Source organism: Streptomyces sp. NPDC107559, assembly GCF_055657365.1.
In genome coordinates this window covers 325,842-380,990 of sequence record NZ_JBVKBD010000004.1, presented here as the reverse complement: position 1 = coordinate 380,990, position 55,149 = coordinate 325,842, and the positions used below count along the sequence as shown (strand labels likewise).

General features: G+C 70.1%; 54 protein-coding genes, 2 tRNA genes and 2 pseudogenes (2 of these 58 running past the window's edge). 21 read left to right on the top strand and 37 right to left on the bottom strand.

Features of this window, described 5'->3' with window-relative positions:
• Positions 1–2,347, bottom strand: the 5' portion of a protein-coding gene (locus ACZ7OY_RS16305) for a penicillin acylase family protein (protein WP_471911981.1). Its footprint begins 422 nt before the window's first position; the window shows 2,347 of its 2,769 coding nt (coding positions 1–2,347); it begins with the start codon at positions 2,345–2,347; the stop codon falls past the left edge of the window.
• Positions 2,348–2,575: 228 nt separating this feature from the next.
• Here ACZ7OY_RS16305 and ACZ7OY_RS16300 point away from each other — a divergent pair, with 228 nt between their 5' ends.
• From ACZ7OY_RS16300 to mscL, 6 genes are all read left to right on the top strand, one after another.
• Entirely contained in the window at positions 2,576–4,132 is a 1,557-nt protein-coding gene (locus ACZ7OY_RS16300; protein WP_471912101.1) for a potassium/proton antiporter, read from the top strand.
• Positions 4,133–4,448: 316 nt separating this feature from the next.
• Positions 4,449–5,744 (top strand): MFS transporter, encoded by a 1,296-nt coding sequence (locus ACZ7OY_RS16295; protein WP_471911980.1) that lies wholly within the window; start codon positions 4,449–4,451, stop codon positions 5,742–5,744.
• 67 nt (positions 5,745–5,811) lie between these two features.
• Positions 5,812–6,132 carry an FmdB family zinc ribbon protein gene (locus ACZ7OY_RS16290; protein ID WP_351612032.1) on the top strand — a complete coding sequence of 107 codons (321 nt, stop codon included), beginning with the start codon at positions 5,812–5,814 and terminating at the stop codon, positions 6,130–6,132.
• A gap of 203 nt (positions 6,133–6,335) precedes the next feature.
• Positions 6,336–7,187 (top strand): S-methyl-5'-thioadenosine phosphorylase, encoded by an 852-nt coding sequence (locus ACZ7OY_RS16285; protein ID WP_471911979.1) that lies wholly within the window; start codon positions 6,336–6,338, stop codon positions 7,185–7,187.
• A 385-nt stretch (positions 7,188–7,572) separates the two neighbouring features.
• The gene (locus ACZ7OY_RS16280) at positions 7,573–8,109 is read left to right on the top strand and encodes a hypothetical protein (RefSeq protein WP_471911978.1); all 537 of its coding nucleotides are present in this window, start codon (positions 7,573–7,575) and stop codon (positions 8,107–8,109) included.
• A 132-nt stretch (positions 8,110–8,241) separates the two neighbouring features.
• On the top strand, positions 8,242–8,727 hold the full coding sequence (gene mscL, locus ACZ7OY_RS16275) for a large conductance mechanosensitive channel protein MscL (RefSeq protein WP_471911977.1): 486 nt from the start codon (positions 8,242–8,244) through the stop codon (positions 8,725–8,727).
• Between the two features lie 43 nt (positions 8,728–8,770).
• On the opposite strand, the gene ACZ7OY_RS16270 is transcribed toward mscL, so the two are convergent.
• Positions 8,771–8,953, bottom strand: a complete 183-nt coding sequence (locus ACZ7OY_RS16270; RefSeq protein ID WP_152895089.1) for a hypothetical protein — start codon at positions 8,951–8,953, stop codon at positions 8,771–8,773.
• 105 nt (positions 8,954–9,058) lie between these two features.
• On the opposite strand from ACZ7OY_RS16270, the gene ACZ7OY_RS16265 reads away from it, so the two are divergent.
• From ACZ7OY_RS16265 to ACZ7OY_RS16250, 4 genes are all read left to right on the top strand, one after another.
• Positions 9,059–10,279, top strand: a complete 1,221-nt coding sequence (locus ACZ7OY_RS16265; RefSeq protein ID WP_471911976.1) for a low temperature requirement protein A — start codon at positions 9,059–9,061, stop codon at positions 10,277–10,279.
• Between the two features lie 43 nt (positions 10,280–10,322).
• Positions 10,323–11,378, top strand: coding sequence for a P1 family peptidase (locus ACZ7OY_RS16260; protein WP_471911975.1), 1,056 nt, complete (start codon positions 10,323–10,325; stop codon positions 11,376–11,378).
• Positions 11,379–11,593: 215 nt separating this feature from the next.
• Complete coding sequence (locus tag ACZ7OY_RS16255; RefSeq protein ID WP_471911974.1) at positions 11,594–12,814, top strand: L,D-transpeptidase; 1,221 nt, start codon at positions 11,594–11,596, stop codon at positions 12,812–12,814.
• A 201-nt stretch (positions 12,815–13,015) separates the two neighbouring features.
• Entirely contained in the window at positions 13,016–13,762 is a 747-nt protein-coding gene (locus ACZ7OY_RS16250) for a DUF6227 family protein (RefSeq protein ID WP_471911973.1), read from the top strand.
• Between the two features lie 81 nt (positions 13,763–13,843).
• Here the strand turns inward: ACZ7OY_RS16250 and ACZ7OY_RS16245 are convergent, their stop codons facing one another.
• The 5 genes from ACZ7OY_RS16245 to ACZ7OY_RS16225 all read right to left on the bottom strand — a co-directional run bounded on the left by ACZ7OY_RS16245 (position 13,844) and on the right by ACZ7OY_RS16225 (position 20,218).
• The gene (locus ACZ7OY_RS16245; RefSeq protein ID WP_471911972.1) at positions 13,844–14,155 is read right to left on the bottom strand and encodes a hypothetical protein; all 312 of its coding nucleotides are present in this window, start codon (positions 14,153–14,155) and stop codon (positions 13,844–13,846) included.
• A gap of 242 nt (positions 14,156–14,397) precedes the next feature.
• Positions 14,398–16,590, bottom strand: coding sequence for a PTS fructose transporter subunit IIABC (locus ACZ7OY_RS16240; protein WP_471911971.1), 2,193 nt, complete (start codon positions 16,588–16,590; stop codon positions 14,398–14,400).
• Positions 16,591–16,687: 97 nt separating this feature from the next.
• Positions 16,688–17,635, bottom strand: a complete 948-nt coding sequence (gene pfkB, locus ACZ7OY_RS16235) for a 1-phosphofructokinase (RefSeq protein WP_471911970.1) — start codon at positions 17,633–17,635, stop codon at positions 16,688–16,690.
• On the bottom strand, positions 17,632–18,393 hold the full coding sequence (locus tag ACZ7OY_RS16230; RefSeq protein WP_471911969.1) for a DeoR/GlpR family DNA-binding transcription regulator: 762 nt from the start codon (positions 18,391–18,393) through the stop codon (positions 17,632–17,634). The genes pfkB and ACZ7OY_RS16230 overlap by 4 nt, the downstream gene beginning before the upstream one ends.
• Before the next feature lie 274 nt (positions 18,394–18,667).
• Positions 18,668–20,218 carry an MFS transporter gene (locus tag ACZ7OY_RS16225; RefSeq protein ID WP_471911968.1) on the bottom strand — a complete coding sequence of 517 codons (1,551 nt, stop codon included), beginning with the start codon at positions 20,216–20,218 and terminating at the stop codon, positions 18,668–18,670.
• A 62-nt stretch (positions 20,219–20,280) separates the two neighbouring features.
• Here ACZ7OY_RS16225 and ACZ7OY_RS16220 point away from each other — a divergent pair, with 62 nt between their 5' ends.
• Entirely contained in the window at positions 20,281–21,246 is a 966-nt protein-coding gene (locus ACZ7OY_RS16220; protein WP_471911967.1) for a helix-turn-helix transcriptional regulator, read from the top strand.
• A gap of 14 nt (positions 21,247–21,260) precedes the next feature.
• Here the strand turns inward: ACZ7OY_RS16220 and ACZ7OY_RS16215 are convergent, their stop codons facing one another.
• Together ACZ7OY_RS16215 and ACZ7OY_RS16210 are read right to left on the bottom strand one after the other, a co-directional pair.
• On the bottom strand, positions 21,261–21,863 hold the full coding sequence (locus ACZ7OY_RS16215; RefSeq protein WP_471912100.1) for a TetR/AcrR family transcriptional regulator: 603 nt from the start codon (positions 21,861–21,863) through the stop codon (positions 21,261–21,263).
• A 624-nt stretch (positions 21,864–22,487) separates the two neighbouring features.
• A complete protein-coding gene (locus ACZ7OY_RS16210) occupies positions 22,488–23,486 on the bottom strand; it encodes a sigma-70 family RNA polymerase sigma factor (protein ID WP_351614790.1) in 999 nt (332 codons plus the stop codon).
• Positions 23,487–23,685: 199 nt separating this feature from the next.
• Between ACZ7OY_RS16210 and ACZ7OY_RS16205 the strand changes: the two are divergent.
• Positions 23,686–23,946 (top strand): annotated as a pseudogene (locus tag ACZ7OY_RS16205) (GNAT family N-acetyltransferase); the annotation flags it as partial.
• Between the two features lie 52 nt (positions 23,947–23,998).
• Here the strand turns inward: ACZ7OY_RS16205 and ACZ7OY_RS16200 are convergent.
• Positions 23,999–24,790, bottom strand: a complete 792-nt coding sequence (locus tag ACZ7OY_RS16200) for a dioxygenase family protein (protein WP_471911966.1) — start codon at positions 24,788–24,790, stop codon at positions 23,999–24,001.
• Positions 24,791–24,890: 100 nt separating this feature from the next.
• Here ACZ7OY_RS16200 and ACZ7OY_RS16195 point away from each other — a divergent pair, with 100 nt between their 5' ends.
• Positions 24,891–25,421 (top strand): MarR family winged helix-turn-helix transcriptional regulator, encoded by a 531-nt coding sequence (locus ACZ7OY_RS16195; protein WP_471911965.1) that lies wholly within the window; start codon positions 24,891–24,893, stop codon positions 25,419–25,421.
• A gap of 129 nt (positions 25,422–25,550) precedes the next feature.
• On the opposite strand, the gene ACZ7OY_RS16190 is transcribed toward ACZ7OY_RS16195, so the two are convergent.
• Both ACZ7OY_RS16190 and ACZ7OY_RS16185 read right to left on the bottom strand, forming a co-directional pair.
• Positions 25,551–27,086: an MFS transporter gene (locus ACZ7OY_RS16190; protein WP_471911964.1), complete on the bottom strand. Its 1,536-nt coding sequence runs from the start codon at positions 27,084–27,086 to the stop codon at positions 25,551–25,553.
• Positions 27,087–27,377: 291 nt separating this feature from the next.
• A complete protein-coding gene (locus ACZ7OY_RS16185) occupies positions 27,378–28,022 on the bottom strand; it encodes a TetR/AcrR family transcriptional regulator (RefSeq protein ID WP_471912099.1) in 645 nt (214 codons plus the stop codon).
• Between the two features lie 326 nt (positions 28,023–28,348).
• Between ACZ7OY_RS16185 and ACZ7OY_RS16180 the strand changes: the two genes are divergently transcribed.
• The 3 genes from ACZ7OY_RS16180 to ACZ7OY_RS16170 all read left to right on the top strand — a co-directional run bounded on the left by ACZ7OY_RS16180 (position 28,349) and on the right by ACZ7OY_RS16170 (position 31,664).
• Positions 28,349–29,632: a M6 family metalloprotease domain-containing protein gene (locus ACZ7OY_RS16180; RefSeq protein WP_471911963.1), complete on the top strand. Its 1,284-nt coding sequence runs from the start codon at positions 28,349–28,351 to the stop codon at positions 29,630–29,632.
• Between the two features lie 173 nt (positions 29,633–29,805).
• A complete protein-coding gene (locus ACZ7OY_RS16175) occupies positions 29,806–31,524 on the top strand; it encodes an IclR family transcriptional regulator domain-containing protein (protein ID WP_471911962.1) in 1,719 nt (572 codons plus the stop codon).
• A 64-nt stretch (positions 31,525–31,588) separates the two neighbouring features.
• Positions 31,589–31,664 (top strand) — tRNA-Arg (locus tag ACZ7OY_RS16170).
• A gap of 73 nt (positions 31,665–31,737) precedes the next feature.
• On the opposite strand, the gene ACZ7OY_RS16165 is transcribed toward ACZ7OY_RS16170, so the two are convergent.
• The 18 genes from ACZ7OY_RS16165 to ACZ7OY_RS16080 form a co-directional block, all read right to left on the bottom strand.
• Entirely contained in the window at positions 31,738–32,382 is a 645-nt protein-coding gene (locus tag ACZ7OY_RS16165; RefSeq protein WP_471911961.1) for a hypothetical protein, read from the bottom strand.
• Between the two features lie 155 nt (positions 32,383–32,537).
• Positions 32,538–32,852 carry a PadR family transcriptional regulator gene (locus ACZ7OY_RS16160; protein ID WP_471911960.1) on the bottom strand — a complete coding sequence of 105 codons (315 nt, stop codon included), beginning with the start codon at positions 32,850–32,852 and terminating at the stop codon, positions 32,538–32,540.
• Between the two features lie 117 nt (positions 32,853–32,969).
• The gene (locus ACZ7OY_RS16155; protein ID WP_471911959.1) at positions 32,970–34,115 is read right to left on the bottom strand and encodes a tyrosine-type recombinase/integrase; all 1,146 of its coding nucleotides are present in this window, start codon (positions 34,113–34,115) and stop codon (positions 32,970–32,972) included.
• A complete protein-coding gene (locus ACZ7OY_RS16150; protein WP_453817157.1) occupies positions 34,115–34,312 on the bottom strand; it encodes a helix-turn-helix domain-containing protein in 198 nt (65 codons plus the stop codon). The genes ACZ7OY_RS16155 and ACZ7OY_RS16150 overlap by 1 nt, the downstream gene beginning before the upstream one ends.
• A 166-nt stretch (positions 34,313–34,478) precedes the next feature.
• Complete coding sequence (locus ACZ7OY_RS16145; RefSeq protein ID WP_471911958.1) at positions 34,479–35,708, bottom strand: DUF3631 domain-containing protein; 1,230 nt, start codon at positions 35,706–35,708, stop codon at positions 34,479–34,481.
• Positions 35,705–36,133: a hypothetical protein gene (locus tag ACZ7OY_RS16140; RefSeq protein WP_471911957.1), complete on the bottom strand. Its 429-nt coding sequence runs from the start codon at positions 36,131–36,133 to the stop codon at positions 35,705–35,707. The genes ACZ7OY_RS16145 and ACZ7OY_RS16140 overlap by 4 nt, the downstream gene beginning before the upstream one ends.
• Positions 36,130–37,020, bottom strand: a complete 891-nt coding sequence (locus tag ACZ7OY_RS16135; RefSeq protein WP_471911956.1) for a bifunctional DNA primase/polymerase — start codon at positions 37,018–37,020, stop codon at positions 36,130–36,132. The genes ACZ7OY_RS16140 and ACZ7OY_RS16135 overlap by 4 nt, the downstream gene beginning before the upstream one ends.
• On the bottom strand, positions 37,017–37,745 hold the full coding sequence (locus ACZ7OY_RS16130) for a DNA methylase (RefSeq protein ID WP_471911955.1): 729 nt from the start codon (positions 37,743–37,745) through the stop codon (positions 37,017–37,019). Before ACZ7OY_RS16130 ends, ACZ7OY_RS16135 begins: the two co-directional genes overlap by 4 nt.
• Positions 37,742–38,089, bottom strand: coding sequence for a hypothetical protein (locus ACZ7OY_RS16125; protein ID WP_471911954.1), 348 nt, complete (start codon positions 38,087–38,089; stop codon positions 37,742–37,744). Before ACZ7OY_RS16125 ends, ACZ7OY_RS16130 begins: the two co-directional genes overlap by 4 nt.
• An 89-nt stretch (positions 38,090–38,178) precedes the next feature.
• Complete coding sequence (locus ACZ7OY_RS16120) at positions 38,179–38,493, bottom strand: hypothetical protein (protein WP_471911953.1); 315 nt, start codon at positions 38,491–38,493, stop codon at positions 38,179–38,181.
• Positions 38,494–38,712: 219 nt separating this feature from the next.
• Complete coding sequence (locus tag ACZ7OY_RS16115) at positions 38,713–40,833, bottom strand: FtsK/SpoIIIE domain-containing protein (RefSeq protein WP_471911952.1); 2,121 nt, start codon at positions 40,831–40,833, stop codon at positions 38,713–38,715.
• A gap of 1 nt (position 40,834) precedes the next feature.
• Complete coding sequence (locus tag ACZ7OY_RS16110; protein ID WP_471911951.1) at positions 40,835–42,190, bottom strand: hypothetical protein; 1,356 nt, start codon at positions 42,188–42,190, stop codon at positions 40,835–40,837.
• A 292-nt stretch (positions 42,191–42,482) separates the two neighbouring features.
• A complete protein-coding gene (locus ACZ7OY_RS16105; RefSeq protein WP_471911950.1) occupies positions 42,483–42,869 on the bottom strand; it encodes an RRQRL motif-containing zinc-binding protein in 387 nt (128 codons plus the stop codon).
• Positions 42,869–43,771, bottom strand: a complete 903-nt coding sequence (locus tag ACZ7OY_RS16100) for a DUF2637 domain-containing protein (protein WP_471911949.1) — start codon at positions 43,769–43,771, stop codon at positions 42,869–42,871. Before ACZ7OY_RS16100 ends, ACZ7OY_RS16105 begins: the two co-directional genes overlap by 1 nt.
• Positions 43,768–44,079: a hypothetical protein gene (locus ACZ7OY_RS16095; RefSeq protein WP_471911948.1), complete on the bottom strand. Its 312-nt coding sequence runs from the start codon at positions 44,077–44,079 to the stop codon at positions 43,768–43,770. Before ACZ7OY_RS16095 ends, ACZ7OY_RS16100 begins: the two co-directional genes overlap by 4 nt.
• Positions 44,076–44,387 (bottom strand): hypothetical protein, encoded by a 312-nt coding sequence (locus ACZ7OY_RS16090; protein WP_471911947.1) that lies wholly within the window; start codon positions 44,385–44,387, stop codon positions 44,076–44,078. Before ACZ7OY_RS16090 ends, ACZ7OY_RS16095 begins: the two co-directional genes overlap by 4 nt.
• An 87-nt stretch (positions 44,388–44,474) precedes the next feature.
• Positions 44,475–44,624, bottom strand: a complete 150-nt coding sequence (locus ACZ7OY_RS16085) for a hypothetical protein (protein WP_471911946.1) — start codon at positions 44,622–44,624, stop codon at positions 44,475–44,477.
• Between the two features lie 632 nt (positions 44,625–45,256).
• The gene (locus ACZ7OY_RS16080; protein ID WP_471911945.1) at positions 45,257–45,973 is read right to left on the bottom strand and encodes a GntR family transcriptional regulator; all 717 of its coding nucleotides are present in this window, start codon (positions 45,971–45,973) and stop codon (positions 45,257–45,259) included.
• Positions 45,974–46,029: 56 nt separating this feature from the next.
• Here ACZ7OY_RS16080 and ACZ7OY_RS16075 point away from each other — a divergent pair, with 56 nt between their 5' ends.
• Positions 46,030–46,878 (top strand): class I SAM-dependent methyltransferase, encoded by an 849-nt coding sequence (locus ACZ7OY_RS16075; RefSeq protein ID WP_471911944.1) that lies wholly within the window; start codon positions 46,030–46,032, stop codon positions 46,876–46,878.
• 110 nt (positions 46,879–46,988) lie between these two features.
• Here the strand turns inward: ACZ7OY_RS16075 and ACZ7OY_RS16070 are convergent, their stop codons facing one another.
• Entirely contained in the window at positions 46,989–47,555 is a 567-nt protein-coding gene (locus ACZ7OY_RS16070; protein WP_471911943.1) for a hypothetical protein, read from the bottom strand.
• Positions 47,556–48,135: 580 nt separating this feature from the next.
• The gene (locus ACZ7OY_RS16065) at positions 48,136–48,570 is read right to left on the bottom strand and encodes a hypothetical protein (protein ID WP_471911942.1); all 435 of its coding nucleotides are present in this window, start codon (positions 48,568–48,570) and stop codon (positions 48,136–48,138) included.
• Between the two features lie 605 nt (positions 48,571–49,175).
• On the opposite strand from ACZ7OY_RS16065, the gene ACZ7OY_RS16060 reads away from it, so the two are divergent.
• A tRNA-OTHER gene (locus ACZ7OY_RS16060) sits at positions 49,176–49,236 on the top strand.
• 395 nt (positions 49,237–49,631) lie between these two features.
• Here ACZ7OY_RS16060 and ACZ7OY_RS16055 read toward each other — a convergent pair.
• Positions 49,632–49,970: an XRE family transcriptional regulator gene (locus tag ACZ7OY_RS16055; protein WP_450666982.1), complete on the bottom strand. Its 339-nt coding sequence runs from the start codon at positions 49,968–49,970 to the stop codon at positions 49,632–49,634.
• Positions 49,967–50,353 (bottom strand): type II toxin-antitoxin system RelE/ParE family toxin, encoded by a 387-nt coding sequence (locus ACZ7OY_RS16050; protein ID WP_471911941.1) that lies wholly within the window; start codon positions 50,351–50,353, stop codon positions 49,967–49,969. The genes ACZ7OY_RS16055 and ACZ7OY_RS16050 overlap by 4 nt, the downstream gene beginning before the upstream one ends.
• A gap of 247 nt (positions 50,354–50,600) precedes the next feature.
• Here ACZ7OY_RS16050 and ACZ7OY_RS16045 point away from each other — a divergent pair, with 247 nt between their 5' ends.
• Complete coding sequence (locus ACZ7OY_RS16045; RefSeq protein ID WP_471911940.1) at positions 50,601–51,059, top strand: hypothetical protein; 459 nt, start codon at positions 50,601–50,603, stop codon at positions 51,057–51,059.
• Between the two features lie 92 nt (positions 51,060–51,151).
• Here ACZ7OY_RS16045 and ACZ7OY_RS16040 read toward each other — a convergent pair whose 3' ends face one another.
• Positions 51,152–51,619, bottom strand: coding sequence for a DUF4240 domain-containing protein (locus ACZ7OY_RS16040; protein WP_471912098.1), 468 nt, complete (start codon positions 51,617–51,619; stop codon positions 51,152–51,154).
• Between the two features lie 401 nt (positions 51,620–52,020).
• Between ACZ7OY_RS16040 and ACZ7OY_RS16035 the strand changes: the two genes are divergently transcribed.
• Positions 52,021–52,554, top strand: coding sequence for a SigE family RNA polymerase sigma factor (locus ACZ7OY_RS16035; protein WP_471911939.1), 534 nt, complete (start codon positions 52,021–52,023; stop codon positions 52,552–52,554).
• A 9-nt stretch (positions 52,555–52,563) separates the two neighbouring features.
• The gene (locus tag ACZ7OY_RS16030) at positions 52,564–53,433 is read left to right on the top strand and encodes a hypothetical protein (protein WP_471911938.1); all 870 of its coding nucleotides are present in this window, start codon (positions 52,564–52,566) and stop codon (positions 53,431–53,433) included.
• Positions 53,434–53,813: 380 nt separating this feature from the next.
• On the opposite strand, the pseudogene ACZ7OY_RS16025 reads toward ACZ7OY_RS16030, so the two are convergent.
• Positions 53,814–54,035, bottom strand: a pseudogene (locus ACZ7OY_RS16025) (site-specific integrase); the annotation flags it as partial.
• Between the two features lie 215 nt (positions 54,036–54,250).
• Positions 54,251–55,149: the final stretch of a SpoIIE family protein phosphatase gene (locus ACZ7OY_RS16020; protein ID WP_471911937.1), read on the bottom strand. It continues 1,057 nt past the right edge of the window; the window shows 899 of its 1,956 coding nt (coding positions 1,058–1,956); its start codon lies off the right edge, out of view; its stop codon occupies positions 54,251–54,253.

Here is a 55,149-nt window from a genome sequence, read left to right as displayed (position 1 = left end):
CGATCATGGCCCGCTCGAACAGCTTGTCCCGGTCGTTGTGCGCCCCGGGGCGGGTGCCCGACGCGGGCGTCGTCCACCAGTCGCTGTTCTTGTCGTCCATCAGCTTGCGCACCACCTCGAACCAGCGGTCGCCGCCGTCCGGCTGCGCCTGGTCGGCCTCGCGCCGGCCGCACTCGCGCACCTTCTCGGTGTCGTCCACCGCGCTGGTGCTCTTCGCCGGGGTCACGTACAGGCACTGGCCCTCGACCCGCAACTCCTTGGGCAGCTTGTTGCCGAAGGCGAGCTTGAGGATGTTGCGCCAGACCGCGTTGAAGTACGCGGCGGCCGCCGAGTCCGGGTCCTGGGTGTAGTCCCAGCCCTCCAGGAGCTTCTGCGCCTGACGGACGTCCGGGTCGTCGATGTCGATCTTGAGCAGCGTCGGCTTGAGCAGCCTGGCGATCTCGCTGGAGTTGTCCAGCTGCATCTGGCGCATGTCGTCGGTGGAGACCTTGCCGCCGCCGTCGATCTTGCCCTTGATCAGGCTGTTGATCCGCTGGCTGCGGGTGCCGTAGCCCCAGTCCGTGGTGAGCGTGTAGGGGTAGCTGTCCTTGTCGATCACGGCCTGGTTGGCGGTGACGATGTAGCCGCGCTTCGGGTTGTACTCGTAGGGCAGCTCGGCGGGCTTGATGTAGCCGGTCCACTCGTACTTGGAGTCCCAGCCCGGCGCCGGGACCGAGCCGTCCTGGCCCTTCGCGCGGGTGGGGATCTTGCCCGGCAGGGTGTAGCCGATGTTGCCGGAGCTGCCGGCGCCGTCGGCGTAGATGAGGTTCTGCGAGGGCACGTCGAACTTCTTCGCCGCGGCCCGGAAGTCGCCCCAGTCGGCCGCCCTGTCCATCGCGAAGACGGCGTCCATGGAGGTGCCCGGGTCGAGGGCGGTCCACCGGAGCGCGATGCCGTAGCCGTCGCCCCGGTCGGGTGCCTCGGTGCCGACGCCGGCCTTCTTGCCGACCTCGACGAGCTCGTCGTCACGGTCGGACAGCAGCGGCATGCCGTCGGCGGTCTGGCGTACGACGATCTTCTTGGACGCGCCGCCGGCGACCTTGATGGTCTCCGTACGGGTCGTGAAGGGCTTGGTCTTGCCGTCGTACAGGTAGCCGTCGCCGCTGAGCTTCTCCAGGTAGAGGTCGGTGACGTCGACGCCGGAGTTGGTCATGCCCCAGGCGATGTCCGCGTTGTGGCCGATTATCACGCCGGGCATGCCCGCGAAGGTGTAGCCGGCGACGTCGTACTGGCACTTGGCGGAGACCGTGCGGCAGTGCAGGCCCATCTGGTACCAGACCGAGGGCAGCGCGGGCGACAGGTGCGGGTCGTTGGCCAGCAGCGGCTTGCCGGTGATGGTGTGCTCGCCGGAGACGACCCAGGAGTTGGAGCCGATCCCGTTGCCGTTCACGCCGACCGCCGTGGGGAGGTCGTCCAGGAGCTCGTACAGGCCCGAGAGCTGGCTCTGGAGAGCGGTCCCGTCGGCGCCGGAACCGGAGGTGCCGCTCGTGGAGGTGCCGCCCGAGCCGCTCGTGGAACCGCCCTGCTCGTACGTCCCGGACTGCTCGTCGTACTTACCTTCCTGGACGATCGTCCGGTTCCGGTCGTACGGGTACTCCGGGTACAGGTCGGCGATCTGCTTCGGGCCGAGGCGGCTGGTCATCAGGGACCGGTCGATCTCGTCCTGCATGTTGCCGCGCAGGTCCCAGGCCATCGCCTTGAGCCAGGCGACCGAGTCGACGGGGGTCCACTCGGTGGGCTTGTAGTCGTTGGTGAACCCCAGAGCGGCGTACTCCAGGGAGATGTCCTTGCCGTCCTTGCCCTTGAGGTAGGCGTTGACCCCCTTGGCGTAGGCCTGGAGGTACTTCTTCGTGTCGACCGACAGGGTCTTGTCGTACTCCTGCTTCGCGACCCGGTCCCAGCCCAGGGTGCGCAGGAACTCGTCGTTCTTGACCTGGCTCTGGCCGAACATCTCCGACAGACGGCCGGAGGTCAGGTGCCGGCGCACGTCCATCTCGTAGAACCGGTCCTGCGCCTGGACGTAGCCCTGCGCCATGAACAGGTCCTCGTCGGAGGAGGCGTACACCTGCGGGATCCCGTTGCCGTCGCGTTTGACGTCGACCGGTCCCGAGAGGCCGTCGAGGGTTATCGAACCCGTGGTCTGCGGGAAGGAGGCCCGGACCGTGCTGATGGACCAGTACGCCCCGTAGGCCACGCCACCAATGATGGCCAGCACCAGGACGAGCGCGAAGAGGCGCAGTTTGCGCCCCTTCTTCCTGCCGGACTTGCCGGGCTTGTCACCCGATGTGGCGGTGGTGTTGGGGGGCATCGCTGTCCTTGCTGTCCTAACGCGAGCGGCAGGCGGTCCTGGAGTGCTGGAGCAACCATAGGCGCAGGGCCCCGGGCCGCTTGACGCGGAGTCGGGAACTGACGCGGACGGACGTTCGATCCCGGGTCGGCGAGTGTCAAGAAATCGTCAAGAGTTAGGTAAGGTAACGAAGTACTTGGGGATGCGGCGCGCGAACGCCGTGTCCGATGTACGTGTGCGCCCCTCGCGCTGCCGCGCGTGAGCCAGGGAAGGGAACGGCCACTGACTGTCCACCACCTCAACCAGCTCCTGCTCGCCTGCTCGCTCGTCCTGCTCGTCGCCGTCGCGGCAGTCCGGATCTCCTCGCGCAGCGGGCTTCCCAGCCTGCTCGTCTACCTGGGGATAGGCGTCCTCATGGGCCAGGACGGCATCGGCCACATCAACTTCGCCAGCGCCGAGATGACCCAGGTCATCGGCTATGCGGCACTCGTCGTGATCCTGGCCGAGGGCGGCCTGGGCACGAAGTGGAAGGAGATCGAACCGGTCCTTCCGGCCGCCGCCGCGCTGGCGCTGGGCGGGGTGGCGGTGAGCGTCGGAGTGACGGCGGCCGGGGCGCACTACCTGGTCGGGCTCGAATGGCGGCAGGCGCTGATCATCGGGGCGGTGGTGTCCTCCACGGACGCGGCGGCGGTCTTCTCCGTGCTGCGCAGGATCCCGCTGCCCGCGCGCGTGACGGGCATGCTGGAGGCGGAGTCCGGCTTCAACGACGCCCCGGTGGTCATCCTGGTCGTCGCCTTCTCCACCGCGGGCCCCTTCGAGCACTGGTACGTCCTGATCGGCGAGATCGTGCTGGAACTGGCCATCGGCGCCGCCATCGGCCTCGCGGTGGGCCTGCTGGGCTCCTGGGGCCTCAGGCACGTAGCCCTGCCCGCCTCCGGTCTCTACCCGATCGCGGTCATGGCCATCGCGGTGATGGCCTACGCGGCCGGTTCCCTGGCGCATGGCAGCGGCTTCCTGGCCGTCTACCTCGCCTCGATGATCATGGGCAACGCCAAGCTGCCGCACTGGCCCGCCACCCGCGGCTTCGCCGACGGACTCGGCTGGATCGCCCAGATCGGCATGTTCGTCCTGCTCGGCCTGCTGGTCACCCCGCACGAACTGGGCGACGACGTGTGGCCCGCCCTGGTCATCGGCCTGGTACTGACGATGATCGCGCGCCCGCTGGGCGTCGTGCTCTGTCTGACCCCGTTCCGGGTGCCCTGGCAGGAGCAGACCCTGATGTCCTGGGCCGGACTGCGCGGCGCCGTGCCCATCATCCTGGCCACGATCCCCATGGTGAACGGCGTCGACGGCAGCCACCGCATCTTCAACATCGTCTTCGTGCTGGTCGTCGTCTACACCCTGCTCCAGGGGCCGACGCTGCCCTGGCTGGCCCGCAAGCTGGAACTGGGCAAGGGCGCCGAGGCCGCCGACCTCGGCATCGAGTCCGCGCCCCTGGAGCGGCTGCGCGGACATCTGCTGTCCGTCGAGATCCCGGCCGAGTCGAAGATGCACGGCGTCGAGGTCAACGAACTGAGGCTGCCGGCCGGGGCGGCGGTCACCCTCGTCGTACGCGACGGGACCTCGTTCGTGCCGTCGCCGACGACGGTGCTGCGGCGCGGCGACGAACTCCTCGTGGTCGCCACGGACCCGGTCCGCGACGCGGCCGAACAGCGGCTGCGCGCGGTGGGCCACGGCGGCAAGCTGGCCGGCTGGCTGGGCACGGACGGACCCGCCCGGCCGGGCGGAACACGCGGAGTGCGGTAGCGGGGCGGTCCCGTTGTGGCCGTGCGTGGCCGGCGGGTGCGTTAAGGGCATGTTTCGTACGGTTCACACCCCAGCCGTTCACAGGCGGACGCCTCGACAGTGCTCGCTTTCACAGGTGCACCGGGCACTGATCCCTGTAGCATGAAGGCCTACCTTGATCGAACCAACTCTGCCTGACGCAGTGCTGGCGCGACCGTATGGCGGCCGGGAAGCCCCTCTCAGAACAGGCCCCGGCATCTACCGCAGTTCCGCGCGAGAGGACAGCGCTCGGCGCCCCCGCACGGGCGCGCTACCAGGCGGCAGAAAGGCACGGGCCGTGGCATCCACGGTCACCGACGAGCCGTCGACGTACTCGCCGGACTCTCCGTCCCGTCCCGGATACGGGTCGCTGCTGCGCACCCGCGGTGCCTGGACGTTCCTGCTCCCGGGCTTCGCCGCGCGCCAGCCGTTCGCGATGCTCACGATCTCCATCGTGCTGCTCGTGCAGCACACCACCGGCTCGTACGGCGCCGCGGGCGCCGCGGCCGCCGCCACCGGCGTCTCCATGGCCCTGTTCGCGCCCTACAGCGGCCGTCTCGCCGACCGCTACGGACAGCGCGCGGTCCTGCTCCCCGGTGTCCTGGTCCACACGTTCTCCGGACTGACCCTCACGGCGCTCGCGCTGGCCCACGCGCCCCTGTGGGCGCTGTTCGCGGCGGCCGTCCCCACCGGTGCCTCGGTGCCGCAGATCGGGCCCATGGTCCGGGCCCGCTGGGGCGTGAAGCTCAAGGACTCCCCGCTGATGACGACCGCGGCGGCCTTCGAGTCCGTCACGGACGAGCTGACCTTCGTCCTCGGCCCGCTGCTGGCCACCGCGCTGTGCACCGCCGTGACCCCCTCGGCGGGCCTGGTCGCGGAGGCCTCGCTGACCCTGGTCGGCGGTCTGCTGTTCGCCGCACGCAAGAGCACCCAGCCCCCCGTGACCGCCCACGGGCACGCACGCGTGGCGCACGAGTCCGCCCTGCGCGTGCCCGGCGTGCGCGTGCTGGCCGTCACCTTCCTGGGCATCGGTTCCGTCTTCGGCGGCATGCAGGTCTCGCTGGCCGCGTTCACCGAGTCGATCGGCGAGCCCGGCCTGAACGGCGTCCTGTACGGGGTGTTCGCCGCGGGCAACATGCTCTCCGGCCTGGTCTGCGGCGCGATCGCCTGGCGGGCCGCCCCGCAGCGGCGCCTGGTCGTCGGCTACGCGGCCCTCGCGCTGACCGCCTCCGGCCTCTGGGCCGCGCACTCGACCCTGGTCCTGGCCGGGCTCGGCCTGCTGGTCGGCATGTGCATCGCGCCCTCCCTGATCACCGGCTACACCCTGGTCGAGAAGCTGGTTCCGGCGGGCGCGCGCACCGAGGCCTTCACCTGGCTGACCGGCGCGGTGGCGCTCGGCCAGGCGGCCGCCGTCACGGTCGCCGGACAGCTGGAGGACCGCCTCGGCGACGGGACCGGATTCCTGGTGCCGATGGGCGGCACGGTGCTGGCGCTGGCGACCCTGATCGCCCTGCGCTCACGGCTCGCGGTACGCCCGAGCGGCCGCACCGTCGCACGTGGCGTCGGTCACCGAGTGCCGATGACGGTGGACTGAGCCCCGGGAATACGTCAGTATGGACCGTCGTTAGCACTCATCGAGTCAGAGTGCCAGGAGGAAGACAGTGCCGACCTATCAGTACCAGTGCACCGAGTGCGGCGAGGGCCTCGAGGCGGTGCAGAAGTTCACCGACGACGCCCTGACCGTCTGCCCCAACTGCGATGGCCGCCTGAAGAAGGTGTTCTCCGCGGTCGGCATTGTCTTCAAGGGCTCCGGTTTCTACCGGAACGACAGCCGCGGCTCCTCGTCGAGCAGCTCGCCGGCCGCGTCGAAGTCGTCGACGTCCTCGGACTCGAAGTCGTCGTCCACCACGTCCTCGGCCTCGTCGTCGTCGGACTCGAAGGCGTCGAGCTCCAGCTCCTCGGCCGGCAGCTCCGCCGCCTAGGCCAGGCCTTCGCACACTGCACCGGGACCCCGCCGTCACACGACGGCGGGGTCCCGTGCATTCCGCCGGCGGGGTCCGGCGCGCTCCTACGGCGGGGTTCTGTGCGCTCCTACGGCGAGGTCCGGCGCGCTCCTGCGACGGGGTCCGATGGGTTCGCGGTACCGACCGGCGTTCCCCCGCGGGCGCCCGCTAGTGTGCTGACCATGGCGAACGCAGAGCTCGACGTCAGCGCGGAGATCGGTGTCATCGGCGGCTCCGGTTTCTACTCGTTCCTCGACGACGTGAGAGAGATCCAGGTCGACACGCCCTACGGGCCGCCCAGCGACTCCCTCTTCCTCGGCGAGATCGCGGGCCGTCGAGTGGTCTTCCTGCCCCGGCACGGACGCGGCCACCACCTGCCGCCGCACCGCATCAACTACCGGGCCAACCTGTGGGCCCTGCGCTCGGTCGGCGTGCGGCAGGTCCTCGGCCCGTGCGCCGTGGGCGGACTGCGCCCCGAATACGGGCCGGGCACCCTGGTCGTGCCCGACCAACTGGTCGACCGTACGAAGTCCCGGGTCGGGACGTACTTCGACGGGCTGCCGCTGCCGGACGGCACGGTGCCGAACGTCGTGCACGTGTCCCTGGCCGACCCCTACTGCCCCGCGGGGCGCGCTGCCGCGCTGAAGGCGGCGCGCGGACGGGACTGGGAGCCGGTGGACGGCGGCACGCTCGTCGTGGTCGAGGGGCCGCGCTTCTCCACCCGCGCCGAATCGCTGTGGCACCAGGCCCAGGGCTGGTCCGTGGTGGGCATGACCGGCCACCCCGAGGCGGCGCTCGCCCGTGAACTGGAGCTCTGCTACACGTCCCTGACCCTGGTCACGGATCTGGACGCGGGCGCCGAGTCCGGGGAGGGCGTCTCGCACGACGAGGTGCTGCGGGTGTTCGCCGCGAACGTGGACCGGCTGCGCGGTGTGCTGTTCGACGCGGTGGCCGCACTGCCCCCGGCCGGGAAGCGCGACTGCCTGTGCCCGACGGCGCTCGGCGGGATGGATCCGGGGTTCGAACTGCCGTAACCGGCGGCGGGTTCGCACTGCCGGGGGCGGGTTCGCACTGCCGAGGGCGAGTTCGCACTGCCGAGGGCGAGTTCGCACTGCCGGGGCGGGTTCGCACTGCCGGGGCGGAGGCGCGGGCGCGGGCGGAACGGCTCGTTCGGGTGGGGGAGTTGTCCACAGTCCGCCGGTGGTCCACGGGCGTCGGCGGGCCGTGACGCGAGGCCTCATCGTGGGGGCACAGGCCGATCCCACGTCGCAGGCGGTGATCCCGATGCCCTTCCCTCCCCCCGACCCTCCCTTCCCCACGCGTCTCTCTCCCCCCGACCCTCCCTTCCCCACGCGTCTCCCTCCCACCGGCTCTCCCCTCCCCTCGCCTCCTTCTCCCTTCCCGGCGCCTTCCGCGGGCGTGCTCTCGCCCCGCCCGCCCGGCACCGACGCCCCCGCCACCTGCGAGGTGCCGCACTTCGGTCCGGTGCGCATCCGGGGCGCACGGCACCGGCTGCACCAGCTCGTACGGCACCGGGAGCGAGCCGTCGCGCTCGGCATCGCCGTCACCGCGGCCGCACTCGTGGCGGCCGGCCCCCAGGACACCGAGCGGGCCCGCGGCCGTCCGGACCGGGCCGCCCCCGGGGAGCAGGCCGACGGTGCTCCCGCCGAGCGGCACCGCGCCGTCGAGACGGTGACGGCACCGGTGCGGATCGCCGACGCGGCCACGGTCCGGCTGCTGCGTCCCGGCGACCGCGTCGACGTCATCGCCGCCGGCCCTGCGGCCACGGGCGGGGACGCCCGGGTGGTCGCCCGCGGCGCGCTGGTGACCCGGGTGCCCACACCGGTGGACCCGGCCGAGGGCGGCGCCCTGGTGGTGCTCGCCGTGGAGCGCGCCACCGCGGCCCGTCTGGTGGGAGCCGCCGCGGCCGAGCGGCTGGCGGTGACGCTGTGCTGAGGCACGCCTCCCATGGCCAAACCCCGCCAAGTCCCCCTTCCGAGGCACCCGATGAGGCAGGGCCGACCCGCTCTGCCGTAGGTTGCGGAGCGCTTTGTTCCACAGCCTGTGCACGCGAGAAGAGGGCCTTAGGTGAGCGTAAAGAAGGAACCGGGCGTCTGGCAGGGCTTCAAGGCCTTCCTGATGCGCGGAAACGTCGTCGACCTGGCAGTCGCGGTGGTGATCGGCGCCGCCTTCACCAACATCGTCAACTCGCTGGTGAAGGGCATCATCAACCCGCTGGTCGGCGCGATCGGCACGCAGAACCTCGATGCCTACAGTTCGTGCCTGAGTTCGAAGTGCGAGGGCAACCAGGGCATCCGGCTGCTGTGGGGGTCGGTCCTCGGCGCCACCCTGACCTTCCTGATCACGGGCGCGGTCGTGTACTTCCTCATGGTCCTGCCGATGTCGAAGTACCTGGCCCGGCAGGAGGCCCGCAAGAAGGCGAAGGAGGGCACGCACGAGGTCATCGAGGTGACCGAGCTGGAGGTGCTCAAGGAGATCCGCGACACCCTGGTCGCGCAGCGCAACTCCGGCTACAACGGTCCCTCGCACCGCGGTTACGACGGACGCCAGTAGGACCGTCCCTCACGCGGACGGCGAACGGCGGCCCGCACCGGGATCAGATGTGGTGGGGCGGCTTCTCGTCGAGGAAGCGCTTCAGGTCGGCCGCGCTGTCGCCGTCCGTGCGCGGCCGTTCGCCCCAGCCGCGGTCCGTGTCGTCGGCGGACGGCCGGTCCAGCGGGTCGTCGAAGATCAGCGCGGCCTTCGGGTCGCGCGGCTCGGGGGCGGATTCGGTCGTCATGCCTCCAGGGTACGGCCCTGGAGGCACCCGCCCGCCGTGCCCACGACGCCTGCCGGCGCGAGGCCGTACAGCAACTTTCCGGACGCATCTGCTGTGCTTGGGCGCATGACCTCCAGCCCGGCCCCGCGGCCCACGCCCCCAAGACCGCCGAGCGGCCTCGTCGCACGCAGGCGCGACGAGACCCACCGGGTCGCTTCCCCGCTCGAACTCTTCTTCGACCTGTGCTTTGTCGTGGCCATCGCACAGGCGGGCGCCGAGCTGGTGCACGCCCTGGCGGAGGGGCACGTCGGACAGGGCGTACTGAACTACGCGATGGTCTTCTTCGCCATCTGGTGGGCCTGGATGAACTTCACCTGGTTCGCCTCGGCCTACGACAACGACGACGCCCTCTACCGGATCGTCACCCTCGTCCAGATCTCCGGTGTCCTGGTGCTGGCCGCCGGGGTGCCACAAGCCTTCGAGCACCATGATTTCACCTTCGTCTTCATCGGCTACGTGATCATGCGGCTGGCGATGGCCGCGCAGTGGCTGCGGGCGGCGCGGACCGCCGAGGGCGTCGAGCGGCGCACCGCGCTGCGGTACGCGGGGGGCGTGCTGGTCTGCCAGGTCGGCTGGACCGGCCTGGTGCTCCTGCCGGAACACGCCCGTCCGTGGCTGTTCCTGGTGATGGTGATCGCGGAACTGTGCGTACCGGTCTACGCGGAGCGGTCCTTCACCACGAGCTGGCACCCGCACCACATCGCCGAGCGGTACGGCCTGTTCACGATCATCGTGCTCGGCGAGACGGTCGCCGCGGCCACGGTCGCGGTGAAGACGGCCGTGAACGAGTACGACGCGCTGGGCGAGTTGCTGCCGATCGCGGCCGGCGGTCTGCTGATCGTGTTCTGCGCGTGGTGGATCTACTTCGTGGTGCCGATCCACGGACATCTGCGCACCAGCAGAGAGGCGTTCCTGTGGGGCTACGGCCACTACCTGATCTTCGCCTCGGCGGCCGCGATCGGCGCCGGCCTCGAACTGGCCGTGGAGCAGACGGTGGGCCAGGCGCACATCTCCGCCCTGGCCGCCTCGGCCGCCGTGACGCTGCCCACGGCCCTCTACCTGGTCACCCTCTGGGCGCTGCACGCACGGCACTTCAAGGTGGGCATCGCCCAGCAGTCGGTCCTGCCCGCCACGGCGCTGCTGGTGATCTGCTGCACCTTCCTCGGCACGTGGGCGGTGCTCGCGACGGGCCTGGCGTCGGCGCTGGGGGTCGCGGCCGGCTCGACACTGGCGGCCCGTAGGCACACCGGACTGGACCGGAGAACCGGAACCACCCCGACCGCATGACGCAGCGGCCCGCGGGGCGTCGGGCGGAGCGACACTGATCCTCATGACAGTCGACGCTTTGACCGATGTGACCGGTGTCCGGGTGGGGCACGCGACACGCACCGGCGACGGATGGCTCACCGGCACCACGGTCGTGCTCGCCCCGGAGGGCGGGGCCGTCGCCGCCGTGGACGTGCGCGGCGGCGGCCCCGGCACCAAGGAGACCGACGCCCTCGACCCGCGCAACCTGGTGCAGCGGGTCGACGCGATCGTCCTGACCGGCGGCAGCGCGTACGGGCTGGACGCGGCGTCGGGGGTGATGGCCTGGCTGGAGGAGCAGGGGCGCGGAGTGTCCGTGGGGACGGATCCCGCGCACGTCGTGCCGGTGGTGCCCGCCGCCTGTGTCTTCGACCTGGGGCGGGGCGGCTCCTTCCGGGCCAGGCCGGACGCGGCGACCGGGCGGGCCGCGGTCGAGGCGGCCGCGGCGGCCGCGCCCGGCGCCCCCGTGCCCGAAGGATGCGTGGGCGCAGGCACCGGAGCGGTGGCCGGGGCGCTCAAGGGCGGGGTCGGCACCGCGAGCGCCGTCCTGGAGTCGGGGATCACGGTGGCCGCGCTGGTGGTGGCCAACGCGGCGGGCTCGGTGCTGGATCCGGAGACCGGCGTGCTCTACGGGGAGTTCTTCCAGGGGCGCGTGGACTATCCGTCGGCGCCGGTGCACCGGGCCGCGCGCCTGCGTCTCGCCGAGGCAGCGCACGGGAACACGCCTCCTCCGCTGAACACGACGCTCGCGGTGGTCGCCACCGACGCCCACCTGTCGAAGGCCCAGGCACAGAAGTTGGCGGGCACGGCCCACGACGGGATCGCGCGCGCCGTACGGCCCGTGCATCTGCTCCACGACGGGGACACCGTGTTCACCCTGGCGACGGGGGTGCGCCCGCTCGACAGCGAGCGCCCGCGCGCCCTGAACGAGCTCCTCGAAGCGGGCGCGGACCTCGTGACACGGGCGATCGTGCGCGCCGTGCGGGCAGCGGAGTCGGTGGACGGACCGGGAGGCGCGTGGCCGTCGTACGAGACGCTCTACGGGACGGAGGCCGGCCGGGGCGGCGGCCGGAAGCGCTGACAGGCCCGGCCCGGCGGCCAGGCGGTGCCGGCACCGGCACCGGCACCAAAATTGCCTGCTGGCCAGGGAGTTGATGACGGATTCCACATGGGACTGTCCTGGTTCTGTCACGTGACGCCGTTCCGGGCGACGGCCGGGAACCCCCCTCGTGCCGGGTCACTCCTTCTCCACGTATGTGAGCGGAACCCGTACACCACACAGACCTGGAGCAGATCGTGACAACGCCGAAGAAGTCAGCGCGGCGCGTACTGGGGGCCTGTGCCGCCCTGATCGTCGGCACCCTCACCCTCACCGCCTGCGGCGGCGACGCCAACGCCGGGACCGCGGACGACAAGGGCGGCACGAGCGCCGCCAGGACGTCCACGGCGAAGATCGCCATCTCGGCCGCGGACGGCTCGACCGGCGCGTCGATCAACTCGACCGGCGTGCGGGTCAGCGGCGGCACCCTGACCGACGTGAAGATGACGGTCGCGGGCACCGGGCAGGCCGTGGACGGCTCCCTGTCCGCCGACGGCAGCAGCTGGAAGCCGAAGAACCGGCTGGAGCGCGGGACCAAGTACCGGATATCGGCGACCGCGAAGGACTCGGGCGGCCGTACCTCCGCCGCGAACTCCATCTTCACCACCGTCTCGTCGGCGAACAGCTTCATCGGCACGTACACGCCCGACGACGGCACGACGGTCGGCGTCGGCATGCCCGTGTCGTTCACCTTCGACAAGGCCATCACCGACACGAAGGCCGTCCAGTCGCACATCAAGGTCACCTCCAGCAGCGGGCAGCAGGTGGTCGGGCACTGGTTCGGCGCGCAGCGGCTGGACTTCCGCCCCGACCACTACTGGAAGGCCGGCTCCAAGGTCACGATGAACATCGACCTGGACGGCGTGCAGGGCGCGAACGGCGTCTTCGGGGTGCAGAAGAAGACCGTCACCTTCACCATCGGCCGCTCGCAGGTCTCCACGGTCGACGTCGACACGGAGACCATGACGGTGGTGCGCGACGGCCAGACCATCAAGGCGGTCCCGATCTCCTCGGGCAGCCCGGAGCACACCACGTACAACGGCCAGATGGTGATCTCCGAGAAGTTCACGGAGACCCGGATGGACGGATCGACGGTCGGCTACGGCGGCGAGTACGACATCTCGGACGTGCCGCACGCGATGCGCCTGACCAACTCCGGCACCTTCGTCCACGGCAACTACTGGTACAACAAGTCCGCCCCGCCCTTCGGGCAGACCGGCACCAGCCACGGCTGCGTGGGACTCCAGGACGTGCAGGGCGCCCAGGGGGACACGCCCGCCAAGTGGTTCTACGACAACTCGCTCATCGGGGACGTCGTGGTCGTCCGGAACTCCCCCGACAAGACCGTGGCGCCGGACAACGGACTCAACGGCTGGAACATGCCGTGGGACGAGTGGACCGCGGGCAGCGCCGTCTGACGGCAGGCCCCCGCCGGGGCCGTTCGCCCGGAACTCCCTTTTGACCAGCGGATTTTGACGATCCGGTGGGCCGTGCGGGAACTTTCCGCACGGCCCGCGCGTTTTCCTGGCGTACGTTTTCCCGGTTCCCGGACATGATGTCCGACCGAGGGGCTACGGTATGCACCCACAAGGTGACATGCAGCAACGCCAGGAGAAACCTTGAGCGTTCCGTACGAGACCGCAGCGTACGAACCACCCGAGTCGCCCGAGTCTCCGGAAGAGCACCTCGCGCGACTTCTCGGTCGTGCCCTGAACTCCTTCGAGCTGCCCGACGAGGTGATCCGGCGCCTCGACTGCGCGCTGGCGCACGACAGTTCGCTGCACTCCGCGCACCACAGCGCGGGACTGCACCGCGAGACCTATCGGCACACCTGGCTGCTCGCCGACGGCTCGGCACTGACGCTGTGGGAGCTCGTCCACAACACCACGGCGGGCAGCGACCCGCACCATGAGGTGTACGTCGACGAGGAGGAGCTGCGCACCGCCACCTCCCGGCTTCCCTTACCGCCGGACGCCCCCGACTTCGAACTGCCGGTGCTGGTGCAGCTCTCGCCACTCCCCCAGCCGCGGCACGCGTACACGCCGGACGACTCGGCGGACCACGCGCGTCGGCTGCTGCGCCGGGCGGAGAACCCGGACCGTCCGGGCCCGGACACGGCCGAACTGCTGGCGTCGGCGTTCGCCCACCAGATCACCCAGGCCTTCGGCCGCCCCTGCCGCGCGGGCCGGATCGGCCTGTGCTTCGCGCTCTACGAGCACGCGTTCCTGCTGCGGGACGGCCGGGAGATCGCGCTGTGGGAGGTCGAGCACACGGAGACGCCCGACGGCCGGCACATGTGCGAGGTCTACCCGAGCGAGGACGCGGCCCGCGAGGCGATGGAACGGCGCGCGGCACGCCACTCCTGACGGACACGGCACGTCCCGACGGACACAGCACGCCGCCCCTGACGGACACCACGAAGCCCGCCCAGGATTCGGCCCGCCCGGTCAGCCGCCCGCGCCGAACCGCCTGACCAGGCCCGCGAAGGCGTCCTCCTCCGCCGGAGTCAGCTCCACGGACTCCAGCTGCGGGCCCGCCTGCCGCTGGGCCGGAAGCGCGGACAGCACCGAGGGTGCGGGCAGCACGGGGAGGGCGGCCAGGTCGGCCCGGCGGCCGGAACGCCACCCGGAGGCCCCGTCGCGGCCGCCGCCGGGACTGCGGCGCAGGACGCGGGTCAGGCACATCACCCAGACGACCGCCGCCGCCAGGGCGAGTACCGCCACACCGGCCAGCTGAGGGATCGAGAGATGCTCTGGCATGCGGTCCAGTAGACACCAGCGGTCGCGCATCAGGCCCGTACCGTGACGCATCTCGCAGATACGGCAGTTGTCGCAGTTGCGGCAGACGCAGCGATTACGACAGTCGGTATGTTCGCGGACAGCTGCGGAGGATCGGCGCAGACAGGTGCCGGGCAACTCGCATCACCCCGAAGGGACATGCGGACGGCCGCGGTTCCCGGTCTCCCGGGAACCGCGGCCGTCCGGTCCGCCCGTACGGGCGCCTACGCCGCCACCGGCTGCTTGCGCTGCGCCTCCGCCGTGGCCGCGCCCGGTATCTGCGCGGCCGGGTCCTCGGCGACCGGTGCGCGCAGGCCCTTGAGGAGGACGACCAGAGCCGTCGTGACGCAGACACCCGCGGCGAGGGCGACCAGGTACAGGAGCGGGTTGCCGATCAGGGGCACCACGAAGATGCCGCCGTGCGGGGCGCGCAGGGTGGCGCCGAAGGCCATCGACAGCGCCCCGGTGACCGCGCCGCCCGCCATCGCGGACGGGATGACCCGCAGCGGGTCGGCCGCCGCGAACGGGATCGCGCCCTCGGTGATGAAGGAGGCGCCCAGGACCCAGGCGGCCTTGCCGTTCTCCCGCTCGGTCTGGGTGAAGAGCCGGCCGCGCACGGTCGTGGCCAGCGCCATCGCCAGCGGCGGCACCATGCCGGCCGCCATCACGGCCGCCATGATCTTCATGGCCGAGTCGCTCGGGGCGGCGACCGCGATACCGGCGGTGGCGAAGGTGTACGCGACCTTGTTGACCGGGCCGCCGAGGTCGAAGCACATCATCAGGCCGAGCAGGCCGCCGAGCAGGATGGCGTTGGAGCCGGTGAGGTGGTTCAGCCAGTCGGTCATGCCCTTCTGCGCGGCGGCGATGGGCTTGCCGATGACCACGAACATCAGGAATCCGACGATCGCCGCGGAGATCAGCGGGATCACGACCACCGGCATGATGCCGCGCATCGCGGCCGGGACCCTCACCCGCTGGATCGACAGCACCACACCGCCGGCGATCAGACCGGCCGCGAGACCGCCGAGGAAGCCCGCGTTGATGGTCAGCGAGATCGCACCGCCGACGAATCCGGGGACCAGGCCGGGGCGGTCCGCCATGCCGTAGGCGATGTAGCCGGCCAGGACCGGGACGAGGAAGCCGAAGGACACGACGCCGATCTGGAAGAGCAGCGCGGCCCAGCTGTCCGTCTGGGTCCAGACGAAGTGGTCCATGACCGACGGCGCCTTGTTGATCTTGTAGCCGCCGATCGCGAAGCCGAGGGCGATCAGCAGACCGCCCGCGGCGACGAACGGGACCATGTAGCTGACGCCGCTCATCAGCCAGGTGCGCAGCTTGGTGCCGTAGCCCTCGGTGGCGCCACCGGCCCGCTCGACCGGCGTGCCGGCACCGGTACCGGTGCCGGCAGTGGCGGCCGTCGCGGTGGCCTCGCCGCGTTCCGCCTTGCCGCGGACCTCGGCGATGAGTTCGGTGGGGCGGTTGATGCCCGCCTTCACCCCGACGTCGACGGTCGGCTTGCCGGCGAAGCGGTCCTTGTCGCGTACGGGGACGTCGTGCGCGAAGATCACACCGTCCGCCGCGGCGACGACCGCCGGGTCGAGCCGGGTGAAGCCGGCCGAACCCTGGGTCTCGACGGCGACCTCGACGCCCGCCTCGCGGCCCGCGCTCTCCAGCGACTCGGCCGCCATGTAGGTGTGCGCGATCCCGGTGGGGCAGGAGGTGACGGCGACGATACGGAAGGGGCGCCCGCCCTCGTCGGCGGGGCCGGCCGTGGCGGCCGGCGCCGAGACCGTCGTACCGCTGCCCGCCGTGGCGTCGGCGGAGGCCGCCCCCGGCGCCACGGCGGTGTCCTGGGCGGCGGGCTCGTCGGCCCCGGCTCCCACGGAGGCCCCGGCGTCGACGGAGGCCCCGGCGTCGACGGAGGCCCCGGCGTCCGCGGGCGCGCCGTCGGACGGCTTCCCGATGTCGGCCGGAGCCTTCTCGCCGCGGATGAGCGCGGCGGCGTCGGCCGCGTCCCCGGCCGACCGCAGCGCGGAGGTGAACTCCTCGTTCATCAGCTGCCTGGCCAGCGAGGACAGGATCGTCAGATGAGCGTCGTCGGCGCCGGCCGGCGCCGCGATCAGGAAGATCAGGTCGGCCGGGCCGTCCGCCGCGCCGAAGTCGATCCCGGCCGGGCTGCGTCCGAAGGCGAGCGTCGGCTCGGTGACGTGCGCGCTGCGGCAGTGCGGGATGCCGATGCCGCCGTCGAGCCCGGTGGGCATCTGGGCCTCGCGGGCGGCGACGTCGGCGAGGAAGCCCTCCAGGTCGGTCACCCGGCCCCGGGCGGCCATGCGCTCGGCGAGGGCGCGTGCCGCCGCTTCCTTGGTGTCGGCGGACAGGTCGAGGTCGACCAGGTCCGCGGTGATCAGGTCGCTCATCGCGGGCTCCTTCGCACGCGTATCGCCCGGGAGGTGAACCGGACGCGCAGGGGGACGGGGGTGGTGTGAGGGAAGGCGGGGGCGGCGGGGCGGGGGTTCACGACACCGGCTCCGTCAGCTCGCGGTCCGTGGGGATCTCGGTCGCGACCGTCACCGCCGCCGGGGCCAGGTCGGCCGGGGTGGGCATGACGCTGCCGGGCAGCCGGACGGCGGCCGCGCCGTGCGCGACGGCCGAGGCGAGCGCCTGCGGGCCGCTGCCGCCGGCGATCAGGAAGCCGGCCAGCGAGGCGTCACCGGCGCCCACGTTGCTGCGTACGACGTCGACCCGCGCGTCGGCGAACCAGGCGCCCTCGGCGTCCACGAGCAGCTGCCCGTCGGCGCCGAGGCTCGCGAGCACGGCGCCGGCGCCCCTCGCGCGCAGTTCCTCGGCGGCCTTCAGCGCGTCGCCCACGGTCGACAGGGGGCGCCCGACGGCCTCGGCGAGTTCCTCGGCGTTCGGCTTCACCACGTCGGGCCGCTCGCGCAGCGCCTCCAGCAGCGCGGGGCCCGAGGTGTCCAGGGCGATCCGCGCCCCCGCGGCGTGGGCGCGCGCGACCAGGTCGGCGTACCAGGACGGCGTGAGACCTCGGGGCAGGCTCCCGCAGCAGGCGATCCAGTCGGCGTCGCCCGACTGCTCACGCACCGTCTCCAGCAGCAGTTCCTGCTCGTCGGGCGAGAGTTCGGGACCCGGCGCGTTGATCTTCGTCAGGACGCCGTCCGCCTCCGCCAGGGCGATGTTCGAGCGGGTGGCACCGGCGACCGGGACCCGCGCGACCTCGATGCCCTGTGCGTCGAGGAGTTCGGCGACGAGCGCGCCCGGCGCGCCTCCCAGGGGCAGCACGGCGACCGTGCGCCGCCCGGCGGCCGCGACGGCGCGCGAGACGTTCACGCCCTTGCCGCCGGGGTCCACGCGCTCGCCGGTGGCGCGGATGACGTCGCCGCGCTCCAGTGAGGGCACCTCGTACGTGCGGTCGAGGGACGGGTTGGGGGTGACGGTGAGGATCATGTGCGCACCACTTCCGTGCCACCGCGTTCGATGACGGCGGTGTCCTCGGGGCTGAGCCCGCTGTCGGTGATCAGCAGATCGACGTCGCCCAGGCCGCCGAAGCGGGCGAAGTGCTCCTGCCCGTGCTTGGCGGAGTCGGCCAGCAGCACCACGCGGCGGGCGGCGGCGATCGCGGCCCGCTTCACCGCGGCCTCGGCCAGGTCGGGGGTGGTCAGACCGTGCTCGGCGGAGAAACCGTTGGCGGCCACGAAGAGGACGTCGGCCCGGATCTCGCCGTACGCGCGCAGCGCCCAGGCGTCGACGGCGGCGCGGGTACGGTGCCGTACGCGCCCGCCGACGAGGTGGAGCTGGATGCCGGGGTGGTCCGCGAGGCGGGCCGCGATCGGCAGGCTGTGGGTGACGACGGTGAGCGAGGCGTCCAGCGGGACGGCCGCGGCCAGGCGGGCGACCGTCGTGCCGGCGTCGAGGATCACCGTTCCCTCGATCGGCAGTTCCGTGAGGGCCGCCTTGGCGATGAGGTCCTTCTCGTCCGCCGAGGTGGACTCGCGTTCGGCCAGGTCGGGCTCGAAGTCGAGGCGTCCGGCCGGTATGGCGCCACCGTGGACCCGGCGGACCAGGCCCGCGCGGTCGAGGGCCTTCAGATCGCGGCGGATCGTCTCCGCGGTGACCTGGAACTCCTCGGCGAGTGACAGCACGTCCACCCGGCCGCCGTCACGGGCGAGCCGCAGGATCTCCTGCTGTCGCTCCGGTGCGTACATGTCCGTTCGCCTCCGACTGATGCCCGAATCTGTGGTTTCACTAGGACACTACGTCCGGACTTCCGGAAAGTAAACAGGTTCGGGCATCAAGCAGACACAAACGGGCTTCCGGACGGGCTACCAGGTCGGCTTCCCGGGCTTCCGCGGCGCTCGCCGCAGGACCGGGGAGACGGAGACGGCGGCGCCCGGAGGAGCCGGGGACGGCGACGCCGGGAAAAGCAGAGACGGCGGCGCCCGCAGGCACCGCCGTCTCGTCCGGATCGAAACCGGTGGCTCAGGACACCAGCTCCGAGGCGGGCGCCGACGCGGACACCGGCTCCGGCTCCGGCCCCTGCTCCGCCGGGCCGGCGTCCGGCTCCGGCGCGCCCTCCACGTGCTGCGCCGGCCGCTTCGGCAGAGCGAACATCAGCAGGAAGATCACGGCCATCACCACGGCCACCCAGACCAGCGCGTGCTGGAAGGCGTTCACGAAGGCCGGTCCCACCTGGACCGCGGTCAGCCGGTCGCCGATCTCGCCGAAGAAGACCACCGACACCAGCCCGAGCCCCAGCGCGTTGCCCATCTGCTGCACGGTGTTGATGAGCCCGGACGCCGAACCGGAGTGCTCGCGCGGCACCTCCGACAGCACCGCGTCCGTCAGCGGCGCGACGATCAGGCCCATGCCCAGCCCCATCACGACCAGCGGCAGCGCCATCTGCCAGGAGGCGATGCCGAGCCCGTACCGCTCGGACTCGCCGATGTAGATCAGCACACCCACGCCCATCAGCAGCGCGCCCGCCTGGAGCACCTTGCGTCCGAAACGCGGCACGAGCTGCTGCACCGACAGGCCCGCCGCCGCCGACACCGCGATCGAGAAGGGCACCCCGGTCAGGCCCGCCCGCAGCGGGCTCCAGCCCAGCCCGATCTGCATGTACAGCGTCCAGACCAGGAAGAAGATGCCGAGCGCGACCCCGAACACGGTCTGCACGGCGATGCCGGCCGCGAAGCTCTTCACCCGGAACAGCGACAGCTCGACCAGCGGGGAGCCGTCCTTCGCGGCCTTGCGCCGCTCGTACGCCACCAGCGCCCCGAAGACGACGAGCGAGCCCGCCATCGAGACGTACCCCCACACCGGCCAGCCCAGCTCACGCCCGCGGGTGAGCGGGTAGAGCAGCATCAGCAGGCCCAGCGTCACCAGCACGACGCCGACCAGGTCCAGCTTGAGGGCCTTGGGCGCCTTGGACTCGGTGATGAAGCGGTGGCCGAGGAGCAGGCCCGCGATGCCGACCGGCAGGTTGATGAGGAAGATCGGGCGCCATTCGAGACCGAAGAGGTTCCACTCCGTCAGCAGCGCGCCGAGCAGCGGCCCGGAGACCGCGCCCAGTCCGACGATCGCGCCGAACAGTCCGAACACCTTGCCCCGCTCATGGGCCGGGAAGGTGGCGTGCACGATGGACAGGACCTGCGGCACCATCATCGCCGCCATGCCGCCCTGGAGGATCCGGGAGGCGACCAGCATCTCCGGGTTCGCGGCGAGGCCGCACAGCGCGGACGCGATCGTGAACCCGCCGATGCCGACGAGGAACAGCCGCTTGCGGCCGTGGATGTCGCCGAGGCGGCCGCCCGTGATGAGCCCGGCGGCGAAGGCCAGCGCGTAGCCCGCGGTGATCCACTGGATCTGGCTGAAGGTCGCGCCCGCGTCCTTCTGGATGGACGGGATGGCGATGTTGACGATGGTGACGTCGACAAGGTCCATGAACGCCGCGGTCATCACGATCGCGAGGGCGAACCAGCGGCGCCGGTCACCCGCGGGCTGAGCGGTGGGTGGGGTCTCGGTGGAGGTCATACCCGCAACCTAGGCCCGTATTAGGTCAGATCATGTCCTAGTTGTACGGCATCCTCGCACGTATGACGACGGACACTCCGGCCCGGCTTCTCCAGCTCCTCTCCCTCCTCCAGACGCCCCGCGAGTGGCCCGGCGGCGAGCTCGCCGACCGGCTCGGGGTGTCCCGGCGCACGGTCCGGCGCGACATCGACCGGCTGCGCGAACTCGGCTATCCCGTGCAGGCGAGCAAGGGCGCCGACGGCGGCTACCGGCTGGTCGCGGGCAAGGCGATGCCGCCGCTCGTGCTCGACGACGAGGAGGCGGTGGCGATCGCGGTGGGGCTGCGCGCGGGCGCCGGGCACGCGCTGGAGGGCGTCGACGAGGCATCGGTGCGGGCGCTGGCCAAGCTGGAGCAGGTGCTGCCGTCCCGGCTGCGCCACCGGGTGGCCACCCTCCAGGCCGCGACCACTCCGCTGACCAGCGGGGACGGTGCGACCATCGCGCCCGAGACGCTGACCGTCATCGCCTCGACGGTGGCCGGGGGCGAGCGGCTGCGGTTCGCCTACCGGGCCGCGGACGGCACCGGGTCCCGGCGGCTCACCGAGCCCTACCGGCTGGTGTCGACGGGACGGCGCTGGTACCTGGTCGCGTACGACCTCGACCGTGCCGACTGGCGTACGTTCCGGGTCGACCGGGTGAGCGAGCCGGTCGCGACGGGAGCGCGGTTCGCCGCGCGGGAGCTGCCCACCGGGAGCGCGGCGGAATACCTGCGCCGGTCGATCCGGCGGCGGCAGGAGACGTACGCCTTCGAGGCCGTCTTCGCCGCGCCGCCCGAGGCCGTCGCGGCGAAGCTGCCGGCCTGGTTCGCCCCGCCGGAGCCGACGGAGACGGACGGCTGCCGGGTGCGGGGCACGACCGGCGATCCGATGGAGTGGCTGGCGATGCGGCTGGCGGTCCTGGGGTACGAGTTCGAGGTCCGCGAACCGGCGGAACTGGCGGCATTCGTGCGAGAGCTGGGCGGACGCCTGGTCCGGGCCGGGGGCGGGTGAGCCACCGCCCGTCCTTACCGCACGTCCTCCCAGGAGAAGCCGCGCAGCACCGTGAGGTTGCCCAGCGCCAGTGCCGCCGGTCCCTCCGCCGAGGCCGGCGCCGCGTTCCCCGCCGCCCAGACCTCGACCGCCACGCGGACCGCGGCACTCGCGGTGGCGGCGGCGAAACGCAGTCTCGGGGACGCGGTGAGCCGGATGGCAACGATGTCGTCGCCCTGGGCCAGCCGTCGCGCCAGGATCTCCGTCAGCTCGCTCTCCGCGTCGTGGCAGACCTCCGCCCACACCTTCCGCAGGGCCGGGCCGTCCTCGGCCAGCCGGATCAGGGTCCGGGCCCACTCCCAGGAGACCGCCGACACCCCGGCGCCCGGGGTCAGCGTCGCGCGCACCGCGTGTTCGAGGGCCTGCGGCAGCGACAGCCCGGCCGGGGCCTCGCGTACCGCTTCCGCCCAGTGCCGCGCGCCCGCCGCGTACAGGGGGGCGACGGCCTCTTCCTTGGTGGCGAAGTAGCGGTAGAACGTGCGCGGGGCGATCCCGGCGGCCTGGGCGATGTCCTCGGCGCGGGTGGCGCGCAGCCCGCGTGTCGCGAAGAGGCGTGCCGCCGCACGGGCGATCTCCATCCGCGTCGCCGCCTTGCGTCGCTCGGTCAGCGAGAGAGCGGACGAAGCGGTGGAGGAGCCGGCGGAAGCGGAACGAGCGGAGAGGGACGAACCGGAGGAGGCGGGCGGAGCTGGTACAGGGGTGGTACTCACGTTCGGCAGGCTATGCCCATGTGGCACAATCTGCCATTCGGCGGGCCACCCCGGAGTTCAGGTACGGGGTGCCCCGCCTTTCCAGCGTGCGCACATCCGGAAGCCGTCGAGCGGGCGCGCGTCCGGCGGCTTCCCACCGGAGGCGTCCGGCCGCTTCCCCTGGAGGGGACGAGCCGGGCTCCGGCACCCGGGGGGATGGGCGCCGAAGCCCGACTCTGGGAAAGTCCCGGCGCCGGGGGGGGATTGCGTCGGGACATGGCTCATCGGCGCGAGGACAGGCCCCCGGGCCGCCCCGCGGGGCCCGAACTCCCGTGCCCGGGAGTCTTGTTCCCGGGGCCCTGCGGGTTGAAGCGGCGATACGTCGCCATGTTTGCGCGGGCTTTCGCCACCCGGCGTACGACCCCAGCGCATGGCCCTGGGCGCCCACATCCGGTGAACGCCCCAGCATGCGCCGGGCGGTGCATACGCCGGCAGGCGAAGGCCCGCACCGCGTCACGCCGCCGCGTCGAACCCGGTGTCGCGCGCCAGCTTCTTCAGTTCGAGGAGCGCGTGCTTCTCGATCTGACGGATGCGTTCGCGCGTCAGGCCGTGCTCCTTGCCGACCTCGGTGAGCGTGCGCTCGCGCCCGTCCTCGATGCCGTAACGCATCTTGATGATGGAGGCCGTGCGCTGGTCGAGACGGCCGATCAGGCCGTCCAGCTCCTCGCTGCGCAGCAGCGTGAGGACGGACTGCTCCGGGGACACGGCCGAGGTGTCCTCCAGGAGATCACCGAACTGGGTGTCGCCGTCGTCGTCCACCGACATGTTCAGCGAGACCGGGTCACGGGCCCAGTCGAGCACGTCGATGACACGCTCCGGCGTCGAACCGAGCTCGGCGGCGATCTCCGCGGGCTCCGGCTCACGGCCGTTCTCACGGTTGAACTCGCGCTGCACACGCCGGATCCGGCCCAGCTCCTCCACCAGGTGGACGGGGAGCCGGATGGTGCGGGACTGGTCCGCTATCGAGCGCGTGATCGCCTGACGGATCCACCAGGTCGCGTACGTCGAGAACTTGAAGCCCTTGCGGTAGTCGAACTTCTCGACCGCGCGCACCAGACCGGCGTTGCCTTCCTGGATCAGGTCGAGCAGGGGCAGACCGCTGCGCGGGTAACGTCGCGCGACGGCGACGACCAGCCGGAGGTTGGAACGGATGAAGACGTCCTTGGCCCGTTCCCCGGCGGCGTCCAGCGCCTCCAGCTCCTCACGGGTGGCGTCCGTGTCGGACTCCGCCTCACCGTCGAGGACCTGCCGCGCGAACACACCCGCTTCGATGGTCTGGGACAGGTCGACTTCCTTGGCTGCGTCGAGCAGCGGTGTGCGCGCGATCTCGTCGAGATACATGCCGACCAGGTCGCGGTCGGCGATCTCGCCGCCATGGGTGCGAACACTGCTTGCCGCGTCGGCCGTCTCGCCGGTGGCGGACTTACGACGGGCGACGGCACGGGTTGCCATGCGTGCTCCCTTGCGATGGTGGGTGCGGATGGTCCTTCGAACGCCTGACACCGCGCCCGGGACTCTCGCGGCTTTCTCCGGACTCTGCTCGGGTGCCCTGCATCCGATGGAAACAACGACTGGAATCAGGACAGAATTCCCAACCCGTCACCCTATTTTTCTGATCATGCAGTACCCTGTGCCGCCACGAAGGGGACCGATGTCGTCGGAACGTACAGAAGTCCAGGTCAGGCCAGGAATCGAGAGTGATCTCGAAGCCCTCACGCCCCTCTGTGACCACTGCGTACGCGAGACGCCCATCACGTTCGATACCGCTGTCTTCACTCCGGAAGAGCGCCGCCTTTGGCTGCCCTCCCACCCTGAAGACGGTCCACACCGCCCGATGGTTGCCACGGAGACGGCCCCGAAAGGGATCTCACAGGAGATTCCGGATTACGCCGCCTCCAGCCCCCACCGCCCGACGGACCTCCGACCGCATCGCACGGGTGCGGTCGAACCCGCACCGCACAGGTTCAGCCGAACTGCACCGACCGCTTCGCCATGCCCAGCCAGAACCCGTCGATCACGGACCGCTGGTCGTCCAGCTCGCCGGCCACCTCCGCCGCGCCCATGGTCACGAACAGCGGGGCGAAGTGCTCGGTGCGCGGGTGGGCGTAACGGCCCGCCGGTGCCTTGTGGAGGAAGTCCAGCAGGGCGTCCCAGTCCCGCGCCTCCAGCGCCCGCCGGCCCCAGTCGTCGAACTCGGACGACCAGGTGGGCACCCCCGGGCCGGTGTGCCGCAGCGCGGCGAGGTTGTGGGTGAAGAAGCCGGAGCCGACGATCAGCACGCCCTCGTCGCGCAGCGGGGCGAGCCTGCGGCCGATCTCCATCAGCCGCACCGGGTCGAGGGTCGGCAGGGAGACCTGAAGGACCGGGATGTCGGCGTCCGGGAACATCTCCGCCAGCGGGACGTAGGCGCCGTGGTCGAGACCCCGGTCCGGGATGTCCTGCACGGGGGTGCCGGGGGCGCGCAGCAGCTTACGGACCGACTCGGCGAGCCCAGGGGCGCCGGGTGCCTCGTACGTCACCTGGTAGTAGTGCTCCGGGAAGCCCCAGAAGTCGTAGACGAGCGGCACGGTCCGGGTGGCGCCGAGAGCCAGCGGGGCTTCCTCCCAGTGGGCGGAGACCATGAGGATCGCCTTGGGCCGCGGCAGGTCGGCGGACCAGGCGGCGAGCTGACCGGGCCAGACCGGGTCGTCCGCGAGCGGCGGGGCGCCGTGGCTGAGGTAGAGGGCGGGCATGCGCTCCTGGGCGGCGGCGGACATGGCGGCGGCTCCTCCGATGCTTGAACTCTAAAGCTATCTGCCGTCCAGGCTAACCCCGCTTTGTTTAAATTTCAAGGACAACTCTCGTACAGTGGAGTACATGAACACGGCATCCGCGGCGCCCCCCGCCCCCTCCGCACCCGCCGACGAGCCCCAGTGGCTCACTCCCGAGGAGCAGCACGTCTGGCGCTCCTATCTGCACGCCACCACGCTGCTGGAGGACCACCTCGACCGCCAGCTCCAGCGCGACGCGGGCATGCCGCACATCTACTACGGGCTGGTCGTCACGCTCGCCGAGGCGCCGGGGCGCCGGCTGCGGATGACCGAGCTGGCCAAGAAGGCGAAGATCACCCGCTCCCGCCTCTCCCACGCGATCGCCCGCCTGGAGAAGAGCGGCTGGGTCCGGCGCGAGGACTGTCCCTCCGACAAGCGGGGCCAGTTCGCGGTGCTCACGCACGCGGGACTGGAGGTGCTGCGGCGCACCGCGCCGGGCCATGTGACGGCCGTACGGCAGGCGCTGTTCGACCGGCTGAGCCCGGAACAGCAGAAGTCCCTCGGCGAGATCATGAAGATCGTCGCCGAGGGACTCCAGCCGAACGAAGCAGGTGCGGACCTGCCCTGGCAGCGCTGAGCGGCCGGCTCCAAAGGCTCGCGCGGCGCCCGGCTCACACCGCCGGGGCGGGCCCACGGGCGTGCGGACGAGACGTCCCCTTCCTCGTCCGCACGCGGGGCCCGAAGTGGTACGACGGGTCGGGCGCCGTCAGTGGGCGATCACCGGAACCGGCACCTCGTCCTCGGCACCCTCACCGCTGCCGCTCACCACGGTGGAGCCGGGACGGCCGGCGTTGACCAGGGTGAAGGCGATGGTCGCGGAGACCACCAGGATGCCGACGGCGAACCAGATGGCGCTGGTGTAGCCGTGCACCATGCCCTCCAGCTGGACCAGCTGCTGCTGCGGCTTGGACCCGGCGGAGGCGATGTGGTCCTTGACGTAGGACGTGGTGGCCGAGGCGGCGATCGTGTTCAGCAGGGCCGTGCCGATCGCGCCGCCCACCTGCTGCGAGGTGTTGACCATCGCGGAGGCGACACCGGCGTCCCGCGCCTCGACGCCCTGGGTGGCCAGGGACATGGCCGGCATGAACGCCGTACCCATGCCGAGACCGAGCAGCAGCTGGGCCGGCAGGAGCAGGCCCGCGTACGAGGAGCCGATCTCCATCTGGGTCAGGATCAGCATGCCGAGCGCGGCGGTCAGGAAGCCGGGGCCCATGAGCAGCCGCGGCGGGACACGGGTCATCAGGCGGGCGCCGATCTGGGTGGAGCCCGTGATCATGCCCACGATCATCGGCAGGAAGGCGAAGCCGGTCTTGACCGGCGAGAAGCCCTTCACGACCTGGAGGTAGTAGGTCAGGAAGAGGAACAGGCCGAACATCGCGATGACCGCGAGGCCGAGCGAGAGGTAGACGCCGCCGCGGTTGCGGTCGGTGACCACGCGCAGGGGCAGCAGCGGGGCCTTGACCTTGGCCTCGACGAACACGAAGGACGCGAGCAGCACGGCCGCGGCGACGAACAGGCCGATCGTGACCGAGTTGCTCCAGCCGTCGGACTCGGCGCGGGTGAAGCCGTAGACGAGGGAGACCAGGCCCAGGGTGGACAGCAGGACGCCCGGGATGTCGAGCGGCGAGCGGTTGCGGCCGCCGGCCGGCTCACGGATGACGAAGTACGCGCCCGCGGCGGCGACCACCGCGAACGGGATGTTCACGAAGAACGTCCAGCGCCAGTCCAGGTACTCGGTGAGGAAGCCGCCCAGGATCAGACCGACGGCGCCGCCACCACCGGCGATGGCACCGTAGATGCCGAACGCCTTGGCGCGCTCCTTGGCGTCGACGAACATCACCGCGAGCAGGGAGAGCGCGGCGGGCGCGAGCAGCGCGCCGAAGGCACCCTGGAGGGCGCGGGCGCCGAGCAGCATGCCCTCGCTCTGCGCGGCACCGCCGAGGGCCGACGCGGTCGCGAAGCCGATCAGGCCGGTGACGAAGGTGCGCTTGCGGCCCCAGATGTCGGCGATCCGGCCGCCGAAGAGCAGCAGACCGCCGAAGGCCAGCGCGTAGGCGGTGATGACCCACTGGCGGTTGCCGTCGGAGATGCCCAGGTCCTGCTGGGCGGAGGGCAGCGCGATGTTCACGATGGTCGCGTCGAGGACGACCATCAGCTGGGCGAGCGCGATGAAGGCCAGCGCTTTCCAGCGGTTGGCGTGTGCGTCGGTCGCGTCGACGACGCGCCGGGCTGTTTCAGACATGGGGGTACCCACTTCGGGACTTCGTGATGGAAAAAGGCAAGGAAAAGGGACGGACTGTCTGCACTGCTGCGTCAGACGGTCTTCAGATCAACGGTCTACGGGGCTACGGTCTACGGTCTTCAGGTCAACGGACCGCGGACCGGCGAGGTACGCGAGGTGTCGGCATCGTCGCCGCTGTCCCGCTGTCGCTATGGCATCGGTGTCGCTATGGCATCGGTGTCGCTCTGGGCATCGGTGTCGCTATGGCATCGGTGTCGCTGTGGCATCGGTGTCGCTGCCGGTGCAGCCGGCTCAGGCTTGGCGCAGATCCTCCAGAGTCACGGCGGCGCCCGGCAGGACGGAGCGGGCCGGGGCCCGCAGACCGTCCAGGAACATTTGCAGATGGCGGTGGACGAAGCGGTCGACGTTGAGGCATCCCGTACCGGCCGGAGGCCGGCTGAGCTGGGCCACGGCGACCATCAGATCGCCGACGCCCACGTCGGTACGGAGCTGCCCGGCCGCCCTGGCCCGGTCCATGACCTCCTCGATGACCCCTTCGGCCCGCTGCCGCGCGGCCTCCAGGTCGGGGTGGTGCTCGTCGAACGTGCTGGAGACCATCGGGCACAGCGCGCCGATCCGCTCGTCGGCGGCGGCGTGCACGAAGCGCTCCAGCGCCGCGAACGCGTCGCCGGTCTCGGCGAGCGCGATCTCACCGGCCCGTACCGTACGGTCCATCACCGAACAGACGACCTCGCGGACGAGGGCGTCCCGATCGGGGAAGTTCCGGTACAGCGTGGCATTGCCGAGCCCGGCGCGGCGGGCGATGTCGTCGAGCGGCACGTCCGGCCCGAACTCCACGAACATCTCCCGGGCCGCCGCGACGATCCGCTCCCGGTTGCGCAGCGCGTCGGCGCGGGGCCGGGTGTGCCTGCGCTGCACGGGGGTCGCGGTCTGCACGGCATGCTCCATCGGTCGAAGGTGACTGCGATCCGGGGAAGGTCTCCCCGTTTCGCGCGAACACAGGTCTAAACGGGGAAACGGTCCCCGGATATTTCCCGCTTCCGAAGAGTTTTCATGTGACCTGAGTCACATGCCCTTCGATCGCTCCGCACCCGCGCCCGCCACCCGCACCCCATGTGGCCGCCATCACGGCCCATAGGTGCGTCTACCGGCGAGAAACCCACGATCGGCCTCTCCAGCGCGCGCGTGTCGGTCCACCGAATCAGGGTGATCGCAAGGGTGCAGCCTGGTTCCGGCGGCTGCCTGGAGCGAAGGGCACACGCATGCAGCCGCAGCCGCCCCGCCGTCGGATACGCCCGCACCGGGTGGCTGCTCTAGCGTCCGTGACCGCCCTGACCTTCGCGCTCAGCACGGCGGGCACCGGTCACCTCACCCCCTCCACTCCGGCCGGGGCGGGCCCGATATCCCTGGCCCGCGTCCCCGCCGCCCTCGGCCCGTGCATGATCAGCGGGGACAGGGCCATCCAGATGTCGGAGGGCGTCCCGACCATCAGCGGCTACTCCCGCTCCACCGGCACCGTCCACGCCCTGACCCTGATGGTCGACTTCTCCGACGCGCCGGGCCAGGGCAGCGCGATGGACCGCTTCCACGAGTTCTTCCCGCAGACCCAGAAGTGGTTCCGCACCAGTTCCTACGGCCGCCTCGACTACCGTCCCGAGACACCGATCACCCACTGGCTGCGCATGCCCAAGCCGTTCAAGGCGTACGGGATAGAGCGCGGCGCGCCGTTCGACCCCGGCTACCGCGACCTGGTCCAGGACATAGTGTCGAGCGCCGACCCGCACGTCGACTTCCGCTCGTACGACCTGCTGAACGTACTGGTGACCCCCAACGCCGGCCCCTCCGCCCTGGACACCGTCCTGTCGGTGACCTTCGCCGGCAACAAGGACGCGCCGGTCGCGGACGGCGTCCCGGTCGCCAACGCCTCCTTCGTCTACTCCCGCCAGGACGACGGCTCCGGCTCCTACGACCGCACCGGGTACCGCGTCCTGCCCCACGAGAACGGCCATGTCTTCGGCCTGCCCGACCTCTACACCCAGGAGGGCGGGGGCGCGGTCGGCCACTGGGACATCATGAGCGAGGACTGGGGGGCCGACAACGACCTGCTCGGCTGGCACAAGTGGAAGCTGGGCTGGCTGGACGTCTCCCAGGTCAGCTGCGCGGCGCACCACGGCACGAACGAGTACGAGCTGACACCGCTGGCGCGCACGGGCGGCCCGAAACTCGTCTTCGTCCCCCTCGACCGGCGCAGCGGCTACGCCGTCGAGCTGCGCACCCACGAGGGCAACGACGAGGCGGTCTGCCGGCCGGGCGTACTGATCTACCGGATCGACGCGTCGGTCGACACCGGCATGGGGCCGGTCACGGTGTACGACTCCCGGCGCGACTCCGGCGGCTGCACCCGCAGCCCGAACGTCCAGGCCGAACTCTCCGACGCCCCCTTCGTCCCCGGCGAGGTCTTCAAGGACGCCAAGCACGGCATCCAGATCGCGATCGCGTCGGCGGACCTGGCGGGGCACTACCGGATACGGGTGACACGGCAGTAGAACCTGTACTCGGAGCACTCGGAGTCCGCACCGCGCCGCCCCCGGCCTGCGCACCACGACGCCCGCACCACCCATGACGGCCCGGCAGGTGTCCCGGGCCCGCCCGGGAGGCACTCGACCACACCGGACCGGGGCTACGGTGGGCCTGCCGCGAACGCCGTACCGGAGAACCGATGCCCGCGAACCCCAGGACCGAGGCCCACGGGGCCACCGGCACCGAAGCAGTCCCCCGCACCGGCGCCGACCCGGCCGCCGACGCCGCCGTACCCGCAGAAGCCGTGACCCCGTTGCTGCGGGGCGTCGCGGTGCTGCGGCGGCTGACGGAGGCGGGCGGGACGCTCAGCCCGAGCGACCTGGAACGCGCCACCGGCCTCGCCCGCTCCACGGTCGACCGGATCACGGCCACTCTGGCCCGCATGGGCTACGTCCGCCTCGACGGACGCGACGTGGTCCTCGCCCCCCGGGTGATGGAACTGGGCAACGCCTACCTGGCGGCGCTGCGGCTGCCCGCCCTGCTCGACGCCCGCGCCGACCGGCTGGCCGACGAACTGGACGAGTCCGTCTCCCTGGCGGTGGCCGACCACGACGGCATCCGCTTCATCCACCAGGCCACCCGCCGCCGCGCGATGTCCCTGAGCTTCCGCATCGGCGACCTGCTCCCGGCCGAACGCACCGCGCCGGGCGCGCTGTTCGCCACGGAGTGGGACGCGGCGGACCGCCGGCGCCGGCACGAACGCCGGGCGGCGGACCCGGAGGACCGCGCCTTCCCGACCGTACCGCCGCGCTCGCCCGCCGCCCCGGACGACTTCGAACAGCGCACCGCACAAGCCCGTGCGGACGGCTGGGCCCTGGACGACCAGCTGATCGAACCGGGCCTGGTGGCGATCTCCGTCCCGGTACGCGACCCGCACACCGGAAGGATCGCCTGCGCGGCGAGCGTGGTCAGCCACACCAGCCGGCACACCGCGACGGACCTGCGCGACAGGCTCCTGCCCCGGCTGCGCACGGCGGTGGCGGCGATGGAGGACGACCTGCGCACCGCGCCCGCACCGGCACCCGGACCGGCCCCGGCGGGCCTGGCGACCTGGACGGGTGCGTCGAAACAGGAACTGGGCCGGGACTTCGTCGAATCGCTGGCCCGCGGCCTGACCGTACTGACCGCCTTCGGCGAGGGCCGCGCCCGCCTGACGCTGACGGAGGTGGCGAAGGTGACGGGCCTGGCGCGGGCCACGGCCCGGCGGGCGCTGATCACCTACGAGCACCTGGGCCTGGTGACGGCGAACGCCGACCGCACCTTCGCCCTCACCCCCCGGGTCCTGTCGCTCGGCTTCCCGCCCCTGTCGCGTACGTCGCTCCCCCGCATCGCCCGGCCGCACATGGCCGAACTGGCCCGCCGCGTCCACGAGTCGACGTCCCTGGCGGTGCTGACCGCCACCGGCACGGAGATCCAGTACACGGCCCGGGTGGCCACCAGCCACGTCATGAGCGTGGACATCACGGTGGGGACGCGGCTGCCCGCGTACGCGACGTCGATGGGCCGCGTCCTGCTGGCGGACGTGCCGGAGCCGGAGCGCGCCCCGGACACCCTGCGCCCCCTCACCGCCCGGACGGTCACCGACCCGGCGCTCGTCGCCCGCACCCTGGCCGAGACCCGCGCGCAGGGCTACGCCATGGTCGACGAGGAACTGGAGGAGGGCCTGCGCTCGCTCTCGGTCCCGGTCCGCGACCGGGCCGGCCGGGTCGTCGCCGCCCTGAACACGGCGACACACGTGGCCCGCCGCACGGTGGACCAGTGTCTGCACGATCTCCTGCCCGAACTGACCGCGACGGCCCACCGCATCGAGGCCGACCTCCAGGTGGCAGGCCACTTCACCCGCATCCCCGTGGCCTGACCCCACACCCCCACCCAACAGATCCGGTACGCTGACGCCTGTGGCCCTGCACGGCCACGATCACGCCTTCGTAGCTCAGGGGATAGAGCACCGCTCTCCTAAAGCGGGTGTCGCAGGTTCGAATCCTGCCGGGGGCACCAGGCAAAACGGCCCGGACCAACTTCGGTCCGGGCCGTTTTGACGGCAACCTTTGACGGCAGTCACGCGTTTCAGTTACTGGTCGACGGGGTCACTCTCCGGTGTCGCCAGCTCAATGCCTCGGACGCGGCGGAGCCAGCGCGCCAGAGCGAACAGCGAAGCGCCAGCGATACCGCAGGGCTCCCATACGTCGGTCACCAGCGCAGTCAGTCCGCCATCACCCACGATGTAAATAGCCTGGACGCCCACCACCGAAGTGATTGACGCGTTGGTACGCGACGAGGTGCGCAGGATCCAGTCCACCGGCCTCCACGCCGGACGGACGGCATCACTCGCACGCATCCGGAGTGCCGCGAGCAGGAATCCCAGGGCTAGCAGGAACTGCTGACGCCCCGAGAAGGAGACGCCATCTTCGGGAGAGCCAACGAGGATGGCTGCCCATTCCTGATACAGGTGAGACCTCCGGGGCCCCGACAGCCAAGCAGCCAGGTTTGTCGCCCGGTGTGCCGCTCGCGTTGGCACAAGGTGCCGTCCACGTGTCACCTGGTCGCGACGCGTTACTGCGACACTCTCCAGTGCGCGATTCGCTAGTTCCATAATCGCCGGAACGACGGCGTTCCGGTCACCCGTCACGATCCGTTGGACGACGGATCGATCTATGTCGACTTTGCGAATAATCAACCACAAGTCGCCACCAAGTTCGACTTCCTCGAAGGTCACTACTTCACTGCCGCGATGAAAGTTATACAGAGATGGCGTTAGCCGTTCACTCGCGTACGCGGCAAGGCCGCGCCCTAGCTCGGCCTGCCTGGCATCGTCTAGCGCACGCATCTCTTCCGTGCAGCCGTCGGCAAACGAAACTCGGAGGTACGCACTCACACCGCACCGCCGGAGAGGCCGAGCCCAAACCGACGCACTCTGCGCGCTTCTAGAGCCGCCATCGCCTGCTGACGGCCCGTTCCAGTTAGTTCGTAGAATCGGCGTGCGGGCCGGCCAGGGTGAGGTCCAGTCTCTTCGTAACTGGTGACCCATCCGCGCTCGGCGAGGCGGTCGAGCAGAGGGTAAACGGTGCCGGGGCCCAGGTCGGCGTCCCGGCAAATACTCAGACCCCAGGCCGGACTACCGCTCGCTGCGGACAGTAGCGCTTCCAGGACGGCGATCGTCGGCTTGGTAAGCCGAATATTCGTCATGACACCAGTGAAGCATGTATCGAGTACGAAATACGGGCGTATATCGAGTACGCCAGATAACGTAGGTGGGACAGGCGTCTGCCCCACCTACGCGATGCCGTTCCTGTAAATGAGGTCTCAGGCAGCCGGAATGCGGCGCTTGAGAAGCCGATCCATGTGGCTGATCGCCTCACGCTGGGTGTCGTGCACGACGTGTGTGTAGACGTCCATCGTGATGCTGATCTGACTGTGTCCGAGGATCTCCATGATGACCCGCGGGGCGACCCCGGCCGCAGTCAGCAGCGTTGCGCAGCCGTGCCGTGTGTCGTGCAGCCGGACCACCCGGATCCCAGCGTCAGCGGCGATCCGGGTAAACGACCGGTAGACGTTCCGCGGCTCTACCGGTCGGCCGTTCCTCGTCGCGAAGACGTGGCCGCTCTCGGTCCACGTAACCCCAGTGCCTGCGAACGCCTCCCTCTGGCGCAGTCGGTGCCACCGCAGCGGCGCAAGGCAAAGGGCGGGCATCGGGACCACTCGCATGCGACGGCTTTTGGGGTCGTCGTCGTAGAGCGTGCCTCTGCGTCGCTGCGTCTGCTGTCGAACGTGCAGTACCCGGTTGTCCAGGTCGAGGTCCGACCAGCGCAGTCCAACCAGTTCACCGCGGCGCAGTCCCATTGCGACGGCGAGCACGAATGCGGCGTACAGGGGGTCGCTCCGTGCTGCCTCCAGGAACGAGAGGGTCTCCTCCAGCGTCCAGGGGCGGATCTCCCGCTGCTTCACGCGCGGGGGCTCGACCAGTGCAGCGACATTGCGGGCGATCAGTTCTTCCCGAACGGCTGCTGTGAGCGCCGTCCGGAGCACGCGGTGCGCTTCCTTCGCGGTCGCTGCCGTCTGGACAGCTTGCAGTCGAGTGATGAAGCGTCGCACGTCGGCGACGCTTAGGGTCTCCAGCCGCTTCGTACCCAGCAGAGGGACAAGGTAGAGGCGCACGTGAGTCTCGTACTTGTCGTAGGTACTGAGCTTGCGGCGCGGCTCGACATAGTGCTGGAGCCAGTACGGCAGCCACTCGGAGAGCTTCGCGGACCGCGTCGGCGTCGGGATCCCCTGACGATCGCGCAGGACCAACTCCTGACGCTTGGTGTCGCACTCCTCCCAGGTGGCGCCGTAGACGGTTTTGCGCTTGCGGGTACCGTCCGGCTGCGGGACGTACACGCGGGCTTCGTAGCGGCCATCCTTGCGCTGCCAGATGCTGCCGGCGCCGTTCGGATTCCTCTTGCGTGCCATCAGGCAGCTTCCTCCAACTGGTCATCGATAAAGGCTCGGAGTGCGTCGGCGGGCACTCGGCGACACCGGCCGATCTTGATGCTCTTTAACTGGCGCGAGCGGATGAGGTCGTAGACCTTGAAGCGACTGAGGCTCAGTGCCTCCATCACCTGTGGAACGGTGAGCGCTTGGTGAGTAGTGGGCAGGGCGGAACTCACTGCGGCCTCCCAAACGGGCTGCTGGCTTCCTTCTGACGGATCCGCCACGTCCGCCACGCCGACACATCGCAGGTCAGGGCCTTGATCATGTGGCGGATAGCGGTTTTGTGGCGGATAGGTGCCGCCACACCCGACAGATGTGGCGGCACTGGAAGATCCGGTCTGGTCAGCCGACGAGGACGGGCTGCGTGGCGGGTCCCGCAGACATGTGGCGGATGGCTGTGGCGCTATCCGCCACGGATTCACCCCCGCTGACCTGCGGTGTGGCGGACGTGGCGGACGTGGCGGATTCTCCGAGGGGCAGAGGGCAGTACCGCAGCCACGCGTCGGCGAGGTCTTCCGCGTAGTAGCCCTTGGGGAACCCTGAGGGGGTACGGATGCCACGCGACTTGATCGGCTTGTTGGCCGCGGTGACGTACTGCCCCAACAGTCGGCCCAAAGTACGTGAGTTGATCGGCTTGTCGTCCAGATCGCCCCAGGGGCCGTCGTCCATGCGGAGCAGGCATTCGATGATCACGGCGGTGGGCATGCGGTCCGCGCCGCAGAACACCTTGTCCCGCAGATCGGTCAACAGCCTGATGCCGATCGAGGATTCGTCGTTGTCGTGGGCTGCGCTGATCAGTTCCACGCAGGCGACCCGCGCCCGTGCCGGCCAGTCGCCCCCGGCCGCGTCCGCGACGGCAAGCAGAGGCTCCCACACGTCTGCGGGCCGGTCAGTGACCCCTTCGGGCATCTCGGGCCACGCGTCCGCCACCCGCTCGCGCACCGTGTCAGCCCATTTGGCGAGCCGGTCCCGCAGGGCGTGGCCCTGCTTCTCGTGGGTGCGCTGCCGGTAAGGCTCCACCTTCTCGTTCGGGGCGCGCTTGCGCATGCGGACGATGACCGAGCGCGTGAGCACGGTGTCTGGCAGGGATCCGAGCCCGGCCATGGCGACGGCGCAGTAGGAGCCGAAGATCTGCGCGTTCTGGTTCGAGCCGTCCCCCACGCACCGCAGGGCGCCACCGCTGCGCCGGTAGCCAGCGTTCAGGAAGCCCCGAAGCGCCTCATCGGCCCCCGCTTTCGGACCGAAGATCGTGTCCACCTCATCGAACAGCACCGTGGGAAGGCCAGCCGAGGAGTCGACCAGCCGGTAGAGCGCGTTCGCGGAGGCGGACACGGTCGTCATGGGGCGGGGGGTGAGGAGTTCCACGATCTCCAGCGCGCGGGACTTGCCCGATCCTGGCTCCGGGGACAGGAACGCGATCCGCGGTGTGGTCTCGAAGCACTCGATCAAGTGGGCGTGCGCGTCCCACAAGGTGACGGCAACATAGGCGGCTTCGCGAGGAAATACGTTGAAGCGGCGGTGGAAGGCTTCCACCTCGTCGAGCAGCGCGGCCCCGTCGATGATCTCGCTCATGAGGCGGCCCTCCTTTCGGGCAGGAACGCGGGAGTTCCCGCGCAGGCGGTCTTGTGGTCGGCGTACTCCGCGGCGAGAGCGGCCACTTTCGGGGCGCCGCGGGCGGTGCCGGTCTGCCCGCAGGCGCAGGCGTAGGCGGCGGTTGGGGTGTCGCCGTGCTGTTTCCACCAGCGGGCTCGGTCGTCGTGGGAGCGGTAGAGCGGTGGGGCGTAGATGCGGATGCCGGGCTGCTCCGGGGTGGGATCGCTGCTGTGGCGCGCGTGGGTGTCGGGGAATCGCTTCGAGCGAGGAAGAGCAGTGGGGACGCCTTCGGCGACGTACTTTCGGGCGCCTACGGCCAGCCGTTCCGGGGCCGGTTGGGCGGTGTGCGGGCCGGTGGGGGCTGTCTGTTGGCCTTCCAAGGGGGGAGCGGGTGGGGTGCTCATGCCGCGTCCCGGGGTCGGGCTTTGCGCAGGGAGCTGTCCAGGGCGCTGCGGATCGTGGCGCGGCACTCGGCAGCGGTGAGCCCGCGCGTCTCCCCCGCCGCTTGGAAGGCTTCCTCCACCACATGCCGCGGGATGTCGCCCCACGCGACGAAGCGCCCCACCTTGAAAGCGGACCGGTTGAGCGTGATGTTGCCCGCCCCCTCCGGCGCCGCCACCACAGCCCGGCACTCCTGCTCCAGAGCAGCGGTGGCGGCGCGGCTGCCGCTGATCGTCGGCCACGCGAACGACGCAGCCGGTTGGGGCGCCGGCGATTGCAGTAAGCGCAGCAGCCACGCGGGCAGTGCCGCCGGGGCGGTGTCGGTGGTGACCGTGTAGGCGCCGGCCGGTGTGGTGCTGCCCGGGGCGACGACGTAGCCACCCCATGCGCGGGTGTCGACCAGCGGTGCGAGGCTGCCCGCCGTGTTGCCCAGCCGGGCACTCGCCGGCGCGGCGAAGAACAGATGCTCCCCGCCGCTCGCGGTCCGCGTCCGGTAGGTGGTGGGGACGGTGTGTCCGGTGCGCTCGCAGAGCGCCCCGAAGGTCGCCGCGCCGCAAGGCGCGTCCGCATTGCTGTTGTCCTTCGGCATGTCGAGATCCACCACCACCAGCCCGGAGGGGCCGGTGGCGATCCCGACGTTGAACGGACCGTGGGACCAGGTGGCGCGGATGCGGTCCGGGTCGATGGTGGCCCGCTGCTCCCACTTACGGTGCCCGCTCTCGCAGGCCCCGGTACGGGTGCAGGAGGCTTCCCCGTGCAGCGCCGGCCGCTTCGTGCCGGGCCGGAGGGGGAAGACGTGCCACCCACGCTCAACAGCCGTCAGGGCCGCGTTCAGCAGGCCTGTGCTCATGCGGCCACCCCCAGCACGTGGGAGGTGAGGAAGGCACGGCCGATGAACTCGGTGTAGGCGGGCGGGATCGCTTCGGTCAGTTCCTCGCGAACGTCCGTCCACGTGATGCCCATCGCGGCTTGCAACTCCGGGACCGTGGGCTTGCCCCCGCCGTTGCCGTACGCGGCAACATACGGACCGTCGTAGAACTGGCCGTGGCGGTAGCCGCGGACGCGACCCCGGTGCGGGACGTGCGCCGGCTGCTCGATCGTCCAGCCGCCCAACTCGAAGTTGCGGTGCCGGATGACTCCCAGCCCGAACATCTCACCGCACAGTGTGAGGTCTTTGCGGATGTCCGCGCGGCCGTTCGGCTGCTCGATCACGTACGGCAGACCGGTTCGGTCGAGCAGAGCGCGAGTGGGGGCGACCAGGTCCACATGGGTGCCGCCCCATCCCTGTGAGGCGTTCGTGCCCACGGTCAGCGTGCACTTGCCCTGGCAGGGCGGGGAAGCGTGCACGAACGCGTACCGGCGGATCTCCCCCGAATCGATCAGATCGGCGAGGTAGGCGAGCGCGTCGCCCTGGTGGTAGGGGAAGGGGTAGTTCGGGCGGGCGACGGTGTCGCATCCGTCCACCTCGAACCCTGCTCCTTCGAGCCCGCTTCCGGCGCCGCCGGCGCACGAGTAGAGATCCAGCGCTCGCGGTCGTACGGCGTGCACTCGCAGGGCGAGGTTCGGGCGCGTCATGCGGTCGCCCCCGTGTCCGCCCACAGGCTGAGGATGCGGTGGTTGTAGCCGTTCAGGGCAGCGCTGATGGCTTCCGGGTCGCCGGTGCGCAGCGCGGCCAGGTAGGCGACGGTTTCGGGATTGGGTCCGGGGGGCTCGATGCCGTCCAGGTCGCGGGTGAGGGTGTGCAACAGGGACCAGGTCAGGTACGGGTCCAGGGCCATGCGGTGTTCGATCAGGATGAGTGGCGGGCCCACGGTGAGCAGGACCAGGACGGTGCTGCCATCCGGCGCCGGCTCGGTGCGGACCAGGGTCACACGGTCGGCGCCTTCCGGTACTCGCGGCATGTCGGTGCGATCGGTCATGCTGAATGTCTCCAGTTCCTTTGACGGATGCTGGTGAGCAAGGGCGGCCCCGCGGCTTTGGCGAGACGGAGGGGCCGCCCTTGGCGTAGCTAGCGGTCCTTGGTGCCGAAGAGCTTGAGGGTGATACCGCCGACGCCGACGGGTCCGGCGGCGCCGGCGATGACGGTGAAGGTGTGGGCGGCCGCGTCGAGCAGGAAGCAGATCGCGGCGACCAGTCCCCAGGTGCCGGCGACGATCGCGCCGGCGATGGCGAACGGGACGACGATCCGGCGCAGCGTGATCGCGTTCTCGTTCGCGGCTGCCGGGGCGATGATCACGACCGGCTGTCCGGTCGCCTGCGCGCGGTTCCAGGCGTCGGCGGGTATGTGCGGGGCGATGTTCCCCGGCGGGTGGTTGTGGTCCATGGCGGGCTCCTTTTGGGTGCGCCGCGGGCCTGCGCCATGAGGTGGCGCGGGCCCGTGCGGTGGGTGGTTGCTTGTCGCGTGGCTTGTCGTCTCTCTTGTCGTGCGGCTTGTCGCTTGTCTTGTCTTGTCGCTTGTCGCCTCCCAGGTCACAAGCCGTTTCTGTGCCCTGGGGACCCGCTTGCATGGCTGCTGCCCGGGCGGTGGCGACAAGTGACAAGGTCAGCTTTCGGGCGCCGTTCCTGGAGCGTTGTCGCAGTGGACGTAGCGAGCCTTGGTGCCCTCCCCGACGCGGACCGCGGTGCCGTCGGTGACCCAGTCCTTGAGCCAGCCGACGACGGTCTGTCGGGTGGTGCCGTAGGTGTCGGTGAGTGCGCGGGCGATCGCGGACGCTCCCGTGCCCTCGGTCCCCGCAGCGAGCAGCAGGGCGAGCGCGGCCCGCTGTGCGGGGCTGTCCTGCTCCGGTGTGCGGTTGAGGGCGGACAGGTTCAGCCCGCCCGGCGCGGGCGGCTCTACGTCGCCGGTGTGTGGTTCCGGGGTGGTGGCGAACTGGGCGTCGATCTGTTCTCGGAAGCGCCGCAGCATCTCGTCTTCCTGCGACGGCGCTTGAGGCTCGCTGCGTAGTGCGGACAGGTTCAGCCCCGCCCCAGACGGACCGGCCTCTGCATCCGTGACGGTGTCGGGGGTGAGGTCGCGCATCCACGCGGTCCGCTCAGCGTCCCACCGCCGTGCATATACGGGGCCGGCGGCAGTGGCGGAGATGTCGTCCAGCCGGGGGTGCCGTTCGGAGGTCGCGGCGGTGATCTCCCGGATCTGGTTGGGCAGGATCCGCCACGCCTTGAACAACGCGCCGGGCGACTGCGGAGTGCCCATGAACCCGGCGCCCTGATAGGGGGCTTGGTCCACACGCAGGCCACGCCGGCCGGGGAACATCTTCCCGAGGTCCATGCCCTCGGTCTCACCGCCGGTGAGGGCGACGCGCACCTTGGCTTCGCGGCGGATCATCAAGTTGCCCAGCACGTTCCCCGTGGCCCCGAGGGCAGTCAGGACGGTGCGGATGCCCATGGCGCGCAGCATGCGGATGACTTCGAGGATCTTCTTGGCGAGTTCCTTCATCTGCCGGTCGGTGCTGACCAGGATCTCCGCGCCCTCGTCGATGACCAGCATGATCTGCGGGATCTTCGCGCTGACTGGCAGCACGTCTGTGTTCGCCTTGGCCAGGACGTTCTGGTAGGCCTTTTTGCGGTGCAGGCCGATGGCAAGCGCCGTATCGAGCATCGCGAGGGCTTCCTCATGGGTGCCAGCGAGCCAGTCGATCCCGGGCCGCACGGGCTTGCTGTCCTCCCGCTCGATCTCCCCGTTCAGCGCCGGCAGTACCCAGGGCAGACCGGCGGATCCGGCGTTTAGGTCGATCACCCACGTCAGGACGTCCTCGGCGCGGGCGAACCCGGCCAGGATCGTGTGGACCATGTTGGTCTTGCCCGACCCGGTCGGGCCGACAACCAGCGCACACTGCTCACGCAGGTAGACCGGGACCAGCGCTCCGTTCGTGCGCAACCCCCACGGGATCCCCGTCAGGACCGAGACCGGCCCATAGTTCGAGGGGTAGGGGCACTCGTCCTGAAGGACGTTGACGGTGGTGACGTCCAGGACGGTGCGGCCCTGGTGGATGCCGGGTCCGGCGGTGGCGGTGCAGCCGTGCGGCAGCTTGGCATCCGCGGACAGGGCCACCGTGTGTTGGGCGATGCGGTCGTAGGTGATGCCGCCCTGAGGTTCGAGGTCGAGGGAGTAACCGGCTCCGGTCTCCCACTTCTCCACCCCGAGCACGCGGACGGTGATGTGGCAGATCCGCTGGATCCGCTCGATCCACTCCGCAGCGATCGCCCGGCGCTCCGCGGACAGCTCCCGCGCAATCTCCCGCCGCTCCGCCGCTAGAGCCTCTTCCTCCCGCGCTTCCTCGAACAGGGCGGCAGAGCGAGCCGCGGCACCGATGCCGACGCCGATCGTGGCGAGCGAGCCGAGGGCGGCCCAGGTGAGGGGGCCGTGGGTCATGGCCCAGGTGGTCCAGCCCGCGCCGACGAGCCAGGACGCGGCGCGGGTGGCGAGGGTGCGGCCGGCGTTGCGGACCCGGATCCCGGCGACGGTGTGACTCAGGGCTCCGGCCGCGCCGACGGCGAGCGCCCAGCCCGGGGGCATGGCGGTGGCGGCGCCGGTGGTGGCGACGGCGAAGGCTCCGGTGGTGGCGGACAGGGCGCCGGTCACGGGTCCGTGACCGGCCGCCCAGTCCAGCACCGGGCCACTGCCCTGCTGCTGCTTGCTTCTGGCGGTGGCGGTGCTGCTCATCTCAGACGTTCCAGCCCTTCTCGGCCTGCGGGCCGTTGCGGGGGTCCTCGTGCCGGGCGATGTCCTGGGCGTGGACCTGACGGAACAGCGGGCCCATGTCCTCGGCGACCGCGACGGCGCTCATCAGGGCACCGAAGATGTCGTTGAAGCCGTCCGCGATCTCCTTCTCCAGCGGAAACTCACTGTCGGAGCGCTCCGCGAGGATCTTCATCACGTTCGCCACCGACGTGAGGGCGGCCGGGAGGCCTTCGACCATGGCCAGGATCTCCATGGCGTTCTCGGGGTCGTAGGAGTGGGCGGCTTCCTCCATCTCGGAAGCGGCCTCCTCGAACCGGAAACCGGACACGTTCTCTCCTTCACTCACAGGGACGTTCGTGCTGGCCGGGACCACCGCCGCAGGTCGCTGGACATCGCCAGCGATGCCCTCGGTGCCATCGGTGGCGGCCTCTGCATCCGCGGCAGCTTCCTGCTCCCGCTGCTCCTCGCGGATCGCGGCATCGCGCCCGTGGCGCTGCTCGCGGGCGACACCGACCAGTCGCCGGTACAAGCGCCGCCCGGGGTGGATCAGCCACGGAAGGTTGAGCTTCCGGCCGATCGGCGAGGTGATCAGACCGAGCAGGCCGATGGGGAGGGCGAGCAGTGCGGCAAGCAGGCGCCGGCCGTGGAAGCGGGCTGCGGACCTGCGCAACGCCTGCCGTGCCGCCCTTCGCGCGGGCGCCTTGCGCACGGCAGCGCGCTGCGTGGCGACCGTGGCGCCGGCCTTACGGTCGCGCCGGGCACGGTTCCTGGCGATCGCCGCATCCCGCGCCACGCGAGCCTTACGGGCCGTGCCCCCGAGCAGCCGCCCGGCGACACCGCCCTTGCGGCCGGCACGACCGGTCAGGCTCACGCCGTTGCCGGTGTTCTTGGCGTTGCGGCGGGCATCGGCGACCGCGCGACGCGCCGCTACGGTCTGCGCCCGCTGCCCGGCACGGAATCCGGCCGCGGCCTGGTGCGCACCGCGCAGCGCCCGCACCTGACCGACACGCCCCGCAGCCTTCCCACCACCGGCATGCTGCTTGTGTGCGCCGTGACCGTGCTTGCTCAGGGACAAGCCTGCGGTGCTGCCGTGCCGGGTGACAGTACCGGCGCCGCGGCGGTGCTGACTCGGCACCCGACCAGAGCCGTTGCCGCCCCGACCGGAACGAGAACCGTGCGAACGCCCCGCAACTCCGCCGCGGTGCAGTCCTGCCGTATGAGCGGTGGCCCGTCCAGCATTGCGTGCGGCGGCGCGCCGGGCATCGCGACGCTTGTTGGGGGTGCGGGAGCGGGTAACCGCGACGGTGCCGAGAACGACGGCTCCGGTCGCGGCGACCATGGCGGCGATGGGGCCGCCCGTGAGGGATGCAGCGGCGACCAGCCCGATGGTGCTGTTCGCTCCGGACAGGGCGAGCGGGACGACCGGCCAACCGCCCGGCGTGTGCTCGACCTCCTTCACGTCCTGCGCGGTGCTGCTCTGCGGGCCGGGGGTCGGGGGCGGTGGCGCGGTGGAGGCCGGTTCGACGGCTACCGGCTCAGTGCTGAGTTCCGTCATGCTGAGAGCACTCCTTAAGGGGAGTAGGGCCCGGCCGGGGCTGTAGGAGGCGTTTGGCCGGGCCTGTCAACAGGGCTTATGCGGCGCACTGTTCGCCGTTGGGGTAGGCGCAGGGCACGCACGTACCGAGTGACGACGGGATGACGTACCCGGCATCCAGCCGGCACTGCGGGCAGGTGCGGCGGGCGAGCATCGCCAGGGCGAGAGCGCCCCACTTGCGCGACGTCATCGACCGCACGGGCTTCGCCAGGTCCTCGCGGTACAGGTAGGCGATGCGGGGCGAGTTGCGGCGCCGGTTGATCACCATGAGCTGAGCCGCGACCGGCTGTCCGCCGGGCCGTAAGCCGCGGGCGCGGAGCTGTCGGCGGGTGGCGTAGCCGTCAGGGGCCATCCGCCACGGGTAGGTCGGTATGCCGTAGCGGGCGCCGGTGGGGTCGAAGCATTCGCTGTAGGCGGTCGACATCAGATCGCCGCCTCAGCGCGCAGCGCGCCGGGGAAGTCGGCAAGGTACGGCTCACGGGTCTTGACCCGGCCGCGCGCCGTGCGGGCCGTCGACTGCGACATCCCCAGCCCCGCCGCATCCATCGCCAGGATCATGCGGGTCGTGCTCGGCTGCGTGAAGTCCGTCCCGTACAGGGCCCGCACCAACTGATCGACCCGGTTGGAGTAGACGACCGGCATGCACAGGTCGACGGCCGTCGACCGCGTCTCAACGACGACCGACTCAGCATCGACGGGCGTCGAAGCCTGCTCTACGCCGACCGGCAGCGCCACCCGCTCCGACACTCCAGCCGACTCAACGGCCGGGAGAGCGGACGGTGTGGCGGGCGGGCGGTCGACGCTCACGGTGACGGGCGTCGACGGGGCGTCGACGCCCAGGGGTGGGGTGGTGACACCCGTCGAAGCACGGCGGGCGAGGTAGGCGTGCACCTGCCGCATCAACGCCCCGAACGCCAGCAGCGCGGCCACCGGCGGCACCGCCGCAACCACGTAATCCAGGGCGTTGGCGTCCTTGCCGACCCCGGCCACGTTCAGCGCGATGGAAGCGCCGTCGCCTGCGGTGACCAGCAGGATTGCCCACCAGTCGACCTTGTGGGCGAGCGAGGCACGCAGGATCAGCAGCTCACCGATCACGATGAACAGATCCACCGTGGCCGGCCAGGCCCACGACCGAGCCACCGCCTCGGCCATGCCGTGCTGCGCGGCGACTTCCTGCAAGTGCTCGTACGACAGCCAGAACGCCACCGCGGTCAGCACCACCGTGAGCACCGACGCAATTCCGGTGATGGCGTTGTCCACATTGACGGGCGTCGACACGCCTTCGACGGGCGACGAAACCGTGTTGACGTAGGCCGGGGCGCTCATGCCGCACCCGCTTCCACCGCGGCCGGCTCGAAGGCGGCGTAGACGTGGAAGTCGATGCCGTAGGCGCTCGCGTCGAACTTCAGCGACACCCTTTCACCGGCCCGCGTGACGCGAACCAGTGCCGCGTCGACGCCCAGCGCCTCTCGCCAGGCTTCCACTGCGCCGGGGCTGTCGAGTTGAACATCCAACTCCTGCGGCAAATGGCGGTTGACGGTGATGTGGGCGGCCGGCAGATGCGGGTGCCCGACGGCCAGACCGGCCAGGCCGGCGATAGCGGCCGCCTGCGCGGCCAGGGTCTCGGCACTCACGCGGCCACCCCCGAAGCGGCCGTGCAGCCCGCGCCGCGGCGACCGTTGGACCGGCGACGCGAGCGCCGTACGGCCGGCTGCAACTTCAGCGGACTCGTCCGCAGCAGCGTCGCCGCGTAGGCGGCGGCCAGCGGGTCCGTGACGCGGAGCTCCGCGAGGACCTCGCGCGCCACGTCCAGCCGCGCCGCCCGGTCCTGCTCGGACTCATTCACCGCCGGGCCGGCGAACAGCTCCCGGTCGATACCGAACGCCAGCTCAGCGAACTCGGCCGCCGTAACGGCCTCATGACCAGCAACGATGCACTTCATGGGTCGTGTCTCCTAGCTTGGTACGGCCCAAAGCGCCCCCGGAGCTGCAACTCCGGGGGCGCGCCGTATCGGATGTGTGGGTCAGCGCTACTCCGGCTTGCGGCCGTGGGTGGCGTCCAGCTCCGCAGCGGCATCCCTGCACTTGCCGGACGCGATGCGGTCGTAGACACGCTGGGACTTCTTCACGGCTTTGGGGCTGGTCAGGTCGGTCGACTGTTGCGACTTCTTGCCGAACATGCGGTTCTCCTGACGTGTCGTGGGTGCGGGCCTGACCGGACGGTTCCGGCCCCGGCTCCCTGCCACCCCGCCCGTACGGCTGAAGAACCGGACGGGCGAGGGACGCAGCCGGCCGTAGCGCTGCACGCTGCGGCGGCGAGATCGGCTTCACCGGCTCGCCGTTGCGTGGCGAACCGGTCCCGAGCCGGTGTCGGGCGCGTCATCGTTGCTGCTCTGACGCCAGCAGGGCGGCGCACACGGGGTGGCATTCGACGGGCTGACCTCCAGTGATGGAGGGATGATCCCGAGGTTGTTCTCCAGAGCCGGTGTGCAGGGAAGTGGCCGCCGGCGACTTGACCCGGTCGCCACGGGGGCGGGGACTCTCACCCCGCCGGTCTAGACACGCTGTTGAGTTCTGAAGGAACGGTCAGATCGGGGCCCCAACTGCACGAGCTATCCCGAGCCGGAACGCGAGCGCCCCCCGCCAGGGGCGAAGTGGTGCCGCATGAACAGACTGGACCGGTGGACCGGTCCAGTCAAGCGATGAAAATCGAGTTGAGAGATGACGGGCTGGATAGTGGCAGGTCAGAAGACGTGACGGAGCGTCAAAAAAGCTGGACCGGCGGACCGGTCCAGCTCGTTTCAATTGGCGACTACATGGCGTATGTGTCGATCTGTTCGAAAAGCGAAGAGGGTGTGACCCCTTCCTCGCAGACCAACGGGCGGCCTTCCGCGTCGTGGGCCGTATGGAGGAGCACGGCGACCGCTGTTGCCGACGGGACGCCCAGGCGTTCTGCCTCGACTTCTGTCGCGAGGCGCACCGTGGTGATGTCCACTCCTTCGACTGGGAACCGTCCAGTCTGCCGACGGACGTACCGTGTCGTGCCTTCGGCGATGGGAGCCGTATCGGCGAGGCGTGGTGCTGCCTCGGCGACCTCCGGGGGGAACCAGGCTTCCACGCAGCTATTCGGGGTCCCGTCCGGGAGTTGAAGGACGCGGACGCGTCGGAGCGCTGTCACCCCAGGTGAGATGCCGAGCGCGACTGCGACACGGGCGGGGGGCTCCGCCCAGTCGGGTGCGCCGATGCGCAGAAATGGCATCCCGCCCAGGATGCGCGCCGATCCTGCTCGGCGGGCGCCGGCGGGGCGCGCGACGGGCGTCTCGGTGACAACGAAGCCGGTGCCCTGCTTGGCGACGACCACACCGTCGTTGCGGAGCACGTCCACTGCCTTGATGGCGGTCGCCCGCGACACGTCCCACTGCTCAGCCAGGTCACGGCCGGACGGGATGGTGGCCCCGGGGGCAAACTCACCAGCGGCGATGCGGGCGCGAAGGGACTCAGCGATCTCTTCGTACTTCAGAACAGCCATGGCTTCCCCTATTTCGCACACTGGACTGGTCCACCGGTACACACGATACTGCGACCATGTCGAATCTCGAATTGGCTCCCTCCGTGATGCGGTTCTATGGCGAGACAGTGAACGAGGACAGCCGCCTGCGGAGCTCGGCAGACGGACGCATGGAGCTGGTCAGGACGCAAGAGCTCCTCCGACGCTTCTTGCCTCCCGCGCCGGCCCGCGTACTCGACGTGGGAGGAGCGACCGGGATTCATGCTGAGTGGCTGGTGAAAGACGGCTACGACGTCACTCTGGTGGACCCCGTGCCCCGCCACGTCGAAAGCGCGTCGGCCTTGTGCTCGGCGTTCGTGGGTGACGCTCGCGCTCTGCGGCAGCCAGACAGCAGCTTCGACGTGGTGCAGCTCCTTGGGCCGCTCTACCACCTTCCGGACCCCAACGATCGGGCTAAAGCTCTGTCGGAAGCCTTGCGAGTGGTGAAGCCGGGCGGGCTGGTCGCTGCGGCTGCGATCAACCGCTATGCGTCACTCTTCGAGCACGTCACGTACGCCCACCTGCATACCGAACGGATTCATGACTCCGTCTCCAAGATTCTTGAGACGGCTGTCTACGACGGTGCAAGAGGCTTCGCCCTGTCTTACTTCCACCGCGCCGAAGAGCTTGTGGCGGAGTTGGAGGCTTCTGGGCTGAGCGACGTCCAGGTCTTCGGGATCGAGGGGCCTGCCTGGTCACTCGTGAAGGCGGCCGAACAGCAGCCGGGCGAAGGTCCCACGGATGAACTGATCGCCTCTGCTCTGGACGCAGCACGCATGGCGGAGCCGTACCCGGAGCTGCTCGCGGCCAGCTCGCACCTGCTGGCCGTTGGCAGGGCTCCCGCTGGTATCGACGGTGGCAAACCCCGAGAGACAGGCGCGGCCTGACCAAAAACCATCCGCGCCGCTACAGGACCGCGGGGAGGACGAGCGGAGACGAAGGCCCAGCCGGTTCGCCAGCTGGGCCTCTTCGCGTTGACTCTACGCACACACGATCATTAAGCGTTTCGCCATGCCTCGAAGAATCGCTCGCGGTCTTCAGTCGTTTCGTGGGTCCGCCGGTTGGCAAGCACTACCTGCCAGGCGGTGGTCTCAGCGTCACGCAGCCACAACTTCCCGAAGTACGCAGCACCACCTATGACGTCTAGGGCACCCCCGATCACTTCGGCGACGGCGTCACGCTCACCGTCTTCGAGCTCTGCGAGAAAGCTGAGCACACGACCGGCAATACCCGCCTCGTTCCCGCCGACCAGGTAGTCGAAGAAGGGACCACCGGCATTGGCCGGATCGACGTTCATCGCGGCAACACCTCCTGCCTGCCGCAGCGACGCCCAGAACTCTCGTCCTCCGGGAGTGCCGGGTAGAGGCAGCGCAGCGAAGAGGTCGACCAGATGGCCGTTGGCCGCCTGGTTGTAGGAGACATTGCAGGCTGCTGCGGCAGCAATTTTCGCGACGAGCTCGGCGTCCAGCCCTTCGCCCTCTGGCCAGTCGAGCGGCGTGTTCAGCCGGTTGGCGAGATGCTGAGCCAGCTCAGAATCCTTGTCCAGATACAGCCGAACGATCACAGGTTCCCCCAGTTCAGCGCCAGACGGCGCGCACGGTGGCCTTATCCGCCTGCTAGTCTGCCCAACTGGTCGGCAATCAGGTGAGGCGTGCAGATAACGTCCGGAAAGCGTCACGCTTTTGACCGGATGGACTCCGCACCAACGGCACGAGCAGATCTCGCTGAGCTACGCGGACCGACCGCGACCAATGAAAGTCTCCCTACTACGGGAGACTCACCGGGCTTCCTTGCGAGTTACGCCTCGGGCGCCGAACGCTCCCAGAATCGCACCCAAGCGCGCGACAGACGAGTACACCCCGCGAAGCGCCGCGGGCAAAATAGTAAGCCAGAGCAAATGGGTTGCTCTGGCTTACTATTTCGCCGCCCCGTTCACCTCCGCCTCAAGCAGGAGCTCACCGCAACGGAGGAGTCACTAAACAAGGCGCACGCGTTCCTGATTTCCCTTGTCGAGCACGGGACCTGAAGGGCTTCTCGATAGCCATAAGGTCGGAGCCTTGAAACGAGGGATCAATTCAGCAGAGGACCAAAGTGAGAGTGATTCATAATTCGGGGATCGATCAACTTTCCCGAACCTAACCCGATCACCCCTGAGAGATATCCACTTCGGTCCAGTCCGAGCAGAGCTCCAGAGGGTCGTCCCCCTCATATCGACCCACTTGAACGCCGACATCGGTGATGCCGTTACTGTCGACGGCATAAGTGTCGTCGATTACCCATCCATTGTCGGCGCCATCGAGATCCTTGCGCCACGACCAGTAGTGAATTTCCCCAGAAGTCGTCTTCGTCAGCAGTCTGGCCCTGGCGTGGTGACCATCCGCATACGTGTCATTTACGCCGATCCGCAGCTCTATTCGTGTCGAACTGGTCTTGGTGTAGTTGACGTAGCCGGAAGCGCCAGAAACGGCGCACTGCACACCCCAGTTCGTTGCGCTTGCAGGAGATCCGGCCAATCCTACGATCACCATCGCTGCGGTAGAAATTCCTAGAGCCTGAACGCCTTTATTGATGCGCATCACTCTCACTCCTTCCAAAAATAAACCTTACCCATCCCGCGGAAAGAGAATTCTATCCCAGGAATATTGGAAGTACTGGATTCGCTCGTTTCGTAAATCGGGCGAATGGGCACCAGGAGGGTGAAATTGATAGATCTATTGGCCTGAAAAGTTGTTGGCGTGGCTGATTTTCGTGCGACTGTCGCGGGTGATGCGAAGCGGTAGGAGCGTCGTTATGGCACGAAATCTGCCGTGGTTGCGGTGATGTCATTGGATTGGTGCGGGACCGCAGGTAGGCATACTCGTGAGTGGAAGCGACTGCAGGCCGCGCGTACGGCTCTCACCAAGAGCGGCTCCGGGCAGTGCGAACCGCAGCACCGCACGGACTGAGCGAGGCCAGCTGACGGTGCAGGCCGCCGCCCGGGCCCGTCGGCATCAGGCCGAACCCGGGCAGGCGACCCGCCTTGACCACCTCGGCGCGGAGGTCGAATCCACCGAGCAAGTCGAAGCAGCCAGCGACGAGATGAAGAGTGACGGCAGTTTCTGACGGCAACGTCAGCACACTGACCCGGTCCTGAGCGCCTCCCAGAACACCAGCCGTGCCCTGCCACGGGCTTGGCGCCCAGGCGGCCCGTTCAGTTGGTAGAACTCCTAAAGCGGGTGTCGCAGGTTCGAATCCTGCCGGGGGCACAGTGCCTGAACAGGCGCGATGTATTGGAAAGGCCCCGGACCGATCATGGTCTGGGGCCTTTGACATCCACTTCTGGCACGAGGTGGAGCCGGACGTACGCCTCGTACTTTTCGTCAGGCAGCCTCCTCGATCCGGCCGAGCAGGACGTTGCATCGACAAGACGGCCGCAGGTCACGGCCGCGCGGGGATCAGTTGTGGCTGACGTGGCGGCAGAACAATCTGGTCGAGCGTCGACGGGTGGGCCCGGTGAGGTTACGTGCGGCGGACAACGCCGCACCGGGCTCCCACACCTGGGTCACCAGTAAAGGCCCAGGTCACAGACCCAAGCCTTCCTGTTCATCGAGAGCGTCGGCCGCCGCTGGACCCAACTCCGCGGCCGCTGGCGGCAAGCGTCTCAGGCGACGGTGTATTCGGCGTCCCCGAAGTCCGCGACCACGCGCAGCCGGCCACCGAGCGCTTCCACGTAGGCCCGGAGGGTCGCGACCTCCGCGCGATCCAGCTCACCGTGCTCGATCGCGGAGACCCGAGGTGCCGAGACACCCATCGACGCGGCTACTTGGCGCTGAGTCAGCGCCTGTTCACGCCTGACCTCCGCGAGCTTGTGAGCACGCACTTCAGCGGTCAGCCGGTCCATTGCCGCTTGCTTCTCCTGGGCCGACCGCACCGGCAGCCCAGCGGCCGCACGCCGCTCGCGCGCCTTGCGCTTGGTCTCCTCCCAGCTCACGGCACTCATTCGTACTCCCTGGTTTCAAGATCGGCCAGATGCGTCCGGTACCGCTCCTCAGCGAGCGGAATGTTGATGTCGTACCAGCTCTGCCAGTTTCCGGCCTTGTCGCCGGCCACCAGCAGTACCGCCCGGCGCACCGGATCGAAGGCGAAGAGGATGCGGATCTCGCTGCTCCCGGACGATCCCGGCCGCAGCTCCTTCAGGTGATGATTCTCGGCACCCTTGATCCGGTCGACCAGTGGACGGCCGAGCGTTGGCCCCGTGGCCGCCAGCATGTCGATGGCGTCTTCTACCTGTTCAGCGCTGTCCCAGTCCTCTTCGGCCAGCACCTCGAACCACGCCGCCACCTCCCCGACAAGGACCACTTCCCATTGAGCCACAGCCGCCATGTTAATGCAAGCGTTAACTTCGCCGCGGCGATCCGAGGAGACCGGAGGGCACCACGAGCCCACCGGATCGAGCAGGAAACCACGATGGAAGCGACCGCTCCCGACGAAGCCGCGCCACGGTCTTTCGCCTAGGCCAGAGATCGAGCCACCCCCGGATGATCACAGCTTCCCAAGCTGACGCCGCCGACGAAGTCAGCGCGGGCAAGCGGCCTCGCCCTCGCCGTATGCGGGTGCCTACGATCACGCGGTGAGCTACGACATCTACTTCTTGAACCGACGCGACGGGCAGTCCTGGGACGAGGTCCTGGAAGCCATGGAGGACACGGCCGAGGACCGCGAGCCGATACCCACCCCTCTCCTTGAGGCTTGGGACCGAATCGTGCCGCAGGCCCGGAGGCTGCTGGGCCCAGCGGAGATCACGGAGTACGAGCAGGAGTCGCGGGACCTGAGCCACTCGGGCACAGGCATCGGCCTGTCCGTCTTCGGTGACGAGGTGAGCATCACCGTGCCCTACTGGCACGCGGGGGACGAGGCCGCGGTCGTGCTCGGCCTGGTCTCCGCCCTCGCCGCCGTCGTCGAGAAGGAGACCGGGCTGACCGCCTACGACCCTCAGACGGAACGTCCACTGGTGGAAGCGCCGATGGAGGACTCGATCAGACTGATGTCGCGAATCACCGACGATCTGCACAGCCGCTACGGCGGTTGAGCACCGGGCGGCCGAGCCTGCCAGGTTCCGGGCTGATTGCTCGCTGCGTGCCACAGTCGCGCCGGATACATGGGTCCGAGCGGTGGGCCGCCTCAGCACCCCAGGTCCGGCCATCCATCCTTGTTGGAGTAGCTCTCGAAGCAGTACCGGGTCGGGCGGTCCCACTCCTTCCCGGTGGCGAGTTCGTACGCCTGATCCGGCACGTACAGCAGCCACTCCCCGTCGAACTCGGTGGAGGTGTACGGGGCGAACTTGTCGACGTCGAAGAGGACGCCTTCCCATACGGCTCGTCCCGCGGCGACGACGGCGCAACGGGCGTACAGGAACACGTCGGCAGACTGTGGGAAGGGCTCGCCGTTCCGGTCCGTCATGTCGGCGACCGGAAGCGTCCCGAACTTCTCTTGGTCCAAGCGGTAGAGAGCCTCGGCATGACGTTCCGCGAAGCCGATGATGTCGGGGACGGAACGGCGGCTCAGCTCCTCTGCCAGGCGTCGGCAGCTCGCCTCCGTGGCTTCGCCGTTCAGGGTGGCTATCAGCGCCCAGAAGGCGGCCCATGTCATGCTCACCGGCGCAGGATGCCAGAGCCCTCTGACATCCACGGCTGACATCAACGAGGCCGGACGGCGGCATACGCCAGCACCCCCGCATGACCGCCGGACCTGGCGACGACGACCGGTTGCGGGCGTAGATCGAACTCCTAAAGTGGGTGTCGCAGGTTCGAATCCTGCCGGGGGCACACAAGCAAGGGCCAGTTCAGAGGCATGCTCCTCTCGGACTGGCCCTTTGCCGTGCTCGCGGTCGTGCCACACCCGTGCCGCGAGGTCCGCAGCCGTGGTCAGCGAAGGGAAGGGCGACCCGGTCAGGGACGGCGGGAATTCGGTTTCAACCTTTGGCGTGCGGCAGCGCTCTGAAGAGGGGTGACAGGACACGAGCCCCTGACGGGGTCCGGAGAGGAGAGCAGATGCCGGAGAACGGCCGAGGCTCCGACGCGCCGCGGGGATCCCAGGCGCCCGAGAGCTTCGAGGCCTTCGCCCAGGCGAGTCAGAGACGGCTGTACCGGACCGCGTACCTGCTGTGCGGGGATCCGGACACGGCCAGGGACCTGACCCAGACCACGCTCGCCAAGATGTTCCAGCACTGGCGGCGGGCGAGTGCCGCCGACCACATCGAGGCCTACGCCAGGACCGTGCTGACCCGCACCTACCTGGCCGAGCGGCGGCGGCGCCTGCGGGACCTGCTGGCGCACACACGTCCCGATTCCCGTACCTCGCCGGACCACGCCGATCTGCGGGTGACGCTGATGGCGGCGCTGGCCGGGCTGCCGCCCAGAGCGCGGGCCATGGTCGTGCTGCGGTACTGGGAGGACCAGAGCGTCGAGTCCGTCGCCGCGCTCCTGAAGTGCAGCGAATCCACGGTCAAGAGCCAGTGCTCACGCTCCCTGGCAAAGCTGCGCGCCCAACTGGGCGAGGCCCACCTCTACGCCACGGAGAGCTGAGGAACCGCCATGAGCGACAACATCACCGAGGAAGACCACCGCAGCACCCTGCTCGTCAGGGACGCGATGGAAAGCGCAGTGACCCAACTCCCCCCGCCGCACGACCTGGTGCCCGCCGCGGTCGCCCAGGGCCGACGCCGCAAGGCGCGTGCCCGTCTCGCGGCCGTCATCGGGATCGCCTGCGTGGCGGGGGCCGTGGTCTTCGGCTCCGTGACACTTTCCGCCGGAGGCGGCCCCGACGGGACGGTCCGTCCGGCCACGAGCGGCACACCCTCGCCGCACGAGTCGGTCGAGGAGCCGGAGCCCTACCGCACGCCGGTCCACATCGACCCCACGAGCGACGACGAACGGCCCACGGCCGGCCTGTCCTCCACCGAGCGGGCACGGCGGGCACAGTTCCAGCAGCAGGCCGCCGTCGTCCTCGACAGACTGCTGCCGGACGCCGTCGGCCTGATCCGGCCGGTCGACATCGACGTGTCGCTCTACCAGGGCGCAACCACGGACGGGAAGGTGTTCACCGTCGTCTTCTCCGTGCGGCCCTCCGCCGGCGACCCGGGCCCGAAACCCTGTCCCCCCGCCGCCGCTCTTGCCGTCGGGGGCGGAACCTGTGAGCAGACCACATTGCCGAGCGGCATCAAGGCCACCGCACTGCGCGTGGTCACCGACTCGCCCGAGACCACGTCCACCGACGTCCTTTTCCACTACGGACACAGCGATGTCCGCGTCTCCGTCGAACCGGACGTGAACGCCAAGGTCTCCGCCCCCGTCACCAGCAAGGAACTGCTCGCGGCGATCGGCGACTCCCGCTTCCTCGACCTGGTGCGGTACGCCGACCAGCACCCTGTGCAGAAGAAGCAGACCACCGTCGTGGGCGGCTGACAGCGGGTAGCGGCGCCGGAGTCGGGACCGGTACGGCAGCAACCACACACCTCGCAGAGCCGTAGCACGACCAGTAGGCCCCGCACGGACAGCTCCCCATGGAGCCACGGACAGAAGGCTCCGACATCCGTGGCTGACATCAACGACGCCGGACAGGGGCGTACTCCGACAACCCTGTCCGGCCGCGGGACCAGGCGACCGCGGCATCAGGAGCCAGCCCGGCTCGAACTCCCGAAGCGGGTGTCGCAGGTTCGAATCGTGCCGGGGGCACAGGCCGAAGGGCCGGCTCGGGAGGGTTTGCCTCCCAGGCCGGCCCTTTGTCGTGTCCGGGGTCGTGCCACACGCGTGCCACTACGGCCGTGTGGAGACCGGATCCCCTGGTCCGATGCGGCGGTCTCTCCCCCGCCCTCACGGATCATCGCTCCGAGGCGATCAGCGACGGCCCGGTCACGGTCGCTGGTGATGTGCTGACAGATCAGCGCGGCGCGCAAGCTGCCGTGGCCCACGCGGGTCATCAGCTCGCGGGTGCCGGCTCCGGCGGTCGACGCCAGGGTGTTGCCGGTGTGCCGGAGATCGTGAAAGTTCGGCTCCGCCGTGACGCCGCAACGTCAGGGACGGTCGGTGGTACGGCGGTTGTGGATGACCGGGCAGAAGCCGGGAGCCGTGAAGGTGTCCTCGAGCTGAAGATCTGGATCCTCCGGGAGGTGCTCCACTGACTACGAAACTCTCTGTCGAGAACACGCCGCTCGGTGAATGAGCGCGAGGGGTGGTCTTTCAGTGGGGTCCGCGTTGAGGGTGTGTGCGGACGCGGGCGCCGTCATGTGCGTCGGACGACCAGCACGGCCACGTCGTCGAGGTGGTCCACCTCGACCGCGGCGTCGAGAACGCGGTCGGCGATCTCCTCGGCGTGCAGCCCGTCGCGGACGGCTTGGGCGGCCAAGGCTCCGGCTCGTTCCAGTCCGGCCTCCAGCGTCAGGCCCGGCCCTTCGACCACACCGTCGGTGACCATGACCAGCGCGGCATCCTTGTCCAGGGTGAAGGTTCCCTTGGAGTAGTCGACGTCGGGCAGGACTCCCAGCACCGGGCCGCCCGGCAGCTCACGGATGCTGTGGCTGGCGTCGTCCCGTGCGTACAACAACGGCACATGGCCGGCGCTGGTGCCCATGACCTGTCCGTCGCGCGGGTCGAGACGCAAGATGGTGCAGCTGGCGAATCGTGCGGGGACCATCGCGACGAGCAGCTCGTTGGTGCGCGCCAGCACGGTTCCCGGATCCGGTTCCTGGGCGGCGATCGCGCGCATGGACAGGCGGACCTGTCCCATGAAGGCGGCGGCGTCCACGTCGTGCCCCTGAACGTCGCCGATCTCCAGTGCGATCGTGCCGTCGGGCGTGACGAAGGCGTCGTACCAGTCTCCCCCGATGTCCAGCCCGTCCCGACTGGGCAGGTAGCGGGCGGCGACCTCCAGGCCCGGGAGGTGTTCGGGCAGTTTGGGGAGCATGGCCTGCTGGAGTGCCGTGGCCAGCTCGACTCGTGCCTGCTGCAGCCTGATGTGCCTCAGTGCCTGGCCTGCCAGGTCGGCCAGGGTGGACAGGAGGGTCCGCTCGTCCAGGGACGGCCGGTGTCCGCTGGCATAGGTCATCAGCCACGCTCCGAGTGGCTGATCGCCGGTCTCGCTGAGGGGGGTGATGGAGACGGCGTAATCGGAGCCGAGCCGGG

Bases quoted from the DNA above. Each gene is read 5' to 3' on its own strand.
- ACZ7OY_RS16055 (WP_450666982.1), bottom strand. From the start codon at position 49,970: ATGAGTGCCGTGAGCTGGGAGGAGACCAAGCGCAAGGCGCGCGAGCGG.
- ACZ7OY_RS16145 (WP_471911958.1), bottom strand. From the start codon at position 35,708: ATGAGCGAGATCATCGACGGGGCCGCGCTGCTCGACGAGGTGGAAGCC.
- ACZ7OY_RS16245 (WP_471911972.1), bottom strand. From the start codon at position 14,155: ATGCCAGAGCATCTCTCGATCCCTCAGCTGGCCGGTGTGGCGGTACTC.
- pfkB (WP_471911970.1), bottom strand. From the start codon at position 17,635: ATGATCCTCACCGTCACCCCCAACCCGTCCCTCGACCGCACGTACGAG.
- ACZ7OY_RS16190 (WP_471911964.1), bottom strand. From the start codon at position 27,086: ATGTCTGAAACAGCCCGGCGCGTCGTCGACGCGACCGACGCACACGCC.
- ACZ7OY_RS16230 (WP_471911969.1), bottom strand. From the start codon at position 18,393: ATGTACGCACCGGAGCGACAGCAGGAGATCCTGCGGCTCGCCCGTGAC.
- ACZ7OY_RS16140 (WP_471911957.1), bottom strand. From the start codon at position 36,133: ATGAGCACCCCACCCGCTCCCCCCTTGGAAGGCCAACAGACAGCCCCC.
- ACZ7OY_RS16125 (WP_471911954.1), bottom strand. From the start codon at position 38,089: ATGACCGATCGCACCGACATGCCGCGAGTACCGGAAGGCGCCGACCGT.
- ACZ7OY_RS16220 (WP_471911967.1), top strand. From the start codon at position 20,281: ATGACGACGGACACTCCGGCCCGGCTTCTCCAGCTCCTCTCCCTCCTC.
- ACZ7OY_RS16040 (WP_471912098.1), bottom strand. From the start codon at position 51,619: ATGACATGGGCCGCCTTCTGGGCGCTGATAGCCACCCTGAACGGCGAA.
- ACZ7OY_RS16265 (WP_471911976.1), top strand. From the start codon at position 9,059: ATGACCTCCAGCCCGGCCCCGCGGCCCACGCCCCCAAGACCGCCGAGC.
- ACZ7OY_RS16090 (WP_471911947.1), bottom strand. From the start codon at position 44,387: ATGAAGTGCATCGTTGCTGGTCATGAGGCCGTTACGGCGGCCGAGTTC.
- ACZ7OY_RS16195 (WP_471911965.1), top strand. From the start codon at position 24,891: ATGAACACGGCATCCGCGGCGCCCCCCGCCCCCTCCGCACCCGCCGAC.
- ACZ7OY_RS16050 (WP_471911941.1), bottom strand. From the start codon at position 50,353: ATGGCGGCTGTGGCTCAATGGGAAGTGGTCCTTGTCGGGGAGGTGGCG.
- ACZ7OY_RS16160 (WP_471911960.1), bottom strand. From the start codon at position 32,852: ATGACGAATATTCGGCTTACCAAGCCGACGATCGCCGTCCTGGAAGCG.
- ACZ7OY_RS16210 (WP_351614790.1), bottom strand. From the start codon at position 23,486: ATGGCAACCCGTGCCGTCGCCCGTCGTAAGTCCGCCACCGGCGAGACG.
- ACZ7OY_RS16115 (WP_471911952.1), bottom strand. From the start codon at position 40,833: ATGAGCAGCACCGCCACCGCCAGAAGCAAGCAGCAGCAGGGCAGTGGC.
- ACZ7OY_RS16240 (WP_471911971.1), bottom strand. From the start codon at position 16,590: ATGAGCGACCTGATCACCGCGGACCTGGTCGACCTCGACCTGTCCGCC.
- ACZ7OY_RS16085 (WP_471911946.1), bottom strand. From the start codon at position 44,624: ATGTTCGGCAAGAAGTCGCAACAGTCGACCGACCTGACCAGCCCCAAA.
- ACZ7OY_RS16030 (WP_471911938.1), top strand. From the start codon at position 52,564: ATGAGCGACAACATCACCGAGGAAGACCACCGCAGCACCCTGCTCGTC.
- ACZ7OY_RS16075 (WP_471911944.1), top strand. From the start codon at position 46,030: ATGTCGAATCTCGAATTGGCTCCCTCCGTGATGCGGTTCTATGGCGAG.
- ACZ7OY_RS16270 (WP_152895089.1), bottom strand. From the start codon at position 8,953: ATGACGACCGAATCCGCCCCCGAGCCGCGCGACCCGAAGGCCGCGCTG.
- ACZ7OY_RS16110 (WP_471911951.1), bottom strand. From the start codon at position 42,190: ATGGTCGCCGCGACCGGAGCCGTCGTTCTCGGCACCGTCGCGGTTACC.
- ACZ7OY_RS16155 (WP_471911959.1), bottom strand. From the start codon at position 34,115: ATGGCACGCAAGAGGAATCCGAACGGCGCCGGCAGCATCTGGCAGCGC.
- ACZ7OY_RS16175 (WP_471911962.1), top strand. From the start codon at position 29,806: ATGCCCGCGAACCCCAGGACCGAGGCCCACGGGGCCACCGGCACCGAA.
- ACZ7OY_RS16215 (WP_471912100.1), bottom strand. From the start codon at position 21,863: ATGGAGATCGCCCGTGCGGCGGCACGCCTCTTCGCGACACGCGGGCTG.
- ACZ7OY_RS16080 (WP_471911945.1), bottom strand. From the start codon at position 45,973: ATGGCTGTTCTGAAGTACGAAGAGATCGCTGAGTCCCTTCGCGCCCGC.
- ACZ7OY_RS16120 (WP_471911953.1), bottom strand. From the start codon at position 38,493: ATGGACCACAACCACCCGCCGGGGAACATCGCCCCGCACATACCCGCC.
- ACZ7OY_RS16180 (WP_471911963.1), top strand. From the start codon at position 28,349: ATGCAGCCGCAGCCGCCCCGCCGTCGGATACGCCCGCACCGGGTGGCT.
- ACZ7OY_RS16285 (WP_471911979.1), top strand. From the start codon at position 6,336: ATGGCGAACGCAGAGCTCGACGTCAGCGCGGAGATCGGTGTCATCGGC.
- ACZ7OY_RS16225 (WP_471911968.1), bottom strand. From the start codon at position 20,218: ATGACCTCCACCGAGACCCCACCCACCGCTCAGCCCGCGGGTGACCGG.
- ACZ7OY_RS16035 (WP_471911939.1), top strand. From the start codon at position 52,021: ATGCCGGAGAACGGCCGAGGCTCCGACGCGCCGCGGGGATCCCAGGCG.
- ACZ7OY_RS16135 (WP_471911956.1), bottom strand. From the start codon at position 37,020: ATGAGCACAGGCCTGCTGAACGCGGCCCTGACGGCTGTTGAGCGTGGG.
- ACZ7OY_RS16130 (WP_471911955.1), bottom strand. From the start codon at position 37,745: ATGACGCGCCCGAACCTCGCCCTGCGAGTGCACGCCGTACGACCGCGA.
- ACZ7OY_RS16100 (WP_471911949.1), bottom strand. From the start codon at position 43,771: ATGAGCGCCCCGGCCTACGTCAACACGGTTTCGTCGCCCGTCGAAGGC.
- ACZ7OY_RS16200 (WP_471911966.1), bottom strand. From the start codon at position 24,790: ATGTCCGCCGCCGCCCAGGAGCGCATGCCCGCCCTCTACCTCAGCCAC.
- ACZ7OY_RS16105 (WP_471911950.1), bottom strand. From the start codon at position 42,869: ATGTCGACCGCCTACAGCGAATGCTTCGACCCCACCGGCGCCCGCTAC.
- ACZ7OY_RS16260 (WP_471911975.1), top strand. From the start codon at position 10,323: ATGACAGTCGACGCTTTGACCGATGTGACCGGTGTCCGGGTGGGGCAC.